General features: G+C 71.0%; 54 protein-coding genes (1 of these 54 only partly in view). 11 read left to right on the top strand and 43 right to left on the bottom strand.

Annotated elements, in window-relative coordinates:
- The 6 genes from ACI3KX_RS11790 to ACI3KX_RS11765 all read right to left on the bottom strand — a co-directional run.
- A protein-coding gene (locus ACI3KX_RS11790) for an acetylornithine transaminase (protein ID WP_363357662.1) crosses the window boundary here: on the bottom strand, positions 1-1142 show its 5' portion. 73 nt of this gene lie to the left of the window's left edge; 1142 of the gene's 1215 nt are visible here — the first part of the coding sequence; it begins with the start codon at positions 1140-1142; its stop codon lies beyond the left edge, outside the window.
- Positions 1139-2038: an acetylglutamate kinase gene (gene argB, locus ACI3KX_RS11785; protein ID WP_349427095.1), complete on the bottom strand. Its 900-nt coding sequence runs from the start codon at positions 2036-2038 to the stop codon at positions 1139-1141. The genes ACI3KX_RS11790 and argB overlap by 4 nt, the downstream gene beginning before the upstream one ends.
- A complete protein-coding gene (gene argJ, locus ACI3KX_RS11780) occupies positions 2035-3192 on the bottom strand; it encodes a bifunctional glutamate N-acetyltransferase/amino-acid acetyltransferase ArgJ (RefSeq protein WP_363357663.1) in 1158 nt (385 codons plus the stop codon). The genes argB and argJ overlap by 4 nt, the downstream gene beginning before the upstream one ends.
- Entirely contained in the window at positions 3189-4364 is a 1176-nt protein-coding gene (locus ACI3KX_RS11775; RefSeq protein WP_363357664.1) for an NAGSA dehydrogenase family protein, read from the bottom strand. Before ACI3KX_RS11775 ends, argJ begins: the two co-directional genes overlap by 4 nt.
- A gap of 246 nt (positions 4365-4610) precedes the next feature.
- The gene (locus tag ACI3KX_RS11770; protein ID WP_363357665.1) at positions 4611-5591 is read right to left on the bottom strand and encodes an NAD-dependent epimerase/dehydratase family protein; all 981 of its coding nucleotides are present in this window, start codon (positions 5589-5591) and stop codon (positions 4611-4613) included.
- Positions 5592-5667: 76 nt separating this feature from the next.
- Positions 5668-6240, bottom strand: coding sequence for a dihydrofolate reductase family protein (locus ACI3KX_RS11765; protein ID WP_363357666.1), 573 nt, complete (start codon positions 6238-6240; stop codon positions 5668-5670).
- 80 nt (positions 6241-6320) lie between these two features.
- On the opposite strand from ACI3KX_RS11765, the gene ACI3KX_RS11760 reads away from it, so the two are divergent.
- Positions 6321-7751, top strand: coding sequence for a PLP-dependent aminotransferase family protein (locus ACI3KX_RS11760; protein WP_363357667.1), 1431 nt, complete (start codon positions 6321-6323; stop codon positions 7749-7751).
- Positions 7752-7822: 71 nt separating this feature from the next.
- Here ACI3KX_RS11760 and pheT read toward each other — a convergent pair whose 3' ends face one another.
- The 10 genes from pheT to infC form a co-directional block, all read right to left on the bottom strand.
- A complete protein-coding gene (gene pheT / locus ACI3KX_RS11755; protein WP_404909883.1) occupies positions 7823-10378 on the bottom strand; it encodes a phenylalanine--tRNA ligase subunit beta in 2556 nt (851 codons plus the stop codon).
- Positions 10378-11418 carry a phenylalanine--tRNA ligase subunit alpha gene (gene pheS / locus ACI3KX_RS11750; protein WP_363357669.1) on the bottom strand — a complete coding sequence of 347 codons (1041 nt, stop codon included), beginning with the start codon at positions 11416-11418 and terminating at the stop codon, positions 10378-10380. Before pheS ends, pheT begins: the two co-directional genes overlap by 1 nt.
- Before the next feature lie 54 nt (positions 11419-11472).
- Positions 11473-12372, bottom strand: coding sequence for an amino acid ABC transporter permease (locus tag ACI3KX_RS11745; protein WP_363357670.1), 900 nt, complete (start codon positions 12370-12372; stop codon positions 11473-11475).
- Positions 12369-13025 carry an amino acid ABC transporter permease gene (locus ACI3KX_RS11740; RefSeq protein ID WP_404909886.1) on the bottom strand — a complete coding sequence of 219 codons (657 nt, stop codon included), beginning with the start codon at positions 13023-13025 and terminating at the stop codon, positions 12369-12371. Before ACI3KX_RS11740 ends, ACI3KX_RS11745 begins: the two co-directional genes overlap by 4 nt.
- Positions 13026-13097: 72 nt before the next feature.
- Positions 13098-14012 carry a glutamate ABC transporter substrate-binding protein gene (locus ACI3KX_RS11735; protein ID WP_349427086.1) on the bottom strand — a complete coding sequence of 305 codons (915 nt, stop codon included), beginning with the start codon at positions 14010-14012 and terminating at the stop codon, positions 13098-13100.
- 62 nt (positions 14013-14074) lie between these two features.
- Positions 14075-14866 (bottom strand): amino acid ABC transporter ATP-binding protein, encoded by a 792-nt coding sequence (locus ACI3KX_RS11730; protein ID WP_404909882.1) that lies wholly within the window; start codon positions 14864-14866, stop codon positions 14075-14077.
- A gap of 87 nt (positions 14867-14953) precedes the next feature.
- Positions 14954-15754 (bottom strand): RNA methyltransferase, encoded by an 801-nt coding sequence (locus ACI3KX_RS11725; RefSeq protein ID WP_349427084.1) that lies wholly within the window; start codon positions 15752-15754, stop codon positions 14954-14956.
- Between the two features lie 259 nt (positions 15755-16013).
- Positions 16014-16397: a 50S ribosomal protein L20 gene (gene rplT, locus ACI3KX_RS11720; RefSeq protein ID WP_045297244.1), complete on the bottom strand. Its 384-nt coding sequence runs from the start codon at positions 16395-16397 to the stop codon at positions 16014-16016.
- A 30-nt stretch (positions 16398-16427) separates the two neighbouring features.
- Positions 16428-16622, bottom strand: coding sequence for a 50S ribosomal protein L35 (gene rpmI / locus ACI3KX_RS11715; protein WP_349427083.1), 195 nt, complete (start codon positions 16620-16622; stop codon positions 16428-16430).
- Positions 16623-16693: 71 nt separating this feature from the next.
- On the bottom strand, positions 16694-17368 hold the full coding sequence (infC, locus tag ACI3KX_RS11710; protein WP_349429119.1) for a translation initiation factor IF-3: 675 nt from the start codon (positions 17366-17368) through the stop codon (positions 16694-16696).
- A gap of 348 nt (positions 17369-17716) precedes the next feature.
- On the opposite strand from infC, the gene ACI3KX_RS11705 reads away from it, so the two are divergent.
- Positions 17717-18085, top strand: a complete 369-nt coding sequence (locus tag ACI3KX_RS11705; RefSeq protein WP_163620451.1) for a DUF1844 domain-containing protein — start codon at positions 17717-17719, stop codon at positions 18083-18085.
- A 116-nt stretch (positions 18086-18201) separates the two neighbouring features.
- On the opposite strand, the gene ACI3KX_RS11700 is transcribed toward ACI3KX_RS11705, so the two are convergent.
- The 7 genes from ACI3KX_RS11700 to ACI3KX_RS11670 form a co-directional block, all read right to left on the bottom strand.
- A complete protein-coding gene (locus ACI3KX_RS11700) occupies positions 18202-19596 on the bottom strand; it encodes an aminotransferase class V-fold PLP-dependent enzyme (RefSeq protein WP_363357672.1) in 1395 nt (464 codons plus the stop codon).
- A gap of 148 nt (positions 19597-19744) precedes the next feature.
- Complete coding sequence (locus ACI3KX_RS11695) at positions 19745-20536, bottom strand: SseB family protein (RefSeq protein ID WP_363357673.1); 792 nt, start codon at positions 20534-20536, stop codon at positions 19745-19747.
- On the bottom strand, positions 20520-21266 hold the full coding sequence (gene priA, locus ACI3KX_RS11690) for a bifunctional 1-(5-phosphoribosyl)-5-((5-phosphoribosylamino)methylideneamino)imidazole-4-carboxamide isomerase/phosphoribosylanthranilate isomerase PriA (RefSeq protein WP_349427080.1): 747 nt from the start codon (positions 21264-21266) through the stop codon (positions 20520-20522). The genes ACI3KX_RS11695 and priA overlap by 17 nt, the downstream gene beginning before the upstream one ends.
- Before the next feature lie 73 nt (positions 21267-21339).
- A complete protein-coding gene (gene hisH, locus ACI3KX_RS11685) occupies positions 21340-22011 on the bottom strand; it encodes an imidazole glycerol phosphate synthase subunit HisH (protein WP_404909881.1) in 672 nt (223 codons plus the stop codon).
- Positions 22008-22616, bottom strand: a complete 609-nt coding sequence (gene hisB, locus ACI3KX_RS11680; protein ID WP_404909880.1) for an imidazoleglycerol-phosphate dehydratase HisB — start codon at positions 22614-22616, stop codon at positions 22008-22010. Before hisB ends, hisH begins: the two co-directional genes overlap by 4 nt.
- Positions 22613-23707 (bottom strand): histidinol-phosphate transaminase, encoded by a 1095-nt coding sequence (locus ACI3KX_RS11675; protein WP_363357676.1) that lies wholly within the window; start codon positions 23705-23707, stop codon positions 22613-22615. Before ACI3KX_RS11675 ends, hisB begins: the two co-directional genes overlap by 4 nt.
- A gap of 71 nt (positions 23708-23778) precedes the next feature.
- A complete protein-coding gene (locus ACI3KX_RS11670) occupies positions 23779-24123 on the bottom strand; it encodes a LysM peptidoglycan-binding domain-containing protein (protein WP_404909885.1) in 345 nt (114 codons plus the stop codon).
- Positions 24124-24506: 383 nt separating this feature from the next.
- Here ACI3KX_RS11670 and lexA point away from each other — a divergent pair, with 383 nt between their 5' ends.
- Positions 24507-25187, top strand: a complete 681-nt coding sequence (lexA, locus tag ACI3KX_RS11665) for a transcriptional repressor LexA (RefSeq protein ID WP_349427076.1) — start codon at positions 24507-24509, stop codon at positions 25185-25187.
- A 106-nt stretch (positions 25188-25293) separates the two neighbouring features.
- Positions 25294-26832, top strand: coding sequence for a hypothetical protein (locus ACI3KX_RS11660; RefSeq protein ID WP_404909879.1), 1539 nt, complete (start codon positions 25294-25296; stop codon positions 26830-26832).
- Here ACI3KX_RS11660 and metE read toward each other — a convergent pair.
- Positions 26829-29159, bottom strand: coding sequence for a 5-methyltetrahydropteroyltriglutamate--homocysteine S-methyltransferase (metE, locus tag ACI3KX_RS11655; protein ID WP_404909878.1), 2331 nt, complete (start codon positions 29157-29159; stop codon positions 26829-26831). The two genes, ACI3KX_RS11660 and metE, sit on opposite strands and share 4 nt — an antisense overlap.
- A gap of 95 nt (positions 29160-29254) precedes the next feature.
- Positions 29255-30217, bottom strand: a complete 963-nt coding sequence (locus tag ACI3KX_RS11650; protein WP_404909877.1) for a methylenetetrahydrofolate reductase — start codon at positions 30215-30217, stop codon at positions 29255-29257.
- Positions 30218-30492: 275 nt separating this feature from the next.
- Here ACI3KX_RS11650 and ACI3KX_RS11645 point away from each other — a divergent pair, with 275 nt between their 5' ends.
- On the top strand, positions 30493-32454 hold the full coding sequence (locus ACI3KX_RS11645; RefSeq protein WP_404909876.1) for a S9 family peptidase: 1962 nt from the start codon (positions 30493-30495) through the stop codon (positions 32452-32454).
- Positions 32455-32506: 52 nt separating this feature from the next.
- Here ACI3KX_RS11645 and hflX read toward each other — a convergent pair whose 3' ends face one another.
- Positions 32507-34024: a GTPase HflX gene (gene hflX / locus ACI3KX_RS11640; protein WP_363357681.1), complete on the bottom strand. Its 1518-nt coding sequence runs from the start codon at positions 34022-34024 to the stop codon at positions 32507-32509.
- A gap of 104 nt (positions 34025-34128) precedes the next feature.
- Here hflX and ACI3KX_RS11635 point away from each other — a divergent pair, with 104 nt between their 5' ends.
- Positions 34129-34776, top strand: a complete 648-nt coding sequence (locus ACI3KX_RS11635; RefSeq protein WP_404909875.1) for a class I SAM-dependent methyltransferase — start codon at positions 34129-34131, stop codon at positions 34774-34776.
- Positions 34777-34782: 6 nt separating this feature from the next.
- Here the strand turns inward: ACI3KX_RS11635 and dapF are convergent, their stop codons facing one another.
- Complete coding sequence (gene dapF, locus ACI3KX_RS11630; RefSeq protein ID WP_363357683.1) at positions 34783-35655, bottom strand: diaminopimelate epimerase; 873 nt, start codon at positions 35653-35655, stop codon at positions 34783-34785.
- Between the two features lie 130 nt (positions 35656-35785).
- On the opposite strand from dapF, the gene ACI3KX_RS11625 reads away from it, so the two are divergent.
- Positions 35786-37441, top strand: coding sequence for a cytochrome bc complex cytochrome b subunit (locus tag ACI3KX_RS11625; RefSeq protein WP_404909874.1), 1656 nt, complete (start codon positions 35786-35788; stop codon positions 37439-37441).
- On the opposite strand, the gene ACI3KX_RS11620 is transcribed toward ACI3KX_RS11625, so the two are convergent.
- The 16 genes from ACI3KX_RS11620 to ACI3KX_RS11545 form a co-directional block, all read right to left on the bottom strand.
- Positions 37428-37850: a GNAT family acetyltransferase gene (locus ACI3KX_RS11620; protein ID WP_349427067.1), complete on the bottom strand. Its 423-nt coding sequence runs from the start codon at positions 37848-37850 to the stop codon at positions 37428-37430. The genes ACI3KX_RS11625 and ACI3KX_RS11620 overlap by 14 nt on opposite strands.
- Complete coding sequence (gene miaA, locus ACI3KX_RS11615; RefSeq protein ID WP_404909873.1) at positions 37847-38797, bottom strand: tRNA (adenosine(37)-N6)-dimethylallyltransferase MiaA; 951 nt, start codon at positions 38795-38797, stop codon at positions 37847-37849. The genes ACI3KX_RS11620 and miaA overlap by 4 nt, the downstream gene beginning before the upstream one ends.
- Positions 38798-38804: 7 nt before the next feature.
- Positions 38805-40355: a tRNA (N6-isopentenyl adenosine(37)-C2)-methylthiotransferase MiaB gene (miaB, locus tag ACI3KX_RS11610; protein ID WP_404909872.1), complete on the bottom strand. Its 1551-nt coding sequence runs from the start codon at positions 40353-40355 to the stop codon at positions 38805-38807.
- Between the two features lie 107 nt (positions 40356-40462).
- The gene (locus ACI3KX_RS11605; protein WP_404909871.1) at positions 40463-41317 is read right to left on the bottom strand and encodes a regulatory protein RecX; all 855 of its coding nucleotides are present in this window, start codon (positions 41315-41317) and stop codon (positions 40463-40465) included.
- On the bottom strand, positions 41317-42372 hold the full coding sequence (gene recA / locus ACI3KX_RS11600) for a recombinase RecA (RefSeq protein ID WP_363357688.1): 1056 nt from the start codon (positions 42370-42372) through the stop codon (positions 41317-41319). The genes ACI3KX_RS11605 and recA overlap by 1 nt, the downstream gene beginning before the upstream one ends.
- Positions 42373-42632: 260 nt before the next feature.
- Positions 42633-42857 carry a DUF3046 domain-containing protein gene (locus ACI3KX_RS11595; protein WP_349427062.1) on the bottom strand — a complete coding sequence of 75 codons (225 nt, stop codon included), beginning with the start codon at positions 42855-42857 and terminating at the stop codon, positions 42633-42635.
- Between the two features lie 45 nt (positions 42858-42902).
- The gene (locus ACI3KX_RS11590; protein ID WP_308869790.1) at positions 42903-43211 is read right to left on the bottom strand and encodes a helix-turn-helix transcriptional regulator; all 309 of its coding nucleotides are present in this window, start codon (positions 43209-43211) and stop codon (positions 42903-42905) included.
- A gap of 168 nt (positions 43212-43379) precedes the next feature.
- On the bottom strand, positions 43380-43841 hold the full coding sequence (locus ACI3KX_RS11585) for a CinA family protein (RefSeq protein ID WP_349429117.1): 462 nt from the start codon (positions 43839-43841) through the stop codon (positions 43380-43382).
- Between the two features lie 53 nt (positions 43842-43894).
- Positions 43895-44467 (bottom strand): CDP-diacylglycerol--glycerol-3-phosphate 3-phosphatidyltransferase, encoded by a 573-nt coding sequence (gene pgsA / locus ACI3KX_RS11580; RefSeq protein WP_404909870.1) that lies wholly within the window; start codon positions 44465-44467, stop codon positions 43895-43897.
- 68 nt (positions 44468-44535) lie between these two features.
- Positions 44536-47280, bottom strand: a complete 2745-nt coding sequence (locus tag ACI3KX_RS11575) for a DNA translocase FtsK 4TM domain-containing protein (protein WP_404909869.1) — start codon at positions 47278-47280, stop codon at positions 44536-44538.
- 110 nt (positions 47281-47390) lie between these two features.
- Positions 47391-47885, bottom strand: coding sequence for a GNAT family N-acetyltransferase (locus ACI3KX_RS11570; RefSeq protein ID WP_363357691.1), 495 nt, complete (start codon positions 47883-47885; stop codon positions 47391-47393).
- Between the two features lie 117 nt (positions 47886-48002).
- Positions 48003-49679, bottom strand: coding sequence for a ribonuclease J (locus tag ACI3KX_RS11565; RefSeq protein ID WP_349427058.1), 1677 nt, complete (start codon positions 49677-49679; stop codon positions 48003-48005).
- A gap of 72 nt (positions 49680-49751) precedes the next feature.
- The gene (dapA, locus tag ACI3KX_RS11560; RefSeq protein ID WP_363357693.1) at positions 49752-50729 is read right to left on the bottom strand and encodes a 4-hydroxy-tetrahydrodipicolinate synthase; all 978 of its coding nucleotides are present in this window, start codon (positions 50727-50729) and stop codon (positions 49752-49754) included.
- A gap of 52 nt (positions 50730-50781) precedes the next feature.
- On the bottom strand, positions 50782-51546 hold the full coding sequence (locus ACI3KX_RS11555; RefSeq protein ID WP_404909868.1) for an SDR family NAD(P)-dependent oxidoreductase: 765 nt from the start codon (positions 51544-51546) through the stop codon (positions 50782-50784).
- A 10-nt stretch (positions 51547-51556) separates the two neighbouring features.
- Positions 51557-52090, bottom strand: coding sequence for a dihydrofolate reductase (locus tag ACI3KX_RS11550; protein ID WP_363357694.1), 534 nt, complete (start codon positions 52088-52090; stop codon positions 51557-51559).
- Positions 52087-52896, bottom strand: a complete 810-nt coding sequence (locus ACI3KX_RS11545; protein ID WP_404909867.1) for a thymidylate synthase — start codon at positions 52894-52896, stop codon at positions 52087-52089. The genes ACI3KX_RS11550 and ACI3KX_RS11545 overlap by 4 nt, the downstream gene beginning before the upstream one ends.
- Before the next feature lie 141 nt (positions 52897-53037).
- Here ACI3KX_RS11545 and ACI3KX_RS11540 point away from each other — a divergent pair, with 141 nt between their 5' ends.
- The 4 genes from ACI3KX_RS11540 (at position 53038) to ACI3KX_RS11525 (ending at position 55530) form a co-directional block, all read left to right on the top strand.
- Positions 53038-53475: a thioredoxin family protein gene (locus tag ACI3KX_RS11540; RefSeq protein ID WP_349427053.1), complete on the top strand. Its 438-nt coding sequence runs from the start codon at positions 53038-53040 to the stop codon at positions 53473-53475.
- Entirely contained in the window at positions 53468-54079 is a 612-nt protein-coding gene (locus tag ACI3KX_RS11535; protein WP_404909866.1) for a DUF4395 domain-containing protein, read from the top strand. The genes ACI3KX_RS11540 and ACI3KX_RS11535 overlap by 8 nt, the downstream gene beginning before the upstream one ends.
- A 103-nt stretch (positions 54080-54182) precedes the next feature.
- Entirely contained in the window at positions 54183-54608 is a 426-nt protein-coding gene (locus ACI3KX_RS11530) for an OsmC family protein (RefSeq protein ID WP_363357697.1), read from the top strand.
- Positions 54601-55530 (top strand): TIGR01777 family oxidoreductase, encoded by a 930-nt coding sequence (locus tag ACI3KX_RS11525; protein WP_404909865.1) that lies wholly within the window; start codon positions 54601-54603, stop codon positions 55528-55530. The genes ACI3KX_RS11530 and ACI3KX_RS11525 overlap by 8 nt, the downstream gene beginning before the upstream one ends.
- The last annotated feature ends 147 nt before the right edge of the window (positions 55531-55677 follow it).

Raw genomic sequence — 55677 nt, 5'->3', positions numbered from 1 at the left:
TCGACGAACTCGTCGATCTCGACGTCGCCGATCGTGAGCGCCGGGACGAGGCGGATGGTCTCGTCGTTCGGCGCGTTGATGACCAGCCCGTGCTCCTGCGCCGCAGCGACCAGCGCCTTGGCGACGGGATGCCGCAGCCCGACGCCGATCAGGAGCCCCGTGCCGCGGCATCCGTCGATCAGCGCGGAGTCGATGCCCTCGATCGCCGCCTGCAGCTGGGCGCCCCGCTCGGCGGCGTTGCGGACCAGGTCGGCGCGCTCGATCTCGCCCAGCACGGCCGCCGCGACGGCGGTGCCGAGCGCGTTGCCGCCGAAGGTCGAGCCGTGCGTGCCGGGATAGAACAGCTCGCTCGCGCTGCCGAAGGTGATGAGCGCGCCGATCGGGAAGCCGCCGCCGATGCCCTTGGCGACCGTGATCGCGTCAGGGGTGATGCCCTCGTGCTGGAAGGCGAACCACTCCCCCGTGCGGCCGGCGCCGGTCTGGATCTCGTCGATGATGAGCAGCGCCCCGTGCCGCTCGGTGATCTCGCGGGCCGCGGCGAGGTAGCCCTCCGGCAGCGGGAGCACGCCCGCCTCGCCCTTGACGGGCTCGACGAACAGCGCGGCGACGCGGTCGTCGATCGCCGCCTCGAGCGCCTCCACCGTCGAGTCGATGAACTCGACGCCCGGAGTCATCGGCAGGAAGGGCTCCTGCATGTACGGCTTGCCGGTGAGGGCGAGCGTTCCCATCGTCCGCCCGTGGAACGCGTCGTTCAGCGCGAGGATCCGCGGGCGCTCGGCGCCGCCGTGCAGGCGGGTGAGCTTGAACGCGGCCTCATTCGCCTCGGCGCCCGAGTTGCCGAAGTACACGCGCCCGTCGTCGCCGGTGCCGGCGAGACGCTTCAGCGTCGCCGCGAGGGCGAGCTGCGGCGGCGTCGCGAAGTAGTTCGACACGTGGGCCAGCGTCGCCGCCTGGGTCGCGATCGCGTCGACGAACACCGGGTGCGCGTGGCCGAGCGAGTCCACCGCGATTCCGGCGAGGAAGTCGAGGTACCGCTTGCCGTCCGCGTCCCAGAGGTACGAGCCCTCACCGCGGACGAACATCTGCATGCGAGCGCCGAAGCTTCTCACGAGGTCGCGCCCCGCATCGTCCTGCCACGTCATCCGAGCACCACCTCTGTTCCGATTCCCTTGCTGGTGAAGATCTCCACGAGCACCGAATGCGGCACCCGTCCGTCGATGATGGCAGCGGTCTCCACGCCGCCCTCGACGGCCTCCAGGCACGCCGCCATCTTCGGGATCATGCCCGACTCGAGCGTCGGCAGCATCGCCCGAAGCTCCGTCGAGGTCAGGTGCGACACGAGCGAGTCGCGGTTGGGCCAGTCGGCGTAGAGCCCGGCCACGTCGGTGAGCACGACGAGCTTCGCGGCGCCCAGCGCGACAGCGAGGGCGGATGCCGCGGCATCCGCGTTGACGTTCAGCGAGTGCCCGGGGTGGTCGAGGTCGGGAGCGATGCTCGACACCACGGGGATGCGGCCCGCCGCGAGCTGGTCGAGGACGGGCTGCGGATCGACCTCGACGACATCTCCGACCCGGCCGAGGTCGTGCTCGACGCCCTCGATGACCACGCCGCGGCGGCGGCCGCCGAACAGGCCCGCGTCCTCACCGCTGAGCCCCGTGGCGACGGGGCCGTGCGCGTTGATCTTCGACACGAGCTGCGGATTGATCTGCCCGGTGAGCACCATCCGCACCACCGAGATCGCCTCGGTGGAGGTGACGCGGTAGCCGCCCTTGAACTCGCTCGGGATCGCCAGGCGATCGAGCATCGACGAGATCTGAGGGCCCCCGCCGTGCACCACGACCGGCTTCACCCCGACGTAGCGGAGGTAGGCGATGTCGGCGGCGAAGGCATCCTGCAGCTCCTCGCTCACCATCGCGTTGCCGCCGTACTTCACCACGACGATCTGGTCGCGGAACCGCCGGAGCCAGGGCAGCGACTCGATGAGGGTCACGGCGCGCGCGCTGGCTTCGCCGGGATCGGTCTCTTGCAGGTCAGTCATGAGGAGTAGGCGCTGTTCTCGTGGACGTAGTCGTGAGTGAGGTCGTTGGTGAGGATCGTCGCCTCCGCCGCCCCGACCTTCAGGTCGATGATGAGATCGGTCGCGCGGGGCGTCAGATCGACGTCCTCTCGCGGCGCGTCGGGGCCCCCATGCGAGCACACGCGGACGCCGTTCATCCACACGTCCACGTCGTAGGGGTCGAACTCGGCCTGCGTGGTGCCGATGGCGGCGAGCACGCGGCCCCAGTTCGGGTCGTTGCCGAAGATCGCTGCCTTGAACAGGTTGTTGCGGGCGACCGAGCGGCCCACCTCGACGGCGTCCTGCTCGGAAGCGGCGTTGATGACCTGGATGGTGATGTCGTGGCTCGCGCCCTCGGCGTCGCCCTGCAGCTGCTGCGCGAGGTCCTTGCAGACGTCGCCGAGCGCCGCGGCGAAGGCATCCGGATCGGGCGTGACGCCCGACGCCCCGCTCACCATGAGGGTGACCTGGTCGTTGGTCGACATGCAGCCGTCGGAGTCCAGCCGGTCGAATGTGCGCCCGGTCGTCTGACGCAGCGCCGCGTCGGCCTGGGCGGCGTCGAGGACGGCGTCGGTCGTGATCACCACGAGCATGGTGGCGAGGCCGGGTGCCAGCATCCCGGCACCCTTCGCCATGCCCCCGATCGACCAGCCGTCCTTCGTCACGGCGGAGCGCTTGGGCCGCGAGTCGGTGGTCATGATGGCGAGGGATGCCGCCTCGCCGCCGTCGACGGAGAGCTCGGCGATGCCCTGCTCGGTGCCGGTGAGCACCTTGCCGCGGAAGACCTCGTCGCCGGTGCCGATCAGCCCCGTCGAGCAGATCAGGATGTCGCCGGCACTCACGCCCAGCAGCTCCGCGGCCCTCTCGGCGGTCTGGTGCGTGGTCTGGAAGCCGAACGGACCGGTGAAGCAGTTCGCGCCACCGGAGTTGAGCACGACGGCCTCGACCACGCCGTCGCGGACCACCTCCTGCGACCACAGGATCGGGTTCGCCTTCGCGCGGTTGCTCGTGAAGACTGCGGCGCCGACCTTGAGCGGCCCACGGTTGACGACCACGGCCACGTCGGGCTTGCCGGTCGACTTGAGCCCGACGGCGACGCCCGCCGCTTCGAATCCCTGGGGCGCGGTGACGCTCACGGGGCAACTCCGTTCACGGTGAGCGCGGTGCCCTCGGCGAGGCCCAGCGCGATGTTCATGGACTGCACGGCGGCTCCGGCCGTGCCCTTGACGAGGTTGTCGACGGCCGTCACGACGACCACCCGGTTCGCAGCCCGGTCGATCGCCAGACCCATCAGCGCCGTGTTCGCGCCCAGCACGTCGGCCGTGCGCGGGAACTCCCCCGCCGGCAGCAGCTGCACGAACGTCTCGTCGCCGTAGGCGGCCTCCCACGCGGCGCGGATCTCGTCGTCGGTCGCACCGGGCGCGATGGGCGCCGTCGACGTGGCGAGGATGCCGCGCGACATGGGCACCAGAACGGGGGTGAACGAGATCCGGATGCCCTGGTCCGCGGCATCGGTCGTTGAGCGAGCGAAGCGAGACGAGACGTCGTCGGCATGCTCGGGGCGTTTCGTCTCTGCGTCTCGACTCGCAAGCTCGCTCAACGACCACGTTCCTCGCTCGCTCAACGACCGGGCGCTGCGCGCGGCGGCGAGGGCCTGGCGGATCTCGGGGATGTGCCGGTGCGTGCCGCCCACCGCGTACGGATTCGCCGTGCCGAGGACCTCGCTGGCCAGGAGGTTCGTCTTGAGGCTCCTGCCGGCGCCCGACGGTCCGACCGCCAGCACCGTCACGATGTCGGAAGGGTCGACGACTCCGGCCGCGACGCCCGGAGCGAGGCTCAGACTCACGGTCGAGGCGTTGCAGCCCGGCGCGGCGATCCGGGTCGCACCGACGAGCCGGTCCCGCTGCTTCGAGCCGGCGACGGGGAGCTCGGGAACGCCGTACACCCACGGGTCGTGGAAGTCGCCGCCGTAGAAGCGATCCCAGTCGGCGACCGACTCGAGACGGTGGTCGGCGCCCGCATCGATCACCAGGGGCGTGTCGCCGAGCGCGTCGGTGTACTGCCCCGACTGCCCGTGCGGGAGCGCCAGGAACACGATGTCGTGCCCGGCGAGCACCTCCGGCGTGGTCTGCTCGAGGGTGAGGTGAGCGAGCGACCGCAGGTGCGGCTGGTGCTGGATGAGCGGCTGTCCCGCGTTGGAGTGCGCGGTCACGGTGCGGATCTCGACGTCGGGATGCGCGGCGAGGATCCGCAGGATCTCGCCGCCCGCATAGCCGGATGCGCCGGAAACGGCGACCGAATATGTCATGGATTCCACCTTAGAGTCTGGGGCTGCGGGCCGGAGACGGCGACGCCCGCTCGCAGACGTCCCTGACGAGGACGGCGGTGCGGGGGTCGCCTAGAGTCGGCGCTCGCCCAGACGGCGTCGGCGCGCGGGAGCGACGCTCGGAAGGAGCGTCGGAAGTCCCTGGGTCGCCGAAGGCATGGGCCGACGATAGCCGCCCGGTCGCGGCATCCGCAAATCGAATGCGAGCGCGAGCGGCTCTCGCCGGGATCACACCAGGAGCTCGCGCAGCAGCCCGAGCTCCTCGTCGCGCGTGAGACCCGCGCGGCGCTCGCGGGCCAGGCCGCGCTCGCGTTCGTCCGCCAGCGTGCGCGCGAGCGTCTCGCGCAGAGGGCGCAGCCGGCCCCCCAGCAGCCGGTACGCGGTGTTCGAGCGGGTCCAGAAACCCGGCATGCCGGCGGGCAGCCACAGCGGCAGCGAGCGCGGACCCATCCAGTACGCCACCCCCTGCGCCTCGAGCCAGGCATCGTCCGCCGACACGACGGATCCTGTGTGCCCGGCCACCTCACGGGCGTCTGCGAGCAGCCGGTCGAGGCCGACGGGATCGCCCACCGCGTTCACGACGCCGGTCCACCGCTCTCGCCCGATCGCCTGCACGAACTCGGCGAGGTCGTCGACATCGATCACCTGCGCGCCACGATCCGGCGTCTCTGGCGCGAGCACATCCTCGTCGCCGGCGAGTGCGAACCGCCCGACCCAGTAGCCGAACCGGTCGGTGGGGTCACCGGGGCCCACGATGAGGCCCGGGCGAACGATCGCCGCGCGGAAACCGAGCGACTCTCGGACGGATGCCTCGGCCCGCACTTTCGCGCGACCGTAGTCCTCGTCCGCGCCGGGGTCGCCGAGCGGGAGCAGTCCGGCAGATTCGTCGGCGCCGGGCTCGTCGTCCGCGGCGTAGACCGACACCGTCGAGATGTACGTCCAGTGCCGCATCCGGTCGCTCAGCGCCTCGAGGGCGGATGCGACGTGCGCCGGATTCGATGAGACATCGACGATCTCGTCCCAGTCCCGGCTCGCCACCGGGGCGTAGGCGTCGGCTGCGTCCCGGTCGCCGACGACGAGAGCGGCGCCGTACGGTGCCTCCCGCCCGCCTCGAGCGAGGCAGGTGACGGCGGCGCCGGCATCCGTCCACCGCTCGGCGATGCGCCCGCTCAACCAGCCCGTCCCGCCCAGCACCAGCACGTCGGTCATGTCACCACCCAACCAGACGCGCTCGCGGGGTGGCCAGAGCCCCGGCCCCGTCGCCGGACCCCTGCAGCCCGTGCTCTCAGCGTCCGTCGGCGGGGAGCACGGCATACTCCACGGCGAACACGTCGCGCGCCCGACGCCAGGAGAGAAGCTCCAGTTCGTGGGATGCCGGCAGGTCGGCGAACAGCGGGATCCCACCGCCCACCAGCACGGGAGCGATGTGCAGGAGGAGCAGGTCCACGAGGCCGGCGCGGAGGAACTGCTGCGCCGTGTGCGGACTTCCCATGATCACCACCTCGGCGTCGCCCGCGACGGCCTTCGCCTGCGCCAGGATGCTCGACGGCTCGCCCGAGACGTAGGTGAACAGCGTGCCGTTCCTGGCTTCGGGTGCCCGAGACTCGTGCGTCACCACGAACACCGGGCTCGAGAAGACGTCATCGTCGCCCCATGGCTCCTGGCCTGCGTCCCAGGTGCGGCGGCCGAAGATGATGGCGCCCGCGCTGCGGAATCGTTCGACCAGTTCCCTCGCGACGTCGTCGCCGCCCTGCGGTCCGGCATCGTCGAGCCACCGATGCAGCCGGGACAGGTCGTCCCCGGGTGCGGCCGCGTACCCATCGACCGAGACCGTGACGTACAGCACCGTCGAGCCCATGTCTGCCCCTCCTCCCACCGCCGGAGCTTCCGGCGTCAGAAGACTACGGCGCAAGTGGTCCAGTGGTATGGTCCACTGGGATGTCGCAGAACTGGACCACTTCGGATCTCTCGCTCGCGCTCGCCGTGGCAGCCGGCCCCCGGTGGGGAACACGGCTGCAAGCCGCGCTGCGGGACGCGGTCCGCGCCGGCGTCCTCCGCGAAGGAGACGCAGTGCCGTCGACGCGCGAGCTCGCGGAGCACTTCGGTGTCGCCCGCGGCACCATCGTCCGGGTCTACGAGCAGCTCGGCGCCGAGGGGTACCTGGTCTCGCGCGCGGGTGCGCGCACCCGCGTCTCGTCCGGCGCCGTTCCGGCGAGCCAGACGCCGCCGCCGCGCGCCGGCGTCGCACCGCCGCGCTGGGACCTGCGCCCCGGGGTTCCCGACCTGCGCAGGTTCCCCGCGGCCGATTGGGCATGGGCGCACGGCGAGGCGACGCGGCGGATCAGGTCGAGCGATCTCGACTATGCGGACGGCCGAGGTCACCCGCGGGCAAGGGCGGCGATCGCGGACCATCTGCGGCGCGTGCGCGCCGCCGCGACGGCCGCCGATCACGTGCTGCTGTGCCAGGGGTTCGCCCAGGCGCTCGCTCTGGTGCTGCCCGCCCTCGCGGCGTGCGGCGTGCGCGTGCTCGCGGTGGAGGATCCCGGAGACCGGAGCGTCGATGGCGTGGCCCGGGCCGCCGGCATCCAGCTCGCACCGATCCCGGTGGATGCGGACGGCGTCCGCGCCGACCTGCTGGTGGATGCCGGAGCTCACGCCGTGCTCGTCACACCGGCGCACCAGTCTCCGACCGGCGTCGTGCTGTCGGCAGCTCGCCGGCTCGAGCTCATGGAGTGGGCAGCAGACACCGGCGCCTGGATCATCGAGGACGACTACGACTCCGAGTTCCGCTACGACCGCACGCCGGTCGGCGCGCTCCAGGGTCTCGCGCCCGATCGCGTGGTGCTCATCGGGTCGGCGAGCAAGACGCACGCCCCCGCGACCCGCGTGGGCTGGATCGCGGCACCAGGGCCGCTCGCCGACGACCTCGCCGCGCGACGACTCGTCGCGGACCGCGGCGGCCCTGCGCTCGAAGAGCTCGCCTTCGCCATGCTCATCGAGTCCGGCCGCCACGACAAGCACGTCCGCGCAATGCGGAGCGTCTACTCGGCTCGGCGCGCGGTGGTCCTCAACACTCTCGAACGCCTCCTCCCGACAGCCTCCCTGACCGGACTCGCCGCCGGGTTCCACGGCATCCTCCGCCTGCCGCCGGGCGTCGACGAGCTCAGCGTCGTCGCCGAGGCGACCGACCGCTCGCTGCGCGTCACGGGTCTGGCGTCGTTCGCACGAGCGCGAAGCGATCTGCCGCCGGCGCTCGTCCTGGGGTTCGGGAACATCGACGACGAAGCCGTGCGGGAGGGCATCGCGCAGCTGGGCGAGGCCATCGAGGCGGCGTCACGCGCTCGACCGGCTCGGCCGGGCGGCGGCTGAGGGACCGCGCCGCCGGAACGACGGATGCCGCCCCGTCAGGAGGCGGCATCCATGGTGGACTCGTGCTCGCGCTACTCGCGCAGGGTCGCACCGAAGCGCTCGGTCGCCGCGGCGACGCCGGCCAGCTTCGCCTCGGTGGCCTCGGCGGCGGTGAGCGTCCGGTCGGGAGCGCGGAAGCGCAGCGCGAACGTCAGGCTCTTCGCGCCCTCGGGCACACCCTGTCCGCGGTAGTCGTCGACGAGCCGCAGCGACTCCAGCAGCTCGCCCGCCCCCTCGGCGAGCGCGGCCTGCACCTCGGCGGCCGGCACATCGGCGGGCAGTACGAGCGACACGTCCTGCGTCGCGGCCGGGAAGCCCGACAGCGACGCGGCGACGACCTTCTCGCCCGCCAGCGACAGGACGAGATCGAGATCGAGCTCGGCGACGATCACGCGACCGGGAAGATCGGATGCCTCGGCCACCGCCGGCAGCAGTTCGCCGACGTAGCCCACCTCCACGCGATCCCCCGCGCTCGCCGAGGCGACCGACAGCACGCCCGTGCGGCCGGGATGCAGCGCGGCGCGCTCCGACTGTGCCACGTCGATCGTGACGCCCGCCGCCGCGGCGATGGTGCGGACGGCGTCCAGAGCATCGGCGAGCTCTGCCGCCACTGGCGCCACACCGGGCTGCTTGGCCACGAGGTTGCCCGTGAGCAGCACGGCGATGTGCCGGTGCTGCGGCGGGATGGAGGCGTCGAGCTCGGTCAGCGTCGCGGCATCCGGGCGCACGGCCAGCGGGGGCACGTGCGACGTGCCGTACTGCACTCCGGGCTCGGGGAGGAAGACGACACCGGTCTCGAACAGCGACAGGTCGGTCAGTCCGCGCGCCACGTTGCGGTGCGCGACCTGGAGCAGTCCCGGCACGAGCGAGCGGCGCAGGAACGGCGACTGGCCGTCGAGCGGGTTCGCCAGCTTGACGCTCGGCAGGTGCTCGCCCGAGGGCGAGCCGTGCAGGTCGTTCTGCTCCTCGGTGGTGAATCCGAACGACGGCGTCTCGACGTACCCGGCGGCCGCGACCGCGTTGGCGACCCGACTGCGGCCCTGCTGGGCGGGGGTGAGCCCGCGGCCCGACGGGGGCAGCGGCAGCACCGACGGGATGCGGTCGTAGCCCTCGATGCGGGCGACCTCCTCGGCGAGCGTCCACTTGTCGGTGAGGTCGGGGCGCCACGACGGCGGGATGACCTGCCAGCCGGCGGCGTCGTCCTCGGCCGGCACGACCTCGCAGCCGATGAGGCGGAGCGCCGCCTCGATCTGCCCGGGCGTGTAGTCGACCCCGATGAGGTGCTGCACGAACAGCGGCGGAAGCTCGATGCCGGGCATGAACACCTCGGCGAAGAGCGCGGCGCCGTACTCGTCGTCGCTCGTGCCGCCGGCGTACTCCTCCATCAGGTCGGCGACCCGGCGCGCGGCGACGAACGGCACGAGCGGGTCGACGCCGCGCTCGAAGCGGCGTGAGGCCTCGCTGGGCAGCTTGTGCCGGCGCGCCGTGCGCGCGATCGAGACGGTGTCGAACGTCGCGGCCTCGATGAGCACGTTGCGCGTCGCGTCGCTCATCTCGGTGGCGCCACCGCCCATGACGCCCGCGAGACCGATCGGGCCGGACTCGTCCGTGATGAGCAGGTCTTCGACATCGAGCGTCCGGACCTTGCCGTCGAGCGTCTCGAGCGTCTCGCCCGCGGTGGCTCGGCGCACCGTGATCCCGCCCTGCAGCTTGTCGAGGTCATAGCCGTGGATGGGCTGGCCGAGCTCGAGCATCACGTAGTTCGTGATGTCGATCAGGATGCCGAGCGAACGGATGCCGGCGAGCGACAGGCGCGCGATCATCCACGCCGGCGTGGGCTTGGTGGGGTCGACGCCACGCACGACACGGGCGACGAACTCGGTCACGCCCGCACGGCCGCGGATGGGTGCGGCGTCGTCGGCGGTGACGGGGAAACCCTGGCCGGGTGCGATCTCGTCCCACGCGCGCTCGGCGGGGTCGCGGAATGCGGCGCCGGTCGAGTGCGAGTACTCGCGGGCGACGCCCCGGATCGAGAGCGCGTACCCGCGGTCGGGAGTCACGTTGATCTCGACGGCGACGTCGTCGAGGCCCAGCAGCGAGATCGCGTCGGTGCCGACGGGCGCGTCGATGCCCAGCTCGACGAGCCGGAGGATTCCGTTGTGCTCCTCGCCGAGGCCGAGTTCGCGCGCGGAGGCGATCATGCCGTCCGACACGTGCCCGTACGTCTTGCGCGCCGCGATCGGGAACGGTCCGGGAAGCACGGCGCCCGGGAGCGTCACCACGACCTTGTCGCCCGCGAAGAAGTTGCGGGCACCGCAGACGATGCCGTGCACCGCGTCGCCGCCGTCCGCGGCGGTCTCACCGTCGGGTGCGACGCGCACCTGGCACCAGCGGATCGTCTTGCCGTTGGACTGCGGCTCCTCGACGAACTCGAGCACCTCGCCGACGACGATGGGGCCCTGCAGCTCGAAGCGGTGGACGTCCTCCTCCTCGAAGCCGACGCGCACGAGCGCCGCGAGGACGTCCTCGGGCGAAGCATCCGCCGGAACGTCGGCGTACTCACGCAACCATGAGAGCGGGACGCGCATCAGACCACCATTCCGAACTGCTCGCTGAAGCGGACATCGCCCTCGGCCATGTCGCGCATGTCCTGGACGTCGCTGCGGAACATGAGCGTGCGCTCGACGCCCATGCCGAACGCGAAGCCCGAGTACTCCTCGGGGTCGATCCCGGCCGCCCGCAGCACGTTGGGGTTGATCATGCCGCAGCCACCCCACTCGATCCACCGCGCGCCGCCCTTGAAGGTCGGGTGCCAGAGGTCCAGCTCGGCGGACGGCTCGGTGAAGGGGAAGAAGTTCGCGCGGAAGCGGGTCTTCGCCTCCGCGCCGAACAGCACCTTGGCGGCGTGGTCGAGGGTGCCGCGGAGGTGGGCCATCGTGATGCCCTTGTCGACGACGATGCCCTCGAACTGCGTGAAGACCGGCAGGTGCGTCGCGTCGAACTCGTCGGTGCGGTAGACCCGCCCCGGGCACAGCACGTACAGCGGCAGGTCGCGCTCGAGCATCGAGCGCACCTGGACGGGGCTGGTGTGCGTGCGCATCACGAGGTGTCGCTCGACCGGGTCGACGAAGAACGTGTCCTGCATCTGACGCGCCGGGTGGTCGACGTCGAAGTTCAGCGCGTCGAAGTTGAACCACTCGTGCTCGAGCTCGGGACCCTCCGCGATCTCCCAGCCCATGCCCACGAAGATGTCGGCGATCTGCTCCTGGAGGAGGGAGATCGGATGCCGCGAGCCGACGCGCGCGCGGGCCGCCAACGCGGTGATGTCGACGCGCTCCGCCTCGAGCTTCGCAGCGGTCTCCGCCGCGGCGAGCTCCTCCTCGCGCGCCGCGAACGCCTGGGTCACCCGGCCGCGAGCTTGACCGACGAGCTTGCCGAACTCGGCCTTCTTGTCGTTCGGCACCTCGCGCAGTCGCGCGTTGAGCTTCGCCAGCGGCGAGCCCTCGGCAGCGTGCGCGGAGCGGGCGGCCTTCAGCGCGGCCGTGTCGCCGGCCGCGGCGACGGCGTCGAGCGCCGCCTGAACGGCCGCCTCCACCGCCTCGGGCGTGATCTCGTGAGCATCAGACACGAGAACCGAGTCTACCGAGAGCGGATGCCTCGCCCCGCCGCGTTCTGTGCGGGCTCAGCCGGGTGACCCCGTTCCCCGCTGAGTCACGATGAGCTCGGTGTCTGTGATCTCCTGGGTCGGCTGCTCGGCTTGCGCGATCCGCACGCCGACCGACGAGCGACGCAGTCGCTTCTCGACGGTGTTCGCGACGAACGAGAGGATGAGACACAGGCCGATGTAGATCGCGCCGACGATCATCGTCGCCGGGATGATCGGCGACCCGAGCTCTGACTGCGAGCCGATGAAGCGTGCGTAGAACAGCAGCTCGGGGTAGGTGATGATGAAACCGAGCGCCGTGTCCTTCAATGTCACGACCAACTGGGCGATGATCACCGGCATCATTGCTCGGATCGCCTGCGGCAGCAGCACGAGCTGCATGACGCCGGACTTGCGAAGGCCGATCGCGTAGCCGGCTTCCTTCTGGCCGCGCGGGAGCGACTCCACGCCGGCACGGATGACTTCGGCGAGAACCGAGCCGTTGTAGGCGATGAGCGCGATGACGACGGCCCAGTAGGGCGCCATCCGAATTCCGATGACGGGGAGCCCGTAGTACAGCAGGAACATGAAGACCAGGACGGGCACGGCGCGCAGGAACTCCACGACCGCACCGACGGGCACGCGAATCCACGCGTGATCGGACATCCGGCCGATCGCGAGCGCGAAGCCCAGGATGAGTGCGCCGATCGCGGCGACGGCGAACGCGGCGAGCGTGCGGAGCGTGGCCAGGCCGATCTGGACCCACACGTTCGTGTAGGTGAAGGCCTGCCACTTCTCGGCTGTGAACTGGCCGGTGTCGATCAGCCGCCAGAGGAAGAAGCCCAGGACCGCGGCGACCACGACGACGGTGATGACACCGAGGATGCGGTTGCGGACGATCGCGCGGGGTCCGGGAACGTCGTAGAGGACGGAACTCATCGGGCGACCCTCCACTTGTTCTCGAGCGCTCGCTGCGCCCAGGAGAGCAGCAGGACGAGCACGACGAAGATGATCATGACCCAGATGATGACGAGCATCTGGTTGGCACCGCGCTCGCTCAGGTAGTTTCGGGCGGCGCCGAGGTTCACCACGCCGAAGCCTGCGGCTACGGTCGTGTTCTTCAGCAGTGCGATGAAGACGCTCATCATCGGCGGGATCACGGAGCGGAACGCCTGCGGCATGACGACCAGCGTCATGACCTGCCCGAACGTGAGGCCGATGGCACGTGCCGCTTCGGCCTGACCGACCGGAACGGTGTTGATGCCCGAGCGAATCGTCTCGGCGACGTATGTCGCCGTATAGATGCCGAGCGCGCACACGGCCAGCGTGAGGGACACGTCGGCAGTGAGACGAAGTCCGAGCAGCGGCGGAAGCGCGAAGGCGAACGCGAAGAACACCAGCGTGAGCGGGGTGTTGCGGATCGTGTTCACGTAGAGCGACCCCATGCTCCGCGCTACCGGGATCGGCGAGACGCGCATCGCGCCCACGGTGATCCCGAGGATGAGAGCCAGGAGCCCTCCCGCGACGAACAGGATCAGCGTCCCGATCAGGCCTTCGGCCCAGACATCCCAGTTGTCGGTGATGACGTTCAGCGGCCCACTCCTCTCGTAGTCGTCACGCCGGGGAGGTGGTGGCGACGCGTGAGGCGCCGCCACCACCGTGCGTCACGAGGCCGGGTCGACCTCGGGCTGCGTGCCCGTGATGCCGGCGGGCGCCAGGTGCTCATCGAAGAGCGCCGTCCAGACGTCGCCGCCGTCGGTCAGCAGCGTGTTGATGTGCTCCACCATGACGGTGTCGCCCTTGGCCACGCCCACGCCATAGCGCTCTTCGCTGAAGGGCTCACCCGCGATCTTCAGCTCGTCAGGACGCTGCGCGACGTAGCCGGCGAGGATCGCCTCGTCGGTCGTGATGGCGTCGACCGAGCCGGCGAGCAGCTGCTCGACGCACTGCGAGTACGTGTCGTACTCGACGGTGTCGCCGGGGTTGAACTCGTCGCGGATGCGCTGCAGCGGCGTCGAGCCCGTCACCGAGCAGACGATCTTGCCCTCGAGGTCGTCGGGGCCGTTGATGTCCTCGTTGTCGGCCGCGACGAGCAGGCCCTGGCCCGTGAGGAAGTACGGACCGGCGAAGTCGATCAGCTCCTTGCGGGTGTCGGTGATCGAATAGGTGCCGACGTAGTAGTCGATGTCCCCGTTCACGAGCGCCTGCTCGCGGTTCGCCGACGGAATGGTGACGTACTCGATCTGGTCCTCGTCGAATCCGAGGGATGCCGCGATCCAGCGTGCGATGTCGACATCGAAGCCGGTGCGCTCACCGGTGGTGGCATCCTCGTAGCCCAGACCGGGCTGGTCGTTCTTGACACCCACGATGACGCCGTCACGCTCGGTCATGGCGTCGAATGTCGGGCTGCCCTCGATCTGGACGTCCGTCGCGACCTCCCACAGCGCGGTGGTGTCGTCGCCGCCGTCGCCGCCGTCTTCGGTCGGGTCCGCACCCGGCGTGCCGCTGTTGCAAGCGGTCAGGGCGATGGCCGCGAGCGCGATTCCCGCGATCGAGGCGCTGATTCGTGTCTTGCGCATGTGATTCCTCCTGGGTTGCGTATGCGTCTTCTTCGTTTCCGCGCCGCTGTGAGGCGCGAGTCTCAGTGGGTCAGGAGCTTCGAGAGGAAGTCTTTCGCGCGGTCGCTCCGGGGGTTCGTGAAGAACTCCTCCGGGGTCGCCTCCTCGACGATCTGCCCGTCGGACATGAAGACGACGCGATCGGCCGCCTTGCGCGCGAAGCCCATCTCGTGGGTGACGACGATCATCGTCATGCCGTCCTGGGCGAGGCCGACCATGACGTCGAGCACCTCGTTGATCATCTCGGGGTCGAGCGCGCTGGTGGGCTCGTCGAAGAGCATGACCTTGGGCTGCATGGCGAGGGCGCGCGCGATCGCGACGCGTTGCTGCTGTCCGCCGGAGAGCTGCGCCGGCAGCTTCGCCGCCTGCTGAGCGACACCGACGCGCTCGAGCAGCTGACGTCCCATCTTCTCGGCATCCGCCTTCTTCATGCCCCTCACCTTGAGCGGCCCGAGCGTGACGTTGTCGAGGATCGACAGGTGGGCGAAGAGGTTGAAGGACTGGAACACCATGCCGACGTCCGCGCGCAGCGTCGCCAGCTCCTTCCCCTCCTTGGGAAGCTCCTTGCCGTCGATCGTGATGGTGCCGCTCGTGATCGTCTCGAGGCGGTTGATCGTGCGGCACAGGGTGGACTTTCCAGACCCCGACGGGCCGATCACCACGACGACCTCGCCGCGATTGACCGTCAGGTCGATGTCCTTGAGTGCCTGGAAGTCGCCGTAGTGCTTCTGCACGTCGGTGATCTGGACCAGGGGATCGCCGCGACGGACGTTGATGTTCGACGTCTTCGGCGAGCTGTCATCGGGCGTCGTCATACGGTCACCCTATGGCGCCGCGGGGAGGCTCTACCAGTAGCGCGCCGCGTCTTTACCGTGTTGTAACAGCGCGGGAACAGCGCAGGGTCAACCGGCGGCGCGCTGCGCGAAGGCGGTCTCGTACAGGCACACGCTGGCGGCCGTCGCGAGGTTCAGCGACTCGGCGGCGCCGTAGATCGGCAGTCGCAGCGAGAGGTCCGCCAGCGCGAGGGCGTCGTCGTCGAGGCCGCGGGCCTCGTTGCCGAACAGCCACGCGGTCGGCTCGGCGAGCACGTCGCGGGCGGCGAGGAAGTCCCCTCCCCCGACGTCGGCCGCGATGACGCGGACTCCGGCCGCGCGGGCCTTCTCGACCGCCGTCGCGAGGTCGACGCCGACGGCGACCGGCACGTGGAAGAGCGAGCCGGTCGTCGCGCGGACGACCTTCGGGTTGTAAGGGTCGACCGTGCGCCCGGTGAGGATGACGGCATCCGCCCCGGCGGCGTCGGCCGCCCGGATGATGGTGCCGAGGTTGCCCGGGTCGCGGACCTCCTCGCAGATCGCGACAAGGCGCGGTGACGCCGCGAACACGTCGCGGACCGACGTCGGCGACTGCCGGGCGACGGCGACGATCCCCTGGGGCGTCACGGTGTCGGCCATCGCGTCGAGCACCGCCTCGGTCGTGTACACGACCTCCAGACCGGCATCCATCGCGGCGTCGCGCAGGTCGGTGTGCTTCTCGAGTGCGGACGGCGTGGCGAAGATCTCCACGAGCGTCTCCGGACGGTACGCCAGCGCCTCGCGGGCCGCCTGCGGCCCCTCGAGCAGGAACAGCCCCGTCTCCTGACGGGCGCTCCGCTTGGTCAGCTTCGCGACGGCGCGGACACGCGGAGAGCGAGGGTTCTCGAGCACGGCATCAGTCTAGGGTCGCGGCATCCTCCCGCCGCCAACTCAGCGCGAGACCCCAGCGCACGGACGAGACGGTGGGAGAACCCCGGGGTCTCGTCCGTCGGGTGGGGTCTCGCCGCCAGCGCGGAGCGACGGAGCGGGGAACGCGGGAGCGACGGAGCAGGGAACGCGGGGGCGGCGGAGCAGGGAACGCGGGGGCGGCGGACGCGAAAAGGGGCGCCCTCCGTGAGGAGGACGCCCCTTTCGAGACGGCGAACCGGCGTCAGGCGCTCTTCGGAGCGTTGACGTTCTCGGGCAGCGCCTTCTTGGCGGTCTGGACGAGCGACGCGAACGTCTTGGGCTCGTTCACCGCGAGCTCGGCGAGCATGCGACGGTCGACCTGCACACCCGCGAGGCCGAGGCCCTGGATGAAGCGGTTGTACGTGATGCCGTTCTGGCGGGCAGCGGCGTTGATGCGCTGGATCCACAGACGGCGGAAGTCGCCCTTGCGCTTGCGACGGTCGCGGTACGCGTAGACGAGCGAGTGGGTGACCTGCTCCTTCGCCTTGCGGTACAGACGCGAGCGCTGGCCCCGGTAACCGGAGGCGCGCTCGAGGATGACGCGACGCTTCTTGTGGGCGTTGACGGCCCGCTTGACTCTAGCCATTTCGATTGATTCCTATTCCTGCGTCGGCGCTCAGAGGCCGAGGAGCTTCTTGGCGACCTTGGCGTCGCCCTTCGCGAGGACCTGGTCCTGCGACAGGCGGCGGGTACGGCGGCTGGGCTTGCCTTCGAAGTTGTGGCGAAGGTTCGCCTGCTGCTTCATGAGCTTCCCGGTGCCTGTGACCTTGAAGCGCTTCTTGGCGCCCGAGTGGGTCTTCTGCTTCGGCATCTCTTCTTCCTTCGTTTCACTTCCCGCCCAGGCGGGAGTCGGTATCCCGCGGTGCGGGAGTCTGTAGGGGCCTATTCGGCCGTGGCGGTCTCGGACTCGGCGGCCGGAGCTGTCTCGGCTGCGGTGTCGGAGCTCTCCGAGTCGGCGTCGCCCTGCGGGCCACCGCCGCTGCGGGCGGAACGCGCTGCCTCCTTGTTGGCGGCGCGCTGCGCGTTCTGCTCGGTCTTCACCTCGGACTTGTTCTTGTGCGGGGCGACCACCATCACCATGTTGCGGCCGTCGATCGTCGGGTTGGACTCGACCGTGCCGAACTCGGCGACGTCCTCCGCGAACTTGCGGAGGAGACGCACACCCTGCTCGGGGCGCGACTGCTCGCGGCCACGGAACAGGATCATCGCCTTGACCTTGTCGCCCGCCTGCAGGAAGCCCTCGGCGCGCTTGAGCTTGGTTATGTAGTCGTGGGCCTCGATCTTCAGACGGAACCGGACCTCCTTGAGGACGGTGTTCGCCTGATTGCGACGCGCTTCCTTGGCCTTCTGCGCAGCCTCGTACTTGAACTTGCCGTAGTCCATGATCTTGACCACGGGCGGCTTCGAGTTCGGGGCCACCTCGACGAGATCGAGGTCGGCCTCCTGGGCCAGGCGCAGCGCCACCTCGATGCGGACGACGCCGACCTGCTCACCCGCGGGTCCGACGAGGCGGACCTCGGGGACGCGGATGCGGTCGTTGGTGCGGGGATCGCTGATGCGGAACTCCTTGGGTTATGGGTTGGACCACCGCGACACATGTTCATGTCGCGGGCGGAGGAAGATCCACTCCACCCGTCAGACGCTTCGAGCGCCGACTTCCTGCACCCTCTCCTGTGACGGAGCTCCCGCGCGGTTGCCCTGGCGGCTACCCCTCCCGTTTCTGCGTGGCCGCAGGACGGTCGGGGCGGAGTGCATGACCCGGTAGCCTGGAACGGCAAGCGCGGGTGGGATGTGATCCACTTTCCGATCCGGTACAGAACGCACCGGAGACCGCAGCAGTCTATCAGAGAGAACGGCGTGGACACGATTCGAGACCAGGACGGCGATACGACGAGCACGACGGCGGTGGATGCCGAGCGTCAGGCCCGCTGGGAAGAGCAGGAGCGCGCCGCGGCCTCCGCCTCGCGCGACATCGCCGAGGTGCCGGCCGTCGAGGTCATCACGACCGCCGCCGTGCACCTGCTGAGCGCTGCCGCGGTCAAGGTCGGCCTCGCCGACGACCCCGCGACGCAGACCGACCTCGACGAGGCGCGCAAGCTCATCAACGCCCTGGCCGGCCTCATCACCGCGGGCGCCCCCGAGATCAGCGACATGCACGCACGCTCGCTGCGCGACGGCCTGCGTTCGGTGCAGCTGGCGTTCCGCGAGGCATCCGTGATCCCCGATCCGATCGGCAAGGGCCCCGGCGAGAAGTGGACCGGGCCCGTCACTTGACGTGTCGCGGGTCGATGCGAGCGCCAGCGAGCGTTGATGTGCGACGGGTCAAGGTTGAGCGAGCGAAGCGCGTCGACACCCACGGCAGGCAGACCTGACGACGGGCGCGATCGCGCTCAGCCCTCGATGCCCAGCGCGGCGGCGCCGCGCGCCACGGCGTCCACCGTGCGGCGCACGGCCTCGGCATCGGTGCCGTGATTGCTCACCGCGAAGCGCACCACCGTGCGGCCGCGCCACACCGATGACGAGGCCCAGACCGTCCCCTCGTCGCGCAGCCACTCCCCCAGCGCCGCGGTCATCGCGTCGTCCGGCGCGGCGAGGCTCACCTGGGTGAACACGACGTCGTTGAGCACCTCGAGGCCGGGAATCTCGCCGAACCCGGCGGCGAGCGTCGCCGCGGCATCCGCCAGCCCGTCGATCAGCGCCACCACGCCGTCCCTGCCGAGGGAGCGCAGCGCCGCCCAGACCGGCACGCCCCGCGCGCGGCGCGAGAACTCGGGGACGCGGTCGTACGGATCGGAGACGCTCATGATCGCGGGCAGATACGCGGCGTGCGCCCCGAGCGCAGCCGTCATCGCGGCCTCGTCGCGCACGATCGCGACGCCGCAGTCGTACGGCACATTGAGCGTCTTGTGCGCGTCGGTGGCCCACGAATCGGCGCCGGCGAGTCCGGCGACGAGGTGCTGCAGGCGCGGGCTCGCGGCCGCCCAGAGGCCGAACGCCCCGTCGACGTGCACCCAGGCGCCGCCTCTGTGGGCGACCTCGACCGCGTTCGCGAAGTCGTCGAAGGCACCCGAGTGCACGTCGCCCGCCTGCAGCGCGACGATGGCCGGCCCCGTTCCCTCGGCGAGCGCCCGCTCGAGCCCGCCGACATCGATCCGCCCCTGATCATCTGCGCCGACGGTCCTCGGCGCTCCCAGACCCGCGAGCCGACCTGCCAGCACCATCGACACGTGGACGGCGTCGCCCGCGAGGAAGCGGATGACGGGTGCCTGCTGGATCCCGGCCGCGGGGTCCGCGCCGGCGCCGCGCAGGACGGCGTCACGTGCCGCGACGAGGCACGTGAAGTTGGCCATCGTCCCACCCGTCACGAATCCCACACCGCTCCCGGCGGGCAGGCCGAGCAGTTCGAGGAGCCAGGAGGCGGCGACCTCCTCGACCGCGGCAGCCGCCGGGGTCAGCTGCCGCGCACCGGCGTTCTGATCCCACGCCGAAACCAGCCAATCCGAGGCGAGCGCAGCCGGGTAGGTCCCGCCGATGACCAGGCCATAGAACCGCGGCGAGCCGAGCGCGATGAGACCCGGCCCGGCTGCGTCCGCGAGCTCCTCGACCACCGCCGTCGGCGGCATCCCCTCATCGGGCAGGACGTCGGGCAGCCTCGTCAGAATCCCGTCGGCGTCGGCCTCCGGACGGATCGGGCGATCGGCCAGCGCCTCCAGCCAGCTCAACGCGTGTCGATGGGCGACCTCGAGCGCCTCCCGGTACTGCTCCACGGTCACGCCGTCGTCCATGCCGGGCCCCCTTCGCCGACCCGATCATCCGCCGCGCGCGGTCCCGGCCGCAAGAGCCGAGGCGAACGGCTGCGCCTGAGCCTGAGCCTGAGCCTGAGCCTGAGCCTGAGGCCATGGGCCCCGCCGCACGGGGGTCGGTTACGCCGGCTCAGGCGCGGACGAGCTTGACCGTGAGCGAGTCGACGAGCACCGCGATGCGGTCATCCGCGGCCCACCGCGAGGCGAGCCGCGCCAGCACGGCGTCGAGCTCGGCCTTCTCGAGGCCGTCCATCAGGTGAAGGCGCACCACGAGCTCCGGCCCGCGGAGGCGTGCGTCGGGGTCGCCGGGCTCCACGGACAGATCGATGACCGCCAGCTCGCCGCCGATGCTGTCGTGCAGTCCGGCGAAGACCTCGGGCGACAGGAAGCTCGGCTCCCACGGCTTTCCCTGGCCGATCGCCCACACGGCTGGGCGACGGATGACGAACTCGGTGTCGGAGCCCGGGTCGAGCACGATGAGATCGGTGTCGTCCGCGGCGGCCGACAGCGCGGTGCGGACGCCGTCGGCGGGAACCGGCCGGGCCTCGGCATCCCATCGCTTCATCGCATCCACGGACGAGAACACCGGCAGCACCCGGCGTCCGTCGGGCGCGGCCACGGTGACGATCGACAGCTCCTGGGTCTTGTCGACCTCGAGGCCGTGGGCGCCGATGCCGTGGTCGCCCTTCTCGGCGACGAGCGGGATGAGCAGGCGGGCCGCCCGGTAGGCGTCGATCACCTCTCGCTGCCCGCCCGAGCCCGCGCGGAACGCGGTGAGTGCCGCCAGCAGCGCCGGGTCGGCGGAGCCGTCGTCGGAGGCATGCGGGTTCGACTGGAAGCTGCGCCCCTCCCAGGGCACGCCGGCGGAGTCGCCGCCGGGTCCGTGACCCGGGACGGCAGGAGGATCAGTATCCGGCGACATCCAGCGCCTCGGCGAGCGTGAACGCGCCGGCGTACAGCGCCTTGCCCACGATCGCTCCCTCGACACCGAGCGGGACGAGATCGCGCAGTGCTGCGATGTCGTCGAGGCTCGACACGCCACCCGAGGCGACGACCGGCTTCGGCGTGCGCGAGGTGAGCTCACGCAGCAGGTCGAGGTTCGGACCCTTGAGAGTGCCGTCCTTGGTGACGTCGGTGACGACGTACCGGCTGCAGCCGGCCGACTCGAGACGGTCGAGGACCGTCCACAGGTCGCCGCCCTCGCGGGTCCACCCGCGGGCGGCCAGGGTCGTGCCGCGCACGTCGAGGCCCACCGCGATCGCGTCGCCGTAGCGGCCGATGACGTCGGCAGCCCACTCGGGGTTCTCGAGCGCGGCCGTGCCGAGGTTGATCCGCGACGCACCGCTCTCGAGCGCAGCCTCGAGGGTGCGATCGTCGCGGATGCCGCCCGACAGCTCGACCTGCACGCCCTTGACCTGCTTGATCACCTTGCGGAGCACGCCGACGTTGCTGCCGCGGCCGAAGGCGGCGTCGAGGTCGACGAGGTGGATCCACTCGGCGCCCTGCCGTGCGAAGTCGAGCGCGGCGTCGACGGGATCGCCGTAGTTCGTCTCGGTACCCGCCTCGCCCTGCGTCAGGCGGACGGCCTTGCCGTCGGCGACGTCGACGGCGGGCAGGAGGACGAGCTTGGGTGTGGACGCGAAATCGTTCATGGCTCCTGGTTCAGGCATCGAAAGCTGTGGGGGGCGGATCCCGGAAGCACGCGCTCCCGCAGACGGCACGGTCTCAGAGGGTAGCCCTGCGAAGCCCGTCGATCCAATTCGCCAGCAGTCGGATGCCGGCATCCCCCGACTTCTCGGGGTGGAACTGAGTGGCCGACAGCGGGCCGTTCTCGACCGCTGCGAGGAACGGTGCGCCGTAGTCGCACCAGGTCAGGACCGGCTGGGGGAACGGCGGCTGGACGTCGAGCAGCCACTTCTGGGCACCGAACGAGTGCACGAAGTAGAACCGCTCGTGCTCGATGCCGCGGAAGAGGCGTGTGCCCTCGCCGGGCTCGACGGTGTTCCAGCCCATGTGCGGCAGGACGGGTGCGTCGAGCTCGGTGACGACACCCGGCCATTCGCCGAGTCCCTCGGTGTCGACGCCGCGCTCGACGCCGCGCTCGAAGAAGATCTGCATGCCGACGCAGACCCCGAGCACCGGGCGTCCGCCGGCGAGGCGACGCTCGATGAGCTCGTCGCCGCGGCTGGCGCGCAGCGCGTCCGCCACCGCGCGGAAGGCGCCGACACCCGGCACGAAGAGGCCGTCGGCGTCGCGGATCAGACCACGATCAGCCGTCAGCCGCGCATCCGCTCCCGCCGCGACCAGCGCCTTGACGGCAGAGTGCACATTGCCCGACCCATAGTCGAGGACGGCCACGAGCGGCCGCTCGCCGCGGGAGGGCGTGCTTTCGCTCACAGGGCGCCCTTCGTGCTCGGGATGCCGTGCACCAGCGGGTCGAGCGCCTTCGCCTGGCGGAACGCGCGCGCGAAGGCCTTGTACTCGGCCTCGGCGATGTGGTGCGGGTCGCGGCCCGACAGCACCCGCACGTGGACCGTGAGCGCGGCGTTGTACGAGATGGCCTCGAACGTGTGGCGCAAGAGGGACCCCGTGAAGTGGCCGCCGATGAGGTGGTGCTCGAAGCCTGCAGGCTCGCCGGTGTGCACGAGGTAGGGGCGGCCGCTGATGTCGACGACGGCCTGCGCGAGCGCCTCGTCGAGGGGCACGAGGGCGTCGCCGTACCGCGAGATGCCGGACTTGTCGCCGAGGGCCTCGCGGATCGCCTGGCCCAGCACGATCGAGATGTCCTCCACCGTGTGGTGCGCGTCGATGTCGGTGTCGCCCGAGGCCCGCACCGTCAGATCGGTGAGCGAGTGCTTGGCGAACGCCGTGAGCAGGTGGTCGAAGAACGGCACCGTCGTGTCGATGCGGCTGCGGCCGGTGCCGTCGAGATCGAGCTCGAGCTCGACGGTCGACTCGCTCGTCGCCCGTCGCAGCGAGGCGGTTCGTGGTGCGGCGCTCATGCCGCCGATCCTACCGAGGCGAGGGCGTCGAGGAAGGCGGTCGTCTCCTCGTCGGTGCCCGCCGTGACCCGCAGGTGCGCCGGGATGCCGACGTCGCGGATGAGCACCCCCTCGTCGTAGAGCGCGCGCCACGTGGCCGCCGGGTCGGCTACTCCCCCGAACAGCACGAAGTTCGTCCACGACTCGTGGGGCGTGTAGCCGAGCGCCTCGACCGTCGCCGAGATGCGGTCGCGCTGCGCGACGATCTCGTCGACCATGCCCAGCATCGTGGGCGCGTGCCGCAGCGCCGCGGTCGCCGCCGCCTGCGTGAGCGCGCTGAGGTGATACGGCAGGCGCACCAGCCGGAGCGCATCGATGAGCGCCGGGTCGGCCGCCATGTAGCCCACGCGCGCACCCGCGAACGCGAACGCCTTGCTCATGGTGCGCGACACGACGAGCCGCTCGCGATCGGGCAGCAGCGTCAGGGCGGACCGCTCGTCGTGCGGCGCGAACTCGAAGTACGCCTCGTCGACGATCACGATGCCGTCCGTCGCCTCGTACACGGCCTCCACCACGTCGAGTCCGAGCGGGGTGCCGGTGGGGTTGTTCGGCGAGCACAGGAACACCACGTCGGGAGAGGCATCCGACACCTGGGCCGCGGCATCGTCCGCCGCGATCGAGTAGTCGGCCGCTCGGGTGCCCGAGATCCACTCGGCACCGGTACCGCGGGTGAGCAGCGGATACATCGAGTAGGTGGGTGCGAAGCCGAAGGCCGTGCGGCCCGGTCCGGCGAACGCCTGCAGGATGTGCTGGAGCACCTCGTTCGAGCCGTTGGCCGCCCAGATCTCGTCGCGGGTGAGGCCGTGGCCGAGGTAGCCGGCGAAGCCCTCGCGCAGGGCTGTGAACTCGCGGTCGGGATACCGGTTCACATCGCTGAGCGCCCGCGCGATCGAGTCCAGGATGTCGTCGGCGACCTCCGGCGGAACGGGATGCGTGTTCTCGTTGACGTTGAGGGCCACCGGCAGCGGCGCCTGCGGGGCACCGTACGGCTTCTGGCCGCGGAGATCGGCGCGTATGGGGAGGTCTTCGAGACGTGCACTCACCTCTCCCATGGTAGGCGCGTGCGGTGCTGCTCGACCGCCGCGTGACGCCGGGCGACGGTCACCCGACCGACGGGAGCGGCTCAGCGTCCGCTGTCGTAGGCTGCCGGGATCGCGATGCTCTGACCGGCCTGCACGACGACGCTGTCGAGAGCGTTCAGTCGCACGAGCTCATCGACGACGTCGCGCGGATCGCGATCGGGGGCGATGTCTTCCGCGATGCTCCACAGCGAGTCGCCGTCAGCCACGGTCACCGTGCTGAACGTACCTGCAGGCGCGCCCGCGTCACGCGAGGCCAGAGCCGCGCCGCCGCCGATGACAGCGGCGCTCAGCGCGATGACGGCGGGCAGAGCGGCGATCGCGGCCAGCACTCTCCGGCCGCGGATCGTGAGGCGCAGTCGCGTCGACGGCGCAGCCGCCGGTCGCATGAACGCCTGCTGCGGAGTGCCCCCGGCGAGCTGCCGTGCCGTGCCGTGCACGCGCTGCGCCGCGACACGCGCGGCGCGCGTCGGCGACGGGACGGATGTCGTGAAGTCGATCGCGGTCATGCTGGGCTCCTCCTGATGGGGAGAGATTCGCATTCTCCACTCGGCCGGGAGTGGAGAATGCGAACCTCTCTTCCGAAGCTATCTTCGAGTCTGTAGGATGTCAATACCGGATCCGGGCGCCGATCTCTCGAACGCGACACGCGGCCGGGTTGTTCCCCAGATGCCCGCGATCCGGATACGGTTTCGATACGAGAACCCCACCACGGGCCTCCGACATTCGAAGAAACAGCGCTCCACCGCCGAGCGCAGGACGGAGCCGGAAGATGAGCGACGCGGCCGGGCGAGACAAGCCCCAGACTCGTCGGCGCAAGAGCCTCAGCGACAAGCAGCTGGCGATCCTCGAGGTGATCCAGCGGTCGATCGCACGGCACGGCTACCCGCCGAGCATGCGCGAGATCGGCGACGCGGTGGGCCTGAAGTCGCTCTCCAGCGTCACCCACCAGCTCAACCAGCTCGAGCTGAGCGGCTACCTGCGTCGCGACGCGGGCAAGACCCGCGCGATGGAGGTGCTGATCGACCTGCCCGGCACCGCGACCGAGAGCCCCGCCGACACCTCGCCCTCCGTGGGCGATGCCGCACTGGTGCCCCTCGTCGGCCGCATCGCCGCCGGCGTGCCCATCACGGCCGAGCAGCAGGTCGAGGAGATCTTCCCGCTCCCCCGCCAGCTCGTCGGCAAGGGCGACCTGTTCATGCTGAAGGTGTCGGGCGAGTCGATGATCGACGCGGCCATCTGCGACGGCGACTGGGTCGTCGTACGGTCGCAGGCCACCGCGGACAACGGCGAGATCGTCGCCGCGATGCTCGACGGCGAGGCGACGGTCAAGACGTTCCGTCAGCGCGACGGCCACACGTGGCTGCTCCCCCGCAACTCCGCGTTCGAGCCCATTCTGGGCGACGAGGCCACGGTGCTCGGCAAGGTCGTCGCGGTACTGCGCGCCGTCTGAACCTCGCGCCGACGGATCCCGGTGTCGGACGCGTTCGAGGCCGGAGTTCGACGCCGAACCGCGAGGTGGGTGGCGGTGCGTCATCCGCAGGCGCTATAAGGGGGGAATGACCGACCTCACCGCCGCAGACGAGACTGCCGCGCTCCGCGCGCGCCTCGACGCCCTCGAAGCCGAGAACGCCCGCCTGCGCGCCGAGACGCCGCCCTCACCACCGGTGACGGCCGCGGCCACGGACAGGCCGCACGGCAACCGCTGGCGAGCCTTCCTGTCGGCGCTGTGCATCGTCATCGCGACGATCCTCGTGCCGGTCTCCATCGTCGCCGCCTGGGCGCGCGTCGAACTCGTCGACGAGACGCGATTCGTCGAGACGTTCGCACCGCTCGCCGACGACCCGCAGGTGCAGGCGATGGTCGCCGATCAGGTGACCGTCGCCATCGAGGACTCCCTCGACCTCGAAGGCCTCACCAACGACCTGTTCGACGGCATCCAGCAGCTCGACCTGCCGCCGCGCGCTCTCGCCGCACTCGACCTGCTCCGCGCGCCCGCCGCCCAGGGCCTCCAGAACCTCGTCGACACCACGGTCACCCGGCTGGTGGAGTCCGACGCCTTCGCGGATGTGTGGGAGACGGCGCTGCGCGCGAGCCACCGATCGCTCGCGGCGGTCGCAGCCGGCGGCACCTCCTCGGGTGCGGTGGTCATCGGCGAGAACGGCGAGGTCGGCATCCAGCTCGGGCCGATCATCGAAGAGGTCAAGAAGCGGCTCGTCGACCGCGGGATCGGGTTCGCCGAGTCGATCCCGGTCATCGACAGGACCATCGTGGTCGCGCAGAGCGACGCGCTCACCGTCGTCGGCACCGTCTACAACCTCGCGGTCGCCGCGGGCTGGTGGACCCCGATCGTCGCGCTGGTGCTCTTCCTCGCCGGCATCCTCATCGCACGGCGACGGTCCACCGCCGTGCTGGGCACCGGCGTCGGCATCGCGCTCGGCACGGGCGTGCTGGCGATGGGCCTGGGCATCGGCGGGTCGATCCTCGCGCTCAGCGCGCCGAACCTCGGTGTTCCGGCGGGCGCCCTCGCATCGATGTACGAACAGATCACCTCCGCGATGCGCGACACCGCGGTGGTCCTCACCCTGCTGGGCGTGGTGATCGCCGTCATCGCCTGGATGTCGGGCCGCTGGCGGGGCGCACGCGCCGCGCGCGGCGGCGTCGCCTCCATCAACGCCGGCGCGCGGGGTGCCCTGCTCAAGCGCGGTGTCGACACGGGCCGGTTCGGCGCGTGGCTCTACGCCCAGCGCGTGCTCGTGCGGATCGTGCTCGGAGCCCTGGCCATCGTGTGGCTGATGCTCCTGCGCCCGCTCTCGGTCGGCGAGGTGTTCCTCGTGCTCGTCGTGTGGCTCATCGTCTGGTGGGTGTTCGAGCTGCTGCAGCGCCGTCCCGAAGAGGCCGCGGCCGCCGCTGCACTCGCCGACGAAGCAGCAGCTGCCGCCGGTGCCGCCGAGTCGGTGCCTGCCGTCGACGGCGAAGCCGACACCGTCGTGATCGTCGACGGCGATCCCGCCGACCCCGACGCCGACACTCTCGTGATCGAGACGGATGCCGCGACCGACGCGGCCGCGGCACCCGGATCGAAGAAGGGCTCCTAGGCCGGCACGGTCGCCCGCACCGCCTGCGTCGCCGCCACGAGGTTCTTCAGCGACGCCACGGTCTCGTCGTACCCGCGGGTCTTCAGCCCGCAGTCCGGATTGACCCAGACGCGGCGCAGCGGCAGCTCGGCGACCGTGCGGTCGAGGAGCTGAGTGATCTCGTCCACCGACGGCACGCGCGGCGAGTGGATGTCGTAGACGCCCGGTCCGATGCCGGCGGCGAAGCCGGACGTCGCGATGTCTCCGATCACCTCGCCGCGGCTGCGGGCCGCCTCGATCGAGGTCACGTCGGCGTCCAGCGCCGCGATCGCGTCGATCACGACGTCGAACTCCGAGTAGCAGAGGTGCGTGTGCACCTGCGTGGCCGGCGCAGCGCCGGCGGTCGCGAGGCGGAACGAGCCGACCGACCACTCCAGGTAGGCCGGCTGGTCGGCGCGCTTGAGCGGCAGCAGTTCGCGCAGCGCCGGCTCGTCGACCTGGATGACGCGGATGCCGGCGCCTTCGAGGTCGGCGATCTCGTCGCGAAGGGCGAGCGCCACCTGGTTCGCCGTCTCCCCCAGCGGCTGGTCGTCGCGGACGAACGACCACGCCAGGATCGTCACCGGACCGGTCAGCATCCCCTTCATCGGCTTGTCGGTCAGCGACTGCGCGAAGGCGGACCATGCGACGGTGATCGCCTCGGGACGCGCGACGTCGCCCCACAGGATCGACGGCCGGGTCGCGCGCGAGCCGTAGGACTGCACCCAGCCGTTCTCGGTGACCGCGAAGCCCTCGAGGTTCTCGGCGAAGTACTGCACCATGTCGTTGCGCTCGGCCTCGCCGTGCACGAGAACATCGAGCCCGATGTCCTCCTGCAGCGTCACCACCTGCGCGATCTCATCGCGCAGGAAGCTCGCGTACTCGTCGGCGCTGAGCTCACCGCGGCCGTGCCGTGCACGCGCGCGCCGGATGTCGCCGGTCTGGGGGAACGATCCGATCGTGGTCGTCGGCAGGACCGGGAGTGCGAGCTCGACCTCCTGCGCCGCCACGCGGTCGTCGTAGTCGCCGCGGGCGAAGTCGTCCGCACCGAGCGCCGACGCCCGCTCCCGCACCGCTCCATCGCGCACGCCGGGCGCACTGCGCCGATCCGCGAGCGCGGCGGATGCCTCGGCCAGCGCGTCCGCGATGGCCGGACGGCCACTGACCAGTCCGCGCGCGAGGCTCGCCACCTGCGCCACCTTCTGGTCGGCGAACGCCAGCCACGTCACCAGGCGCGGGTCGAGCGTCGTCTCGTCCTCGACGTCGTGCGGCACATGCTGCAGCGAGGTCGAAGTGCCCGCGCTGATCTCCGACGCTCCGAGCTCGTGCAGCGCCTGCAGCCGCTCCCACGCGGCGTCGAGATCGCCCCGCCACACGTTGCGTCCGTCGACGACTCCGCCCACGAGCGTCTTGCGGTCCAGGCCCGGCACAGCCTCGGGCACCGCACCGCGGGTCAGATCGATGGCGACCGCCTCGATAGGAGCGGCCGCGAGCGCCGTCCACGCCTCGGCCGACAGCTGCGCGTAGCCGGCCGCGACGAGGATCGCGGGCCGGTCGCCACGCACCCCCAGCGCGGCGTATGCGCGGGCCGCGGCATCCGCCAGCGCGGCCGCGTCGGCCGGCAGGCTCTCGCTGACGAGCGCAGGCTCGTCCAGCTGCACCCACTCGGCGCCCGAGGCCCGCAGACTCGCCAGCAGCTCCGCGTACACCGGCAGCAGGTCGTCGAGCCGGCTGAGGGGGTCGAAGCCCTGGGGCGCGGCATCCGTCGCCTTCGCGAGCGCGAGGAGCGTCACCGGGCCCACGATCACCGGGCGAACGGTGAATCCGTCAGCCTTCGCCTCTGCCACCTGGCGCGCGAAGCGGTCGCTCGAGAGGGCGAAGACCGTCTCGGGGCCGACCTCGGGCACGAGGTAGTGGTAGTTCGTGTCGAACCACTTGGTCATCTCGAGGGGGGCGTCCTCGCCCGCACCGCGCGCGGCGGTGAAGTACGCGTCCAGGCCGATGCCGCCGTCGGCATCGCGGAGCGCGCCGAACCGGTCGGGCAGCGCGCCGACCGTGACGGCCGCGTCGTGCACCTGGTCGTAGAACGAGAACGACTCCGGGATCGACGAGTCGTCGCGACCGAGGCCGAGCTCGGCGAGGCGCTCGCGCGTCGCGCGGCGCAGTCCGGCCGCCGTCTGCTCGAGGGTCTCGGCGTCGGTCTGGCCGGACCAATACGCCTCGACCGCGCGCTTCAGCTCGCGGCGGCGCCCGATCCGGGGATAGCCCAGGATCGTGCCGTGGGGGAAGGTGATGCGGGGTTCGGTCATCGTGCTCTCTCTTTCGCTTCGTTCATCTCGGAGTGGGGGTTCTCGGGGGTCGCCGAAGAGACCGTCGGGGCATCCGACGGATCGCGGCGTCCGGGTCAGTGGACGGCGTCGGGCATTCGCGTCGCCGAGGCGAGCACGCCGGCCTCACGCAGCACGTCGAGGACTGTGTCGTGGTTGTTGAACGCGTACAGATGGATGCCGGGCGCGCCGCCGTCCACGACTTCGCGGGCGAGGCGCGCGGCGTGCGCGATGCCCACCTCGCGCTGCCCTTCGGCGGTCGGCTCGAGGTCGAGCGCGATGGCGAGGTCCGCGGGCAGCTGCTCCCCCGTCAGCTCGAGCACGCGGCGCAGCCGAGCGCCCGAGGTGATCGGCATGATGCCGGGGAGGATCGGGATCGTCACTCCGGCGTCGCGCGAACGCGCCACGAAAGCGAGATAGTCGTCGGCGTGGAAGAACAGCTGGGTGATCGCGAGCGTGGCGCCCGCCGCCTGCTTGGCGAGGAGGGCGTCGATGTCCTCGAGCGCGTGGCGCGAGCGGGGGTGACCGTTCGGGAATGCCGCGACCGCGATGTCGACCTGCGCCCGCTTCTCGACGCGCACGGCTCCCGGCACACCCGGGATCAGCGCCTCGGTGTAGGGCTCGCGCTCGGCCTGCACCCGGTCGATCAGCTGCACGAGCTCGGCGGCGCTCGAGAGGTCGCCCAGGAAGGCGTCATCCTCGGAGGCCCCGGCCGGCGGGTCGCCGCGCAGGGCGAGGAAGCTCGTGATGCCGGCATCCAGGAACTCCCGGATCAGCGTGTTGGCGCCCGCGTAGGTGTTGCCCACGCATGTCAGGTGCGCAAGCGGCTCGACGTGGGTCTCGCGGAGGATGTGGGTCAGCAGCTCGAGCGAGCGGCCGCCCGTCGAGCCGCCCGCGCCGTAGGTCACCGAGATGAACCGGGGGTCGACGGACGCCAGATGGCGGATGGTCTCGTGGAGGGCGGCGACGCCGGCATCGGATCGGGGCGGGTACACCTCGAACGAGATCGGCACGGGAGGAGTGCTCAGGTCGATGGACATGGGCCTGCTTCTCAGGGATCGGACTCGGGCTCAGCCGAACGGGAAGACCCGGACGGCCGCGGCACCTCGCCTCCGCCGTGCGGCGGAAGGGGTGTCATCGCGGGCGGGTGCCGGGCTCGGCTGTCGCTCCTGCCCGGAACCCCCAGGTTCGGGGGCGTCCTCGCGGACGACCGGGCGTCGATGCGTCCACGGTAGCGGAGCAGTCCCGCGCCCGGCCTCCTGTGACCTTCTGTTTCGATCGCGCGACGCGCACCGTTGGTCGTACCGTGGTCTGCGTGACGACACCCGACGTTCTCCCGTACGGCAGCTGGCCCTCTCCGATCGCCGCGGCGGAGGTGTCGGCCGCATCTCCCCGCCTCGAGGGCGCCCGCTTCGTCGGCAGCGGCCGCCGCCGGCCCGAAGTCTGGTGGGGCGAGTCCGTCGCCGAGGAGGGAGGACGTTCCGCCGTGCGCCGGCGGGCGGCATCCGGCGCCGTCGTCGATGTGCTCCCGGCGCCGTGGAGTGCGCGGTCGCGCGTGCACGAGTACGGCGGCGGATCGTGGACCGCCGACGACGACGGCGTGCTCTACTTCGTGGAGAAGTCCGACCAGCGCATCTGGCGCCTCGCCCCCGACGACGAGCCGCGCCCGCTCACGCCCGACGCCGGCGACGTCCGCTACGGCGGGCTCACGCTGCAGCACGGCCGGCTGCTGGCCGTGCGGGAGGACCACACGGCGGGTGCCGCGCCGGTGCGCGACATCGTCGTCGTCCCCCTCGACGGCTCCGCGCTGCAGCATCCCGAACGCCTCACGTCGCTCGCCGGCGGCAGCGACTTCGTCGCCCATCCCGCGCTCTCGCCGGACGGTGCGCACCTCGCGTGGATCGCCTGGAACCACCCGAACATGGCCTGGGACCGCGCCGAGCTGCGCGTCGGGCGACTCGACGGCGGCGAGGTCGTGGAGTGGACGACCGTGGCGGGCGGCGAATCGTCTCCCGCCGAGGCGCACTCGCCGCTGCAGCCGGTGTGGGTCGGCGACGACGACCTGCTGTACGCCGACGATCCGACCGGCAGGTGGAACCTGTGGCGCCTTCGGCTCACGGCCGACCTTCACCACGAACAGGTCGCGCCGGGCGATGCCGACACCGGGGGGCCGCTGTGGGTGCTCGGCACCCGCTGGTTCACGGCCCTGGACGACGGCCGCGTCGTCGCGGTGCAGACCGACGGGTCGGACGCGCTCGTGCGGATCGACCTTGACGGAACGGAGCGCGTGCTGCCGCTCGACGCCGTCACGCGGCTCTCGATCGAGGACGCCCGCGGCCGCCGTGTTCTCGTCTCCGGCGCCGGCTCCGGCGGTGCCGGGCTCTGGGAGCTGGACGTCGACGACCCCGGAGCGGCGCGGCTGGTCGTCGGCGGCGCCTCACCCTGGGGCGCGGAATGGATGCCGCGGGCGCGCGCCGTCACCGTGCCCGGGCCGCATGGACCCGTGCACGCGTTCGACTACCCGCCGACCAACCCGCGCGTCGTCGGGTCCGGCGACGAGAAGCCGCCGTACGTGGTCTTCGTCCACGGCGGGCCGACCGCTCACGTCGGCGGCGCGGCATCCGGCAAGATCGCCTACCTGACGAGCCGCGGCATCGGGGTGCTCGACGTCAACTACGGCGGCTCGAGCGGGTACGGACGGGCTTACCGGGAGCGTCTGCTCGGACAGTGGGGCGTCGTCGACGTCGACGATGTGGTGGCCGCGGCGCGGGGCCTGGCCGCGTCGGGCACGGCCGACGGGAGTCGTCTGGCCGTCGCAGGAGGCTCCGCCGGCGGATGGACGGTGCTCTGCGCACTCGCGAACTCGGACGCCTTCGCCGCGGGCATCAGCCGCTACGGCGTCGCGGACCTGCGCCGTCTCGCCGAAGACACCCACGACTTCGAGGCCCGCTATCTCGACGGGATGGTCGGCCCGCTCCCCGAGGCCGAGGAGCTGTACGTCGAGCGGTCGCCGCTGACGCACCTCGATCGGATGCGGACGCCGCTGCTGATCGAGCAGGGACTGGAGGATCGGGTCGTGCCGCCCTCGCAGTCGGAGGCGGTGCGCGACGCCCTCGCGGCGAACGGCGTCCCGCACGCGTACCTGGCGTTCGAGGGTGAAGGCCACGGCTTCCGCAGCGCCGACACGCTCGTGCGCACGATGGAGGCCGAGCTGTCGTTCCTCGGCCAGGTCCTCGGGTTCGAGACGCCGGGCGTACCGCGGCTCGATCTCGCCTGAACGCGCGCGTGCCGTCCCGCTCCTGCGCCCGGCAGGAGCGGGACGACGCGCGTCAGACCTCGAACGGAGCGAGACGCGCGGCGAGATGCTCGCCCACGCGAGCGTGGACGGCCGTGCCGCCCTCCTCGTGCTCCTGCGACAGGATCATGCCCTGCTCGTGGATGGCGGACACCAGGTCGCCGCGGTCGTACGGCACCAGTGCGCGCACCTCCACCGCCGGAAGCGGCAGCGCGTCCTCGATCGCCGTCCGGAGCTCCTCGATGCCCTCGCCGGTGCGCGACGACGCGAAGATCGCCCTCGGCTCGAGACCGCGCAGCAGCAGACGGGTGTCGTCGTCGACGAGATCAGCCTTGTTGAACACGATCAGCTCGGGGATGTCGCGCGCCCCGACATCGCCGATCACGTCACGCACCGTCGCGAGCTGGGCGGCCGGATCCGGGTGCGAGCCGTCGACCACGTGCACGATGACGTCGGCATCGCCGACCTCTTCGAGCGTCGAGCGGAACGCCTCGACCAGCTGGTGCGGCAGGTTGCGCACGAACCCGACGGTGTCGGTGAGCGTGTAGACGCGGCCGTCGCTCGTCTCGCTGCGCCGGACGGTCGCGTCCAGCGTCGCGAAGAGGGCGTTCTCGACCAGCACGCCCGCGCTCGTCAGCCGGTTCAGCAGCGACGACTTGCCGGCGTTCGTGTACCCGGCGATCGCGACCGAGGGGATCGTGTTCCGCTTGCGCTCGGCGCGCTTTGCGTCGCGCGCCGGTGCGAACTCGCGGATCTGCCGGCGCAGCATGGCCATCCGCGTGCGGATGCGACGACGATCGAGCTCGATCTTCGTCTCACCGGGTCCGCGCGAGCCCATGCCCGCGCCGCCGGCGCCCACCTGGCCACCTGCCTGGCGGCTCATCGAGTCACCCCAGCCGCGCAGGCGCGGGAGCAGGTACTCGAGCTGTGCGAGCTCGACCTGCGCCTTGCCCTCGCGACTCTTGGCGTGCTGGCTGAAGATGTCGAGGATCACCGTCGTGCGGTCGATCACCTTGACTTTCACCACGTCCTCGAGTGCACGTCGCTGGCTCGGTGCGAGTTCGGTGTCGGCGATCACGGTGTCGGCGCCCACGGCGGCGACGATGTCGCGCAGCTCCTCGGCCTTGCCGCGTCCCACGTAGGTCGCGGGATCCGGGTGCGGCCGCCGCTGCAGCACGCCGTCGAGCACGACGGCGCCGGCGGTCTCGGCCAGCGCCGACAGCTCGCGCAGCGAGTTCTCGGCGTCCTCCGTCTCGCCCTGCGCGTGCACGCCGACCAGCACGACGTTCTCGAGTCGCAGCTGGCGGTACTCGACCTCGGTGACGTCCTCGAGCTCGGTGGAGAGCCCCGGAACGCGGCGCAGCGCCGCACGCTCCTCGCGGTCCCACTGCTCGCCGTCGGTGTCTGCGCGCCCGATCGTGGTCTCGTCCTGGAGCGCCTGGGCGGCTCCGAAGACGTGCACCCCCGAGCGCGCTTCGGCGCGCGCCAGCACGCGATCCACCGGGTCGACCGGCGTCTCGTCGGTGCTCTGGGGTGTCGTCGTATCCGTCATGTGTTCCTTTCGGGATGCCTTTTCCGACGCTCATCGGCCGGTTCGCGGCATCCGTGAATTCTACGCTCCCCTCCCGGGGAGCACCTCCGCTAGGCTCGTCAGCCATGGGGAGCGACCACTATTTCAGTGCGACGCCCGCCAGCCCCGAGAATCTGCGCCGCATCCGCGTCTCGCTGGCCGGACGCGATCTCGAGGTCACCACAGCCGGGGGCGTCTTCAGCCCCGACCATGTGGACTCGGGAACCGCGGTGCTGCTGTCGAACACTCCCCCGCCGCCGGCTGGAGGGAACTTCCTCGACCTCGGCTGCGGGTGGGGACCGATCGCACTCAGCCTCGCACTCGACGCCCCGCACGCGACCGTGTGGGCCGTCGACGTGAACGAACGAGCACTGGACCTCGTGCGGCGCAACGCGGCGGATCTCGGGCTCACGAATGTCAACGCCACGCTGCCCGACGATGTTCCCGACGACGTCGTGTTCCGCACCATCCGCTCGAATCCCCCCATCCGCGTCGGCAAGAACGAGCTGCACGGCCTGCTCGAGCGGTGGATCCCCCGCCTCGACGAGCGCGCCGACGCCTGGCTGGTGGTCCAGCGCAATCTCGGGTCGGACTCGCTCCAGCGATGGCTCGCGTCGACGCTCGATCGTCGCTTCAGCGTCTACCGCGCCGCGACGGCGCGCGGATTCCGGGTGCTCAAGGTGCGACGCCACGGCTCGCCCCAGAGCGAGCCGATCACGCTGCCCGAACTCTGAGCGCCGCTACGCGAGCGTGACGTCGCCGGTGTAGACCAGGGTCGCCGGCCCTGACAGCAGCACGTGCCGCTCGCCGTCGAGCTCCGGCATCCGCACGCCCAGCGTGCCGCCGGGAACGTCAACGACCCAGTGGTCCGGCGCGGCGGGACCTGCCCAGTGCCGCACGGCCAGCGCCGCGGCCGCGACGCCCGTGCCGCAGCTCAGCGTCTCGCCGACTCCACGCTCGAACACGCGCATGCGGATCGCCCCGACGCCGTCGCGCACGAGAGGGTCGCTGGGCACGACGAACTCGACGTTCGCGCCATGCGCGGGCTCCGGGTGCAGCTGCGGCTGCGCCGCGAGGTCGAGGCCCTCCAGCTCGACGTCGTCGGGGAGCGCCACGACCACATGCGGGTTGCCCACGTCGATCCCGATGCCGGGACGCGGCGCTCCACCGCCGCGGGTGCGGACCAGCACGCCCGAGTCGTCGACCGCGAACCGGCCGAGGTCGACCTCGAAGCCGCGATCGCTGCGGGTGACGGTCTTGACGCCGGCCCGGGTGCCGATCGCGAGCGGTGCAGCGTCGACGTCGGCCCAGCCGACATCCACGAGGTAGCGGGCGAACACCCGGATGCCGTTGCCGCACATCTCGGCCTTCGAGCCGTCGGCGTTGCGGTAGTCCATGAACCACTCGGCTCCGGAAGCCGCCGCGTCGGCTCCCTCGGCCATCGCGCTCGCCCGCACCACCCGCAGGATGCCATCGCCGCCGATGCCGAAGCGCCGGTCGCACAGCACGGCGACCTGGTCGTCGGTGAGATCGAGCGCGCCGTCGGGGTCGGGGACGATCACGAAGTCGTTGCCGGTGCCGTGGCCCTTGGTGAACGCGATCGTCTGCGGCATCGTCACAGTCTACGGTCGCCGGCGCTCCCTCCTCCGCGGCTGCGGTCGCTGTCGGTGGCGCTGGCGCCGGCGCTGTCACATCCCGGCACGCCGCGGTGTCTTGTGGGTAGGACCATCAGGAGGAGACAGCATGCGCGGCATCGCGATCGAGACCGACCGGGCTCGCGGCGAGGACGGGCGTCGCCGGTCGCAGACCGACCGGCTCGCCGAGCGCCTCGGGAGCATCACCGTGTTCGGTCACCGCATCGACGGCACCTGGGCGGAGCTCCGTCGCCGCCGCGTCCCCACCCACTGGACCAACGTGTTCGGGGCCGTCACGCTGGGGTCCCTCGTCGTCGTGACGGTGACGGGCATCCTGCTGATGTTCTTCTACACACCGTCGAGCGAGGGCACGGTGTACGCCGGGTCGTACGCTCCCCTTCACGGCACCGAGGTGTCGAAGGCGTTCGCCTCGACGATGCACGTCACGTTCGACGTGCCGGGCGGCGTGGTCCTGCGACAGGCGCATCACTGGGCAGCACTGCTCCTGCCCGCCGCTATCACCGTGCAGCTGGTGTCGACCTTCTTCACCGGCGCCTTCCGACGGCCCCGGCGTGCCATGTGGGTGCTGCTGCTCCTGGCGCTGATCGCCGCCCTTGCGAGCGGGTGGAGCGGCTACGCACTGCCTGACGACATGCTGTCGGGCACCGGCCTGCGGATCGTCGAGGGCATCCTCCTCGGCATCCCGGTCATCGGCACGTGGCTCGCGTCCGTCCTCTTCGGCGGGGCGTTTCCGGGCCGGATCATCGAGAACCTGTATCCGCTCCACATCGTGGTCTTCCCCGGAGCGCTCCTCGCGCTCGTCGCGCTCCGCGCCCTCGCGGCGTGGCGGCATGGCCCGCCGCAGTTCCCCGGTCGCGGCCACACGCCCGAGAACGTGGTCGGCGTGGCTCTCGTCCCGACAGCCGCCACCCGGGCGGGCGGGCTGTTCCTCGTCGTCACAGGGCTGCTGCTGCTGATCTCGGCGACCGTCACGGTGAGCCCGATCTGGCTCTACGGTCCCGCCGACCCGGGCAACGCCGGTGCGGGAAGCCAGCCGGACTGGTACACCGGGTTCCTCGACGGCGCCCTGCGCCTGGTGCCGCCGGGGTGGGAGTTCGTGTGGCTCGGCCGCACCTGGACGATGGCGATCCTGGCCCCGCTCGCCGTCGTCGGCGCCTTCTTCGCCGCCGTCGCCGCATACCCGTTCCTCGAGGAGTGGGTCACGGGAGACCGTCGGGACCACCACCTCCTCGACCGGCCTCGCTTCGCGGCGACGCGCACCGGCCTCGGCGTCGCCGGACTCGTGTTCGTGGGTGTCCTCTGGGCGGCGGGCGGCGCCGATATCATCGCCACCGCGTTCTCGGTCAGCATCGAGCACGTGATCACCGCGCTGCAGGTGGCGCTCATCGTCGCGCCTTTCGTGGCGTTCACGATCGCTCGCCGCGTCTGCTTCGGTCTGCAGCGGAAGGACGCCGGCCTGCTCCGGCACGGGTACGAGACCGGGCGGATCGTCCGCCTCCCGGGCGGCGAGTACGTCGAGATCCACCAGCCACTCGACGAGACCGAGCGGGCTCGTCTCGCGATGCCGGACGATCCGACGGGAAGCGCTCATGAGCCGATCACGGGCGAGGCGGGTCCGCTCACGCGTCGCCTGCGCCTGGGTATGCGCAGGTACTACAACGGGGGCCGCATCGACGCCGAGCCCGCCGATCACGAGCCGCGTGACAGCACGCGAGCGCTCGAGGCGCCTGTCAGTCGGCGATGAGACGCTTTCCGGTGGCCCACGTCTCGAACGTCTCGTAGCCGAGCGCCCCGTAGAAGCCGTGCGCCGAGTTGTTCTCGGGGCGGACCATCAGCTGCACCTTGGGGCAGCCCAGCTCCAGGAGCCGCTCCTCGGCGACCTCGACGAGGCGGCGTCCGATGCCCTCCCCTCGCCGGGCGGGATCGCTCGCGAGGTAGTAGAGCCATCCGCGGTGCCCGTCGTATCCCGCCATGACGGAGCCGACGATCGCGCCGGCGGCGACGGCGACGAGGAACAGCTCCGGCTGCACCGAGAGCTTGCGGTTGATGTCCTGGTAGGGGTTGTTCCACGGGCGGGTGAGGCCCGTGGCCTGCCACAGCGACACCACAGCCTCGGTGTCGGCCAGTTCGAAGGGCCGGATCGCGATGCTCATGCCGACGAGTCTGCCAGGCCAGCGGCATCCGCTCCGGATTCCACCCACCGCAGCGCGTCATAGCGCCGGAACCATGAGACCTGCCGGCGGGCGTACCGGCGGGTCAGCGCCTGGGTCTCGGCGATCGCCTGGGCCTCGGTCATCTCGCCGGTCAGCTGTGCGAGCGCCTGCGCGTAGCCGATCGCGCGCCGCGCGGTGACGCCGCGCTCGAGCCCCCTCTCACGCAGCGCGCGGACCTCATCGAGGATCCCGTCGCGCCACATCGCATCGACGCGGGCGTCGAGGCGGACGACCAGCTCGTCGCGGGGCACCGCCACGCCGACGACGCGAGTCGCCGCGTGCCACAGCACCGGCTCTTCAGGAAGCGCCGCGCCGTGCGTGCGCTCTCCGAGCTCGAGCACTTCGAGCGCGCGCACGATGCGGCGTCCGTTGCGGGGATCGACCCTGGCCGCGGTGGCCGGGTCGAGCTCGCGCAGGCGAGCATAGAGGGCGCCGGGGCCGTGAGCGTCCAGCTCGCCCTCGAGACGCGCCCGCAGCTGCTCGTCGCGGGGCGGGAAGCGGAAGTCGAAGAGCACGCTCGACACGTACAGCCCCGAGCCGCCCACGAGGATCGCATCGGAGCCGCGGCCGTGGATCTCGCGGATCGCGGTGCGCGCGGCATCCTGATACCAGGCGACCGCCGCGTCGTCGGTGACCTCGAGCATGTCGAAGAGGTGGTGCGGGATGCCGCGCCGCTCGGCCTCGGGGAGCTTGGCCGTGCCGATGTCCATGCCGCGGTAGAGCTGCATCGCATCGGCGTTGACGATCTCGACCCCTCGACCGCGCACGGCCAGCGCCTCGGCGAGATCGAGCGACAGCGCGGTCTTGCCGGTCCCCGTCGCGCCGACCACGGCCCACAGCCGCGGCTGCGAGGCCGCAGCGTCGTCTGCGGAGGGGCCGTCGCTCACGGTCGGGTCAGACGCCGATGCGGAGGGTCGGCAGTCCCAGCGACACCGCGCGCGGCGCGCCGGCGTCGCCCGCCGGTGTCGGCACGCCGCAGGATTCCGCCTGCGAACGGTCCCACGCGTCACCGGAGCGGGTGCGGCGGATGCGCAGCGGCACGCCGTCCGGTGCGTCGGCGAGCAGGTGGAACGGCGCGGCGTGCGTCACGACGACCGAGACGACGTCGCCGGGCCGCGGGATCTCGGACCCCGTGGGCACCTCGAAGTGAACGAGGCGATTGTCTTCGGCGCGACCGGTGAGCCGGTGCGTCTCGGCATCCTTCTTGCCCTCGCCCATCGAGACCAGCACCTGCACCTCGCGACCGAGCTGCTTCTGGTTCTCTTCGAGCGAGATGCGCTCCTGTAGGGCGATCAGGCGCTCGTAGCGCTCCTGCACGATCTCTTTCGGCACCTGGTCGGGCATCGTGGCCGCCGGCGTGCCCTCGCGGATCGAGTACTGGAACGTGAACGCACTCGCGAAGCGCGCCTGTTCGACGACGCGCATCGTGTCTTCGAAGTCCTCATCGGTCTCGCCGGGGAAGCCGACGATGATGTCGGTCGAGATCGCAGCGTCGGGCATCTTGGCGCGCACCCGGTCGAGGATGCCGAGGAACCGCTCGCTGCGGTACGACCGGCGCATCGCCTTGAGGATGCGGTCGCTGCCGGACTGCAGCGGCATGTGCAGCTGCGGCATGACGGCCGCGGTCTCGGCCATCGCGTCGATGACGTCGTCGGTGAAGGCGGCCGGGTGCGGACTCGTGAAACGGATGCGCTCGAGGCCGTCGATCTCACCCGCCGCGCGCAGCAGCTTGCCGAAGGCCTGACGGTCGCCGAACTCGACGCCGTACGAGTTGACGTTCTGACCCAGGAGCGTTACCTCCATCGCGCCGTCGTCGACCAGCAGGCGGATCTCGTTCAGGATGTCGCCGGGGCGACGGTCCTTCTCCTTGCCGCGCAGGCTGGGCACGATGCAGAACGTGCACGTGTTGTTGCAGCCCACCGAGATCGACACCCAGCCGCTGTAGATGCTGTCGCGCTTCGTGGGCAGGGTCGACGGGAAGATCTCGAGCGACTCCAGGATCTCGAGCTCGGCCTCGCCGTTGTGGCGCGCGCGCTCGAGCAGGCTCGGCAGCGACCCCATGTTGTGCGTGCCGAAGACGACATCGACCCAGGGCGCCTTCTGCTGGACGACGTCCTTGTCCATCTGGGCCAGGCATCCGCCGACGGCGATCTGCATGCCGTCGTGCTTGTCCTTGCGCGACTTGAGGTGGCCGAGCGTGCCGTAGAGCTTGCCTGCGGCGTTGTCGCGCACGGCGCAGGTGTTGATGACAACGACGTCGGCCTCTTCGCCGGCTTCTGCGCGGACGTAGCCGGCGCTCTCGAGCGAACCGGAGAGGCGCTCGGAGTCGTGCACGTTCATCTGGCAGCCGAACGTGCGCACCTCGTAGGTGCGGGCACGGCCATCGACGTCGTTCGCGGCCGGCGACGGCGCGATGAGAGTCGGGGAAGCGGAAGGCGAAGACATGATGTCGCCATTCTACGAGCCGCGCGCAGGCAGGGAGTCTGGACGGATGCCGTGCCCGCCGCGTCGGCGAACGGCGGGCGACGTCGGACGGGTGCGCCGGCGCCCGCTCAGCGCTCTTCGAACCGCACGCGGCCGGCGGGACGCGTCGTCTCTTCCAGCGCCGTCCGCGCGGCGTTCAACGCCAGGGAGCCGCCGTATCCGCGCCGTGCGAGCTGTCCTGCCAGGCGACGCAGTGCGACGTCGCGTTCGAGCCCACGCAGCGATCCGGCCTTCGTCCGCGCGAACTCGAGTGCGCGCTCGGCGTCGTCGTCGGGAAGCTCCGCGAGCGCGGCGTCTGCCACGTCGCGAGGCACGCCTCGTTTGGCGAGGCTCTGGGCGACGACCTGGCGCCCCTGCCCCTTGCGGTCGACTCCGGCGTGCACGACCTGCTCGGCGAGGCGTGCGTCGTCGAGGTAGCCGCGCTCGAGGAAGGCGTCGAGGATCGCACCGACGGCGTCGCCGTCGAGGTCGTACTGGCCGAGGTACGTCTTCGCCTCGGACACCGACAGCTGCCTGCCGCGAAGCTTCTTCACGAGACCGCGCTCGGCAGTCGCCGCCGCGTCGGCGTCGCCATCCAATGGTTCGCGGGATCTGCTGTGACCACGCGAGCGCGTCCTGTCCGCACGCTCTGCGGCCAGGTCGATGGGAGGGGCATCCTCCCCCGCCGTCGGCGGGGCATCCTGGGGCTCGGCTCGCTCCTGGACACCCTCCGAGGTCGGATCGCTCCTCGCCGCAGCTGCCGCGCCGGGGAAGGGCGAATCGTCGACAGGCGTGTGAAGGCGATCCTCGAGCGCCTGCTGCACCTCGGCAGCGGTCTTCGGGAACGCACGTGCTCCCCCGCCGCCGAAGAGCGGGGTCACGGGTGCGAGTCCGTCGTCGGTCTCGACGTCGGACTCGTCCCCGCTGTCGACGAATCGGACCATCAGGCCGGCCGGCGCGCTGCGAGCTCGTCCTCGACCGAGCCCTCGACGGCACCCTTGGGGACGCCGATGCCGAGCTTCGTCTTGATCTTCGACTCGATCTCGGCCGCGACGTCCGCGTTCTTGATGAGGAAGTTGCGGGCATTCTCCTTGCCCTGGCCGAGCTGCTCGCCTTCGTAGGTGTACCAGGCGCCGGACTTCTTGACGATGCCGTGCTCCACACCGAAGTCGATGAGGCTGCCCTCGCGCGAGATGCCGACGCCGTACAGGATGTCGAACTCGGCCTGCTTGAACGGCGGCGCCATCTTGTTCTTGACCACCTTGACGCGCGTGCGGTTTCCGACCGCCTCGGTGCCGTCCTTCAGGGTCTCGATGCGACGGATGTCGAGACGCACCGATGCGTAGAACTTCAGCGCCTTGCCGCCCGCGGTGGTCTCGGGCGAGCCGAAGAACACGCCGATCTTCTCGCGCAGCTGGTTGATGAAGATCATCGTGGTGTTGGTCTGGTTGAGACCACCGGTGAGCTTGCGGAGCGCCTGCGACATGAGGCGCGCCTGCAGACCCACGTGCGAGTCGCCCATCTCACCCTCGATCTCGGCCTTGGGCACGAGCGCCGCGACCGAGTCGATCACGATGAGGTCGATGGCGCCGGAACGCACCAGCATGTCGGCGATCTCGAGCGCCTGCTCACCGGTGTCGGGCTGCGACACGAGCAGCGCGTCGATGTCGACGCCCAGCTTCTGCGCGTAGTCGGGGTCGAGGGCGTGCTCCGCGTCGATGAACGCGGCGATGCCTCCCGCGCGCTGTGCATTGGCGATCGCGTGCAGGGTGAGCGTCGTCTTACCCGACGACTCCGGGCCGTAGATCTCGATGATGCGGCCGCGCGGGAGCCCGCCGATGCCGAGGGCGACATCGAGGGCGATCGAGCCGGTGGGCACGACCTCGACGGGAGCGCGCTCGTCGCTGCCGAGGCGCATCACCGAGCCTTTCCCGAACTGCCGGTCGATCTGGGCGAGGGCCGATTCCAGGGCTTTCTCGCGGTCAACGGGTGATGGCATGACGTGCTCCTCTATGCTCGCGTTCCGTCGCCTGTAGGCTGTCGCGCTCCGGCCCGGTGGGACGGATGCTGCGACAAGGCGTGAGGTGTCGTTCGACGCTGTCCACGTTAGGGAGGGGCTCCGACATCCGTCTTCGCTTCTTCCGCGTCCGTGGAAAACACGCTCTCGACACCTGCTGTGCAGGAGCCTACGCCGTAATCGAACACTTGTTCGATGACACGCCGCAGAGCGGCCCGGCCGAGAAGGGGGCGGAGCGCGGGTCAGCGACGACGCGGCTCGAGGCGGCCGACGCCGTAGCGGCGTTCGGCGGGAACGTCGAGCTCGTCGCACAGAGCGAGCCAGACTTCGCGCGGGTCGACGCCCGCCGCGATCGCCTGCGCGGCGGTGCGTCCGCCGACCTTCGACAGGAAGAGATCGGTCACGACGACGCCGGCACGCGCGCCGAATTCGTCCGCGACCGCGCGGTCGAACTCACTGCGTCGCATGGCGATCGTCGGTTCCTGAGGTCGGTTGCAGGCGAGGAGGCCGGATCAGCGCAGGGAGAGCTCGGCGTCGACCGAGGCGACCAGGTCGTCGGGGACCACGTCGGGGAACGTCTGGATTCCCTCAAGCACCGAGATGCGATCGCCGACTTCGCGCATGATCGTCGAGATGGGGACGTCCAGAGCCTCGGCCACGGAGGCGAGGATCTCGCTCGAGGCCTCCTTCTGGCCGCGCTCGACCTCGCTCAGATAGCCCAGCGCGACACTCGCGCGACTGGCGACCTGGCGGAGGGTGCGCCCCTTCTGCTGGCGGAAATCACGAAGCACTTCACCGATTTCTTGACGTACCAGGATCATCAGGGCCCCTCCTCACTTCTGATTCCACCGTCTTCCGGGTGCCCAACAGTACAGCACCGGATGATGCCAATCTAATCCCGACAACTGGGCAATGGGTGGGAATCACCGAATGTAACCGAGACGAAACACCTTCTGTTCCCGAAGCCGGAGCGACGGATCCCGGATGCCTCAGACCACGGTGAGCGCGAGCTCGAGCACCCGGTGCACGGCCTGCGTGCGGATCTCGTCGCGCGATCCGGACAGTGCGAGGGACGATACGACGACCCTCTCGGGCGTCGCGACGGCGACGTGGACGGTGCCGACCGGCCGGCCGTCCTGCGGATCAGGACCGGCGACACCGGTGGTCGCGAGGCCGACGTCGGCGCGCAGAGCGCGTCGCACGCCCTGCGCCATCTGCGCGGCGACATCGGGATCCACCGGTCCCCGCTCGGCCAGCAGTGCGGCATCGACGCCGAGCTGACTGGCCTTGACGTCTGTGGCGTAGGCGACGATCCCTCCGCGCACGTGCGCGGAGGCGCCCGGCACATCGACGAGCGAGGCCGTGACGCGCCCGCCCGTCAGCGACTCGGCCGCCGCGATCGACCAGCCTCGTCCGGCCAGCCGACCCAGCAGCGCAGCAGCATGAGGAATTCCCGGTGGCGCCGCCTCGCGCCCGCTCGCCGGCCGGCCGGCTGCGGTGTCCGTCACGCACCGCTCCGCTTGGCGCGCGCGGCCCGCAGCTCGGTGACGATGTAGTCGATGCCGCTGGCGATCGTGAGGATCACCGCGATCGTCATGAGCACGCCGTTGACCCAGAAGATCCAGTCGCCGACGAGCGTCCACAGCGGAAGGAGCGCGAGCGACAGGGCGACGCCCTGGGCGAGAGTCTTGAGCTTGCCCATCCAGGCCGCCGCGAGCACGTGGTCGCTCACCACCATGAAGCGGTAGACCGTGATGCCGATCTCGCGGATCAGGACGACGATCGTGATCCACCACGGAAGCTCGCCGAGGATCGACAGTCCGATGAACGCGAATCCGGTGAGCACCTTGTCGGCGATGGGATCGAGGAGCTTGCCGAGATCGGTCACGATGTCGTGCTTGCGCGCGAGGTAGCCGTCGATCCCGTCGGACGCGATCGCCACGATGAACAGCGCACCGGCCCACCAGCGCAGCGCCCCGTCCGCTCCCCCGTCGGCGAGGAGCATCCACAGGAAGACCGGCGCGCACAGGATGCGCACGATCGTGATCGCGTTGGGCAGCTGCCGGGGGATCGCCATGGCCCGAGCCTATCGGCGCCCACGGCACGGGCGAGCCCACCCGAGTGCGGCCGATGGATCGCGGCCGCTCAGTCGCGGCCGGTGAGCCCCCACGCGTCCTCGGAGCCGTCTTCGCCCTCGACCACGGGGTAGCCGTCGTACTGGGAGCCCACGGCATCCGTTCCGTACCGATCGTCCGCGGGTGCAGCGGGAGGAGCGGCGGGCGCTGCCGGCGCCGCGGCGGGCACATCGTCGCCGCGCATGCGCGCGAGCACCGACGGCAGCTGCTCGACGGTCACGAGCACGTCGCGGGCCTTCGATCCCTCGGAGGGGCCGACGACCTCGCGCGATTCGAGGAGGTCCATGAGACGTCCGGCCTTCGCGAAGCCGACGCGCAGCTTGCGCTGGAGCATCGACGTCGACCCGAACTGGCTCGACACCACCAGCTCGGCGGCCGCCAGCAGGAGCTCGAGATCGTCGCCGATGTCGGCGTCGATCTCCTTCTTATCGGCCACGGCAGCCACGTCGGCGCGGTACTCGGGACGCGCCTGGTTCGTCACGTGCTTGACGACCGACTCGATCTCCTTCTCGCTCACCCACGCGCCCTGCACGCGGATCGCCTTCGAGGCGCCCATCGGCAGGAACAGGCCGTCTCCCTGGCCGATCAGGCGGTCGGCGCCGGGCTGGTCGAGGATCACGCGGGAGTCGGTGACGCTGGTCACCGCGAACGCGAGCCGCGAGGGCACGTTGGCCTTGATGAGCCCCGTGACGACGTCGACCGACGGTCGCTGCGTCGCGAGGACGAGATGGATGCCGCTGGCCCGGGCGAGCTGGGTGATGCGGACGATCGAGTCCTCGACGTCGCGCGGGGCCACCATCATCAGGTCGGCGAGCTCGTCGACCACCACGAGGAGGTACGGGTACGGCTTCAGCACGCGCTCGCTGCCCGGCGGAAGGGTGATCTCGCCGGCCACGACGGCCTTGTTGAAGTCGTCGATGTGGCGGAAGCCGAAGGAGGCGAGGTCGTCGTACCTCATGTCCATCTCCTTCACGACCCACTGCAGCGCCTCGGCGGCCTTCTTGGGGTTCGTGATGATGGGGGTGATGAGGTGCGGCACACCGGCGTACGACGTGAGCTCGACCCGCTTGGGGTCGATGAGCACCATGCGCACATCGGCGGGCTTGGCGCGCATCAGGAGGCTCGTGATCATCGAGTTGACGAAGCTCGACTTTCCGGAACCGGTCGAGCCGGCCACGAGGAGGTGCGGCATCTTGGCGAGGTTGGCCACCACGTAGCCGCCGCCGACGTCCTTGCCCACGCCGATCGTCATGGGATGCGTCTGGTTGGTGGCGGTGGTCGAGCGGAGCACGTCGCCGAGCGTCACGATCTCGCGGTCGATGTTCGGGATCTCGACGCCGATCGCGCTCTTGCCGGGGATCGGCGCGAGGATGCGCACCTCGTTCGAGGCGACCGCGTACGCGATGTTGTTGGTGAGGGCGGTGATGCGCTCGACCTTGACACCCGGGCCGAGTGCGATCTCGTACTGGGTCACTGTCGGCCCCCGCGAGAAGCCCGTCACCCGCGCATCGACCGAGAACTGGTCGAGCACACTGGTGATCGCGCGCACCGTGTCGTCGTTCGCCTGCGAGCGTGCCACGTGCGGCGAGCCCGCCGCCAGCGCGTTGACGGACGGCAGCCGGTAGGGCGCCGAGGGCGAGTCGACCGCGGTGCTCGAGCCGATGCCGTCGAGGCCGGGAAGGGTGCCGTCGTCCTCGATGACCTGGGCGTCGTCGCGCAGCGACGTGCGTGACGAGGTGGCCGCCTTGGCCGCCGACAGCACGGCGGGATCGATGACCTCGGTGAGCGCGTCCGCAGCCGGCGCGGGCGGCGGTGTGACAGGCGGCACGATGGCCTGCTCGAATCCGCCCTGCGCCGAGCCCGCCGGCAGCAGCTCGGTGAGGTCCTGGGATCCGAGCCCGCCCTCAGGGTCCTTCTCCCGGCCGGTCTTGTTGCGACGCCAGAACGGGATCGACGGATCGCCCTCGTCTTCCCGGGCGGCGTCGGCGGCGGCATCCGTCGCCTTCTCCTCCCGCGGCTCGGCGCCGAACATCCACGCGTACAGCTCGCCGAGACGGCGTCCGATGCGGTTCGGCGGCGTCTTGGTGATGATCAGGACGCTGAGGACTGCCAGGAGCGACAGGACGATGTACGCGCCGACGTCGGTCAGCACGATGGCGAGCGGCTCGCCCAGCATCCATCCGAACAGCCCGCCCGCCGCGCTCAGCGCAGGAAGGTATTCGCTCGGCTGAGGGCGACCCCCGGCGACATGGCAGAAACCGGCGATCGTGACCAGCAGCAGCCCGAAGCCGATGCCGACGCGGCCGTTGTCGTGCACCGACGAGGGATGCCGGAACATCCAGCCCGCGAGCATCAGCAGGAGCACCGGCAGCACGAAGGCCTCACGGCCGATGAGTGCGCCTACCGAGTAGGCGCTGATCGTCTTCGCGACCTCGCTGCCGATGAAGAACCACTCGTTGACGGCGCCGGCGACCGCCAGCAGCACCAGCAGGAACGGGAAGCCGTCGCGGCGCTGGTCCTTCTCGAGCGTCTCGGGGCCGAAAGCACGGAACAGGCCGCCGGTCGCGTGGGCGAGGCCGAGCCAGGCCCGCACGACGACGGGGGGCCGCTCAGGCTGATCGACGTAGCGCTTGGGCGCGGGGGCCGGCTTGGCGGCTGCGGGCTTGCGAGCCGTCGACGACGCGTTCGAACGCGCGCTCGTCGACGCGCTCGAAGACGCGCGCGAACCCTTGGTCGGGCTTGAGCTCCTGGCCATCCCTCCACGCTACGGCGGCGGCCCGACATTTCCGCGCAACCACGCCGCCCGGCCATCGACGCGCGGCGTCGTGGACGGCTGCCGAATCGCGCCGCGGGCGCCCCGCAGGGTCAGCGCAGCCGCTTCACCATCGTGTCGCGACCCGAGCCGCTCTGCGTCACGGCGAAGCCCTCGCTGCGGTACAGCGTCGACGCGAAATTGCCGCGCTCGACGCTCAGGCTGATGCGCGCGAAGCCCTGGGCGCCCGCGTGCTCGCACAGCCGCTGCAGCAGGGCCCGCCCGACGCCGTGGGCGCGAAAGATCGGGCGGACGCCGATGATCAGTTCCGGGACACCCGTTCCGACGTACCCGAACCCCGGATCGCTGCGGGGAAGCATCCGATACCACGCGGCGCCCACGGGCTCGCCGTTCAGATCCTCCGCCACGAAGCCGGCGTCGCCCGGGCGCATCCAGCCGGAGACGTAGCGCCGGTGATCCGCCCCGCTCATGACCTCGTGCCGCGGCCGTGCGCCGCCCTGCCGCCAGTTCGCCGCCTCGACGACCATGTCGCCTAGGAACACGCCGTCTGCCGACACGGCGGGACGGATGCGGAACGAAGAGGCCACGAGGGCGATGCTACGGCGCGCACGTTACGACGCGATAACGGGCGCTGACCGATCGACGCATCGCCTTCCGGCGCGCGCAGAGCGCAGCCCCGGAACACCCGGTCCTGAGCGAGGGGGCTACGCCTCGATCACGAGCGGCACGATCATCGGCCGGCGACGCAGCGACTGGTTCACCCAGCGGCCGATCGTACGGCGCACGATCTGCGACAGCGCGTGCGGATCGCGGACACCCGACTTGGCGGCCTCGGCGAGCGCGGCGGCGATCTTGGGCTTGACGTCCTCGAAGACGGCGTCGTCCTCGGCGAAGCCGCGGGCGTGCACCTCCGGTCCCGAGATCACGTTGCCGGTCGAGGCATCGACGACCACGATCACCGAGATGAAGCCCTCTTCGCCGAGGATCCGGCGATCCTTGAGGTCGGCATCCGTGATCTCGCCCACGGTCGATCCGTCCACGTAGACGAAGCCCAGGTCGAGCTGGCCGACCATGCGCGCGTCGCCGTCCTTGAGATCGATGACGGTGCCGTTCTCGGCGAGGAATGTGCGCTCGGGCGCGATCCCGGTGTCCTGCGCGAGGCGGGCGTTCGCCATCAGGTGGCGGTACTCGCCGTGCACCGGCAGCACGTTCTTCGGCTTCAGGATGTTGTAGCAGTACAGCAGCTCGCCGGCGGCTGCGTGGCCCGAGACGTGCACCTTGGCGTTGCCCTTGTGCACGACGGTCGCCCCGAGCTTGGTGAGCCCGTCGATGACGCGGTACACGGCGTTCTCGTTGCCCGGGATGAGGCTCGACGCGAGGATCACGGTGTCGCCGGGCCCGGGCTCGATCGCGTGGTCGAGGTTCGCCATGCGGCTGAGCACGGCCATCGGCTCTCCCTGCGAGCCGGTCGACATGTAGACGATCTGGTCCTCGGGGAGGTCACGCGCCTTCTTGTAGTCGATCAGCACACCCTCGGGCACGTGGAGGTAGCCGAGGTCTTCGGCGATGGTCATGTTGCGCAGCATGCTGCGGCCGAGGAGCGCCACGCGGCGGCCGTGGGCGGCCGCGGCGTCGAGCACCTGCTGGACGCGGTGCACGTGGCTCGAGAAGCTCGCCACGATCACCCGCCGCGGAGCCTTGCCGATGACCTGATCCAGCACGGGTCCGATCGAGCGCTCCAGAGGGGTGAACCCCGGCACGTCCGCGTTCGTGGAGTCGACGAGGAACAGATCCACGCCCTCCTCCCCCAGCCGCGCGAACGCCCGCAGGTCGGTGAGGCGCCCGTCGAGCGGAAGCTGGTCCATCTTGAAGTCGCCGGTCGCGAGCACGGTGCCCGCCGGTGTCCGGATGGCGACAGCCAGCGCGTCGGGGATCGAGTGGTTCACCGCGATGAACTCGAGCTCGAACGGGCCGAGGTTCTCTCGCTGGCCCTCGGCCACCGTGAGGCTGTACGGCCGGATGCGGTGCTCCTTGAGCTTCGCCTCGGTGAGCGCGAGGGTCAGGCCGGAGCCGACGATCGGGATGTCGCTCTTGAGCTTCAGCAGGTACGGCACCGCGCCGATGTGGTCCTCGTGGCCGTGGGTGAGCACGACGCCGACGATGTCGTCGAGGCGCCCCTTGATCGGTTCGAAGTCCGGCAGGATCAGGTCGACGCCGGGCTGGTGCTCCTCGGGGAACAGGACGCCGCAGTCCACGACCAGCAGCTTGCCGCCGTATTCGAAGACGGTCATGTTGCGGCCGACCTCGCCCAAGCCGCCGAGGGGGACGACCCGGAGGGTTCCGGCTGCGAGCTCGGGCGGGTCGTACGGGGTGGTGGGCATTGTGAAGCCTCCTCCGGATGCACGGCATCCGTTCATCAGCGTGCCATCGCCCGATCGGCGACGGCACGGTCGTCATCTCGTGGTGCCTGAGACCTTCGGCAGGGCACCGCCGGCGGCGGCGTTGCGGTCGGGGCGGAAGTTGGAGAAGTCCGCGCCGGGCACATCCGTGACGAGGGCGAGCTCGTCCTCGATCTTGGCGGCCTCCCACTCCTCGGGCCCCACGAGCGGCAGGCGCACGCGCGGGCTCCCGATGCGGCCGAGGCCGTGCAGGATGTACTTCGCCGAGACGGTGCCGGGAACATGCGTCATCACCGCGCGCACGAGCGGCTCCAGCTGCATGTGGGCTGCGGTCGCGGTCTTCAGGTCGCCGGCGTTCACGGCGTCGACGATCGCTCTATACGGTGCGGGCGCGATGTTCGCGGTCACGCCGATGAGCCCCGTGGCGCCGATCGAGAGGTGCGGCAGCACGTTGGCGTCGTCGCCGGAGAAGTACATGAGGTCGGTCTGGTTGAGCACGCGGCTCACCTCGCTGAAGTCGCCCTTGGCGTCTTTGATGGCGAGGATGTTCGGGTGCTTGGCGAGGCGCAGGATCGTCTCGTATCTGATCGGCACCCCGGTCCGGCCCGGGATGTCGTACAGGATCACCGGCAGATCGGTGGCGTCGGCGACGAGCCGGAAGTGCGTGAGGATGCCCGCCTGCGTGGGTTTGTTGTAGTACGGCGTGACGATCATGATGGCGTCGGCGCCGACCTTCTCGCTGGCCTTGTAGAGCTCGATCGCGTGCGCGGTCTCGTTCGACCCGCCGCCCGTGATGATCTTCGCCCGGCCGGCCGCGACATCCTTTCCGACCTCCACGAGGCGGATCTTCTCCGCGTCGGTGAGGGTCGACGTCTCACCGGTGGTGCCGGTGACGACGATGCCGTCGGCGCCCGCGGTGATGACGTCGTCGATGTGCTTCTCGACAGCGGGCCAGTCGACTTCGCCGTCGGCCGTCATGGGGGTGACGAGCGCGACGAGCACCTGTCCGAAAGGGTTGCCCGTATGCGTCATGACTTCAGATTATCCGGATGCCGCGCCCGCCGCGCGCGGCCGGTCCCGGCGTCTAACGCCCGCGCTCGCCGATGCGGGCCGCCAGCGAGGGCGGCGCGAAGCGTGCGAGGGCGACGAGCACCTTGTACCGGCGGGACGGGATCGACACCGCCCTGCCGCGGGCGGCGTCGCGCAGGGACTCCGCGACCACGTCCCGCGCGTCCAGCCACATCAGGTCGGACACCCCCTCCTCGCCCGGAGCGAGGCCGAGGCGCTCGTGGAAGCTCGTGTGCGTGTAGCCGGGGCACACTGCCGTCACCGTGACGCCCCGCGGCCCGTAGTGTCCGTTCGCCCAGCGGCTGAAGCTCACGAGCCAGCCCTTGCAGGCGCCGTACGTGGACCGCGGGATGAATGCCGCGACCGACGCGACGTTCACGATCCGTCCGTGGCCGCGAGCGAGCATCCCGCCCAGCGCGGCATGCGTCAGCCGCATCGGCACCTCGACGTGCAGGTGCAGGTGGCGGGCCTCGTCCTCGATGTCGTTCGCCTCGAATGCCAGCGGCAGCCCGAACCCGGCATTGTTCACGAGGACCTCGATGGGCCGCGTCTCGTCGGCGACGCGCGCCTCGACCTTCTCGCGCTGGCGGGCCTTCAGCAGGTCGGCGGCGAGGATCTCGACCTCCACGCCGTACGTCGAGCGCAGGCCCACCGCGAGGCGCTCGAGCGCCTGCCTGTCGCGGGCGACGAGCACCAGGTCTGCGCCCTTCGCCGCCAGCTGCCTCGCGTACTCCGCGCCGAGCCCCGAGCTCGCACCGGTGATGAGCGCCGTCTTCGCCATGCGCGCCAGCTTATTGGGGCGGGCGAGCGGCGCGCTCATGCTCCGGCACCAGCCGCAGGAAGCGGTAGCGGATGCCGGTGCGCGAGGTGTGCCACCCCTCGGCCGGGTCGACCGATGTCGTCCGCCAGCCGCGCCGATCCGGTGCGTGGGTGTCGCCAGGCACCTCGAGATCGAGCTCCGTGACCTCCAAGAGATCGGCGAGATCGATCGCCTCGCGGAACAGCCGCCCACCGCCGATCACCCAGATCCGCTCCGGTCGGCCTTCGGCGGCCACGGCGAGAGCGGCCTCGAGCGAGCCGGCCCGCTCGGCGCCGGTGTCAGCCCACTCCTCCTGGCGGGTGATGACGATGTTGCGCCGGCCCGGCAGCGGGCGGAATCGCGCCGGGAACGACTCCCACGTGCGGCGTCCCATGACGACCGGCGCACCGAGCGTGAGGGCCTTGAAGTGCGCCAGGTCCTCAGGGACGTGCCACGGCATGCCGCCTTGCGCGCCGATGACGCCGTCGTGCGCCTCGGCCCAGATGAGGCCGATCGAAGAGGTCATACCGCGACGGCGCCGCGGATCGCAGGGTGGTGCTGATAGTCCTCGAGCACGAAGTCGTCGTAGCGGTAGTCGAGGATCGAGGCGGGGGTGCGGGCGATGCGCAGCGTCGGGTACGGGTACGGCTCGCGGGTCAGCTGCTCGCGCACCTGCTCGAGGTGGTTGTCGTAGATGTGGCAGTCGCCGCCGGTCCAGACGAAGTCGCCGGGCTCGAGGCCCGCCTGCTGGGCCACCATGAGGGTCAGCAGCGCGTACGAGGCGATGTTGAAGGGAACACCGAGGAACAGGTCGGCGCTGCGCTGGTAGAGCTGACACGACAGCCTGCCGTCGGCCACATAGAACTGGAACAGCGCGTGGCAGGGTGCCAGAGCCATGTCGGGGATGTCGGCGGGATTCCATGCCGAGACGATCAGGCGCCGGGAGTCCGGGTTCGCACGGATCTGATCGAGCACGAGCGCGATCTGATCGATCTGCTCCCCGGACGGCGTCGGCCACGAACGCCACTGCACGCCGTAGACGGGGCCGAGCTCGCCCTCGGCATCCGCCCACTCGTCCCAGATGGTGACGCCGTTCTCCTGCAGCCAGGCCACATTCGACTCGCCGCGCAGGAACCACAGCAGTTCGTACGCGATCGACTTGAAGTGCACGCGCTTGGTGGTGATGAGGGGGAAGCCCTGGGAGAGGTCGAACCGGATCTGGCGTCCGAAGGCACTGATAGTGCCGGTGCCGGTGCGGTCGTCCTTGTGCGTGCCGTTCTCGAGCACGTCTCGCAGCAGGTCCTCGTACGGGGTCGGGATCGGCGTCGTCACGGCTGCCACGATACCCGCGGCCCGCGCCGCGCGGGTCGGGGCCGCGCCGCGACGGGCTCACGCGACGGTCGTGTTACTGCGGAGGCGACATATCGGTGCATTCGGCCCGTACGCAGGCGAAAGGGGTTAGCCTGATCTGCTGTGACCCTGGTCGGAGCCCTCATCGCCCTCGCCGCCCTCCTCGCGGCGACCGTGGCGATCGGCGTGTTCGTGAAGTGGCGTCAGCCTCGCGCACGTCACAACGTCGCACACGAGGTCATCGAGCCCGCCCGGCTAGGCGCAGACGGGCTCGGCGAAGTCGCGACGCTCCTGCAGTTCAGCACCGAGATGTGCGCGCGCTGCCCCGGTGTGCATCGGACACTCGCCGACATCGCGGACGGCCATCCGGGAGTGCGGCACCTCGACGTCGATCTGACGCACCGCCCCGACATCGCCAAGCACTTCCACGTGCTGCAGACGCCGACGACGCTCGTGCTCGACCGCGACGGGGTCGTGCAGACGCGCTTCGGCGGCGCCCCGAGCCGCGACGTGCTCGAACTGGAGCTCAACCGGCTGATCTCCGAGGACGCGAATGTCTGAGCGAGCGGATGCCGCCGCCGGACGGCGATCGCAGCGCGGCATCGACCCGCGCGGTCCGCGTTTCGTCGCGGGCATCACCGCGTTGCTGCTGCTGATCGACGTCTTCCTCGGGCTGACGGGACTGTCGACGGCGCAGCTCGGCGACACCCTCCCCTTCGGCTTCGTCGGGTCCGTCGACTTCGCCTTCGTCGCGGGACATCCTGCCTGGCTCATCACGTTCGCGTCTCCGGCGCAGCGATTCCTGGACCCGGCGTTCCTCCTCCTGCTCGTGATCGCCCTGCTGTTCCTCTGGGGAGTCCTCTCACCCCGCACTGCGCCCTGGGGCGCGCTGTACCGCACCGTCGTCGCGCCGCGCCTGGCGCCTCCGACGGAACTCGAGGACCCGCGCCCGCCGCGCTTCGCACAGGGCGTCGGTCTGTTCGTGTCGGTCATCGGGCTCGCGCTGCACCTGCTCGGCGTGCCGTGGGCTCTCACCATCGCCGCCGCGGCCGCCTTCGTCGCCGCCTTCCTCAACGCCGTCTTCGGACTGTGCCTGGGCTGCCAGCTGTATCTGCTGCTGCAGCGCGCCGGAATCGTCGGTCGCGCCCGCCCGGCCTCGGCCTGACGAGACGCCGTCGCGGCCGAACCGTCGCGGCACGGCATCCGTCGCGGTTAGGCTGACGCGAGACGCCCACCACGCGGGCGCCGAGCCAGCGAGGAGGCCCCACATGACCGTCACCAGCGAAGCCACCACCGCCTGGAAGGGCGCACTGTTCGACGGGTCCGGGGAGGTCAGCCTGGTGTCGTCGGGCCTGGGCACCTACCCCGTCAACTGGAAGGCGCGCAGCGAAGGCTCGACCTCGGTCACGACCCCCGAGGAGCTCATCGCCGCGGCACACTCGTCGTGCTTCAGCATGGCGCTCTCGCTCGCGCTCGCCGAGAACGGCACTCCCCCGGAATCGATCGACACCACCGCCTCGGTGACCTTCAAGCCGGGCACCGGCATCACCGGCAGCCACCTCAACGTCAACGCCGTGGTGCCGGGCCTCGAACCCGAGGACTTCGAGCGCATCGCGCAGAGCGCGAAGAGCGGATGCCCGGTGTCGCAGGCCCTCGCCGGGATCGAGATCACCCTCGAGGCGACGCTTGCCTGAAGGCCGTCCGCCCGCCGGGGGCGGTCGGCGGATCGTCGTCGCGGGGGCGTCAGGGCTCGTCGGCGGGGCGCTCGTCGAGAGCCTCCGCGCCGATGGATACACGGTGACGACGCTCGTGCGCCGGCCGCCCGAGACCGCCGACGAGGTCGAGTGGCTGACGACGGCCGAGCCGCTCGATCCCGCGGTGCTCGCGGGCGCGGACGCCGTCGTCGGGCTCAGCGGCGCGAGCATCGGGCGATTCCCCTGGACCGCGAAGTACAAGAACACGCTGCTCTGGTCGCGCATCGCACCGACTCGCGCCCTCGCCCGCGCGGTGCGGGAACTGGGAACGGACGCCCCTCACTTCGTGTCGGGGTCGGCCGTCGGCTACTACGGCTCCCGGCCGGGCGCGCGGCTCCCGGAAGACGCACCGCGCGGCGAGTCGTTCCTCGCCGACCTGTGCGGCGAATGGGAGGCCGCGGCGTTCGGCGCCGGGCCGGATGCCGGGGTTGCCGTCGTCCGCACCGCACCGATCGTGCACCCGCGCGGCGTGCTGAAACCTCTGCTGCTCCTCACCCGGCTCGGCGTCGCCGGGCCCATCGGCCGCGGCACGCAGGTGTGGCCGTGGATCTCGCTCGACGACGAGGTGCGCGCCATCCGCCACGTCATCGACGCCCGCCTCACCGGTCCGGTCAACCTCGCCGGCCCGACGCGCGCCACGGCCGACGATCTCGGATTCGCCCTCGCCGTGCGGATGAACCGCCCGTTCCTGCTGCGGGCACCGGTCTGGGGCATGAGACTCGTGCTCGGCCCCGACGCCACCGAGGCGCTCCTCACCTCGGACGCGCACGTCGTGCCCTCGGCGCTCCTGCAGTCGGGCTTCGAGTTCTCGCATCCGACCGTCGAGGACGCGGTCGCCGCCGCCGTGCCCGCCGCAGCCTGATCCCACACGCCGGCTCGCTGCGACCGGCCGACGGCGCCGATCAGCGGGGGCGGTCGGCGGTCTCGAGGCGGATCGCGGTCCGCACCGCCTCACGCGCACGCCGCCGGTCCCCGGCGGCGTGCGCGTGAGGCGGTGCGGACCGCGATC

Origin of the sequence: Microbacterium sp. ZW CA_36 (assembly GCF_044987475.1) — a bacterium.
GTDB lineage: Bacteria > Actinomycetota > Actinomycetes > Actinomycetales > Microbacteriaceae > Microbacterium.
Note: the sequence above shows the minus strand (reverse complement) of the source record. Positions and strands in the feature narration are given on the sequence as shown.

What these genes read in the sequence shown, in the direction of transcription:
- argB (WP_349427095.1), bottom strand. Translation starts at nt 2,038, where the DNA reads ATGACTGACCTGCAAGAGACCGATCCCGGCGAAGCCAGCGCGCGCGCC.
- ACI3KX_RS11775 (WP_363357664.1), bottom strand. Translation starts at nt 4,364, where the DNA reads ATGACATATTCGGTCGCCGTTTCCGGCGCATCCGGCTATGCGGGCGGC.
- ACI3KX_RS11770 (WP_363357665.1), bottom strand. Translation starts at nt 5,591, where the DNA reads ATGACCGACGTGCTGGTGCTGGGCGGGACGGGCTGGTTGAGCGGGCGC.
- ACI3KX_RS11765 (WP_363357666.1), bottom strand. Translation starts at nt 6,240, where the DNA reads ATGGGCTCGACGGTGCTGTACGTCACGGTCTCGGTCGATGGGTACGCG.
- ACI3KX_RS11760 (WP_363357667.1), top strand. Translation starts at nt 6,321, where the DNA reads ATGTCGCAGAACTGGACCACTTCGGATCTCTCGCTCGCGCTCGCCGTG.
- pheT (WP_404909883.1), bottom strand. Translation starts at nt 10,378, where the DNA reads ATGCGCGTCCCGCTCTCATGGTTGCGTGAGTACGCCGACGTTCCGGCG.
- ACI3KX_RS11745 (WP_363357670.1), bottom strand. Translation starts at nt 12,372, where the DNA reads ATGAGTTCCGTCCTCTACGACGTTCCCGGACCCCGCGCGATCGTCCGC.
- ACI3KX_RS11735 (WP_349427086.1), bottom strand. Translation starts at nt 14,012, where the DNA reads ATGCGCAAGACACGAATCAGCGCCTCGATCGCGGGAATCGCGCTCGCG.
- ACI3KX_RS11730 (WP_404909882.1), bottom strand. Translation starts at nt 14,866, where the DNA reads ATGACGACGCCCGATGACAGCTCGCCGAAGACGTCGAACATCAACGTC.
- rplT (WP_045297244.1), bottom strand. Translation starts at nt 16,397, where the DNA reads ATGGCTAGAGTCAAGCGGGCCGTCAACGCCCACAAGAAGCGTCGCGTC.
- rpmI (WP_349427083.1), bottom strand. Translation starts at nt 16,622, where the DNA reads ATGCCGAAGCAGAAGACCCACTCGGGCGCCAAGAAGCGCTTCAAGGTC.
- ACI3KX_RS11700 (WP_363357672.1), bottom strand. Translation starts at nt 19,596, where the DNA reads ATGGACGACGGCGTGACCGTGGAGCAGTACCGGGAGGCGCTCGAGGTC.
- ACI3KX_RS11695 (WP_363357673.1), bottom strand. Translation starts at nt 20,536, where the DNA reads ATGTCGCCGGATACTGATCCTCCTGCCGTCCCGGGTCACGGACCCGGC.
- priA (WP_349427080.1), bottom strand. Translation starts at nt 21,266, where the DNA reads ATGAACGATTTCGCGTCCACACCCAAGCTCGTCCTCCTGCCCGCCGTC.
- hisB (WP_404909880.1), bottom strand. Translation starts at nt 22,616, where the DNA reads ATGAGCGCCGCACCACGAACCGCCTCGCTGCGACGGGCGACGAGCGAG.
- ACI3KX_RS11675 (WP_363357676.1), bottom strand. Translation starts at nt 23,707, where the DNA reads ATGGGAGAGGTGAGTGCACGTCTCGAAGACCTCCCCATACGCGCCGAT.
- ACI3KX_RS11670 (WP_404909885.1), bottom strand. Translation starts at nt 24,123, where the DNA reads ATGCGACCGGCGGCTGCGCCGTCGACGCGACTGCGCCTCACGATCCGC.
- lexA (WP_349427076.1), top strand. Translation starts at nt 24,507, where the DNA reads ATGAGCGACGCGGCCGGGCGAGACAAGCCCCAGACTCGTCGGCGCAAG.
- ACI3KX_RS11660 (WP_404909879.1), top strand. Translation starts at nt 25,294, where the DNA reads ATGACCGACCTCACCGCCGCAGACGAGACTGCCGCGCTCCGCGCGCGC.
- metE (WP_404909878.1), bottom strand. Translation starts at nt 29,159, where the DNA reads ATGACCGAACCCCGCATCACCTTCCCCCACGGCACGATCCTGGGCTAT.
- ACI3KX_RS11650 (WP_404909877.1), bottom strand. Translation starts at nt 30,217, where the DNA reads ATGTCCATCGACCTGAGCACTCCTCCCGTGCCGATCTCGTTCGAGGTG.
- hflX (WP_363357681.1), bottom strand. Translation starts at nt 34,024, where the DNA reads ATGACGGATACGACGACACCCCAGAGCACCGACGAGACGCCGGTCGAC.
- ACI3KX_RS11635 (WP_404909875.1), top strand. Translation starts at nt 34,129, where the DNA reads ATGGGGAGCGACCACTATTTCAGTGCGACGCCCGCCAGCCCCGAGAAT.
- dapF (WP_363357683.1), bottom strand. Translation starts at nt 35,655, where the DNA reads ATGCCGCAGACGATCGCGTTCACCAAGGGCCACGGCACCGGCAACGAC.
- ACI3KX_RS11625 (WP_404909874.1), top strand. Translation starts at nt 35,786, where the DNA reads ATGCGCGGCATCGCGATCGAGACCGACCGGGCTCGCGGCGAGGACGGG.
- ACI3KX_RS11620 (WP_349427067.1), bottom strand. Translation starts at nt 37,850, where the DNA reads ATGAGCATCGCGATCCGGCCCTTCGAACTGGCCGACACCGAGGCTGTG.
- miaB (WP_404909872.1), bottom strand. Translation starts at nt 40,355, where the DNA reads ATGTCTTCGCCTTCCGCTTCCCCGACTCTCATCGCGCCGTCGCCGGCC.
- ACI3KX_RS11605 (WP_404909871.1), bottom strand. Translation starts at nt 41,317, where the DNA reads ATGGTCCGATTCGTCGACAGCGGGGACGAGTCCGACGTCGAGACCGAC.
- recA (WP_363357688.1), bottom strand. Translation starts at nt 42,372, where the DNA reads ATGCCATCACCCGTTGACCGCGAGAAAGCCCTGGAATCGGCCCTCGCC.
- ACI3KX_RS11595 (WP_349427062.1), bottom strand. Translation starts at nt 42,857, where the DNA reads ATGCGACGCAGTGAGTTCGACCGCGCGGTCGCGGACGAATTCGGCGCG.
- ACI3KX_RS11590 (WP_308869790.1), bottom strand. Translation starts at nt 43,211, where the DNA reads ATGATCCTGGTACGTCAAGAAATCGGTGAAGTGCTTCGTGATTTCCGC.
- pgsA (WP_404909870.1), bottom strand. Translation starts at nt 44,467, where the DNA reads ATGGCGATCCCCCGGCAGCTGCCCAACGCGATCACGATCGTGCGCATC.
- ACI3KX_RS11575 (WP_404909869.1), bottom strand. Translation starts at nt 47,280, where the DNA reads ATGGCCAGGAGCTCAAGCCCGACCAAGGGTTCGCGCGCGTCTTCGAGC.
- ACI3KX_RS11565 (WP_349427058.1), bottom strand. Translation starts at nt 49,679, where the DNA reads ATGCCCACCACCCCGTACGACCCGCCCGAGCTCGCAGCCGGAACCCTC.
- dapA (WP_363357693.1), bottom strand. Translation starts at nt 50,729, where the DNA reads ATGACGCATACGGGCAACCCTTTCGGACAGGTGCTCGTCGCGCTCGTC.
- ACI3KX_RS11555 (WP_404909868.1), bottom strand. Translation starts at nt 51,546, where the DNA reads ATGGCGAAGACGGCGCTCATCACCGGTGCGAGCTCGGGGCTCGGCGCG.
- ACI3KX_RS11550 (WP_363357694.1), bottom strand. Translation starts at nt 52,090, where the DNA reads ATGACCTCTTCGATCGGCCTCATCTGGGCCGAGGCGCACGACGGCGTC.
- ACI3KX_RS11535 (WP_404909866.1), top strand. Translation starts at nt 53,468, where the DNA reads ATGTCTGAGCGAGCGGATGCCGCCGCCGGACGGCGATCGCAGCGCGGC.
- ACI3KX_RS11530 (WP_363357697.1), top strand. Translation starts at nt 54,183, where the DNA reads ATGACCGTCACCAGCGAAGCCACCACCGCCTGGAAGGGCGCACTGTTC.